This is a genomic window from Companilactobacillus nodensis DSM 19682 = JCM 14932 = NBRC 107160 (genome assembly GCF_000615905.1).
Taxonomy (GTDB): Bacteria; Bacillota; Bacilli; order Lactobacillales; family Lactobacillaceae; genus Companilactobacillus; species Companilactobacillus nodensis.
Genome location: NZ_BAMN01000007.1, coordinates 57,672 through 115,342 on the forward strand (window position 1 = coordinate 57,672; position 57,671 = coordinate 115,342).

The 57,671-nt window shown below is 37.7% G+C and carries 51 protein-coding genes, 6 pseudogenes and 1 riboswitch (2 of these 58 cut by a window edge); of the genes and pseudogenes, 7 read left to right on the top strand and 50 right to left on the bottom strand.

Annotated elements, in window-relative coordinates; translation table 11 throughout:
* From JCM14932_RS06635 to JCM14932_RS06685, 11 genes and pseudogenes are all read right to left on the bottom strand, one after another.
* Positions 1-57, bottom strand: the beginning of a protein-coding gene (locus JCM14932_RS06635) for a YlbG family protein (RefSeq protein WP_025024201.1). 216 nt of this gene lie to the left of the window's left edge; the window shows 57 of its 273 coding nt (coding positions 1-57); it begins with the start codon at positions 55-57; the stop codon falls past the left edge of the window.
* 16 nt (positions 58-73) lie between these two features.
* On the bottom strand, positions 74-1,228 hold the full coding sequence (locus JCM14932_RS14780) for an FtsW/RodA/SpoVE family cell cycle protein (protein WP_034542769.1): 1,155 nt from the start codon (positions 1,226-1,228) through the stop codon (positions 74-76).
* A 331-nt stretch (positions 1,229-1,559) separates the two neighbouring features.
* Positions 1,560-3,410 (bottom strand): translational GTPase TypA, encoded by a 1,851-nt coding sequence (gene typA, locus JCM14932_RS06645; protein WP_235700543.1) that lies wholly within the window; start codon positions 3,408-3,410, stop codon positions 1,560-1,562.
* A gap of 71 nt (positions 3,411-3,481) precedes the next feature.
* A complete protein-coding gene (locus tag JCM14932_RS06650; RefSeq protein WP_025024203.1) occupies positions 3,482-4,267 on the bottom strand; it encodes an inositol monophosphatase family protein in 786 nt (261 codons plus the stop codon).
* On the bottom strand, positions 4,248-4,541 hold the full coding sequence (locus JCM14932_RS06655) for a UPF0223 family protein (protein WP_025024204.1): 294 nt from the start codon (positions 4,539-4,541) through the stop codon (positions 4,248-4,250). Before JCM14932_RS06655 ends, JCM14932_RS06650 begins: the two co-directional genes overlap by 20 nt.
* Before the next feature lie 91 nt (positions 4,542-4,632).
* The gene (lpdA, locus tag JCM14932_RS06660; RefSeq protein WP_025024205.1) at positions 4,633-6,060 is read right to left on the bottom strand and encodes a dihydrolipoyl dehydrogenase; all 1,428 of its coding nucleotides are present in this window, start codon (positions 6,058-6,060) and stop codon (positions 4,633-4,635) included.
* 2 nt (positions 6,061-6,062) lie between these two features.
* Positions 6,063-7,360 (bottom strand): annotated as a pseudogene (locus JCM14932_RS14785) (2-oxo acid dehydrogenase subunit E2).
* A gap of 31 nt (positions 7,361-7,391) precedes the next feature.
* Complete coding sequence (locus JCM14932_RS06670) at positions 7,392-8,369, bottom strand: alpha-ketoacid dehydrogenase subunit beta (protein ID WP_025024206.1); 978 nt, start codon at positions 8,367-8,369, stop codon at positions 7,392-7,394.
* A 2-nt stretch (positions 8,370-8,371) separates the two neighbouring features.
* A pseudogene (gene pdhA / locus JCM14932_RS14790) lies at positions 8,372-9,474 on the bottom strand (pyruvate dehydrogenase (acetyl-transferring) E1 component subunit alpha).
* A 148-nt stretch (positions 9,475-9,622) separates the two neighbouring features.
* Positions 9,623-10,621, bottom strand: coding sequence for a D-2-hydroxyacid dehydrogenase (locus tag JCM14932_RS06680; protein ID WP_025024207.1), 999 nt, complete (start codon positions 10,619-10,621; stop codon positions 9,623-9,625).
* A gap of 151 nt (positions 10,622-10,772) precedes the next feature.
* On the bottom strand, positions 10,773-11,558 hold the full coding sequence (locus JCM14932_RS06685) for a hypothetical protein (RefSeq protein WP_025024208.1): 786 nt from the start codon (positions 11,556-11,558) through the stop codon (positions 10,773-10,775).
* Between the two features lie 175 nt (positions 11,559-11,733).
* On the opposite strand from JCM14932_RS06685, the gene def reads away from it, so the two are divergent.
* The 5 genes from def (at position 11,734) to JCM14932_RS17065 (ending at position 15,415) form a co-directional block, all read left to right on the top strand.
* Positions 11,734-12,294: a peptide deformylase gene (gene def, locus JCM14932_RS06690; protein WP_025024209.1), complete on the top strand. Its 561-nt coding sequence runs from the start codon at positions 11,734-11,736 to the stop codon at positions 12,292-12,294.
* Positions 12,295-12,460: 166 nt separating this feature from the next.
* Entirely contained in the window at positions 12,461-12,673 is a 213-nt protein-coding gene (locus JCM14932_RS06695; protein ID WP_025024210.1) for a DNA-directed RNA polymerase subunit epsilon, read from the top strand.
* Between the two features lie 3 nt (positions 12,674-12,676).
* A complete protein-coding gene (gene rnjA, locus JCM14932_RS06700; RefSeq protein ID WP_025024211.1) occupies positions 12,677-14,368 on the top strand; it encodes a ribonuclease J1 in 1,692 nt (563 codons plus the stop codon).
* Between the two features lie 100 nt (positions 14,369-14,468).
* Positions 14,469-14,924 carry a diacylglycerol/lipid kinase family protein gene (locus JCM14932_RS17060; protein WP_235700544.1) on the top strand — a complete coding sequence of 152 codons (456 nt, stop codon included), beginning with the start codon at positions 14,469-14,471 and terminating at the stop codon, positions 14,922-14,924.
* A gap of 56 nt (positions 14,925-14,980) precedes the next feature.
* A complete protein-coding gene (locus tag JCM14932_RS17065; protein WP_235700545.1) occupies positions 14,981-15,415 on the top strand; it encodes a diacylglycerol/lipid kinase family protein in 435 nt (144 codons plus the stop codon).
* A 30-nt stretch (positions 15,416-15,445) separates the two neighbouring features.
* On the opposite strand, the gene recD2 is transcribed toward JCM14932_RS17065, so the two are convergent.
* The 26 genes and pseudogenes from recD2 to mraZ all read right to left on the bottom strand — a co-directional run bounded on the left by recD2 (position 15,446) and on the right by mraZ (position 41,929).
* A complete protein-coding gene (gene recD2, locus JCM14932_RS06710) occupies positions 15,446-17,848 on the bottom strand; it encodes an SF1B family DNA helicase RecD2 (RefSeq protein ID WP_025024212.1) in 2,403 nt (800 codons plus the stop codon).
* Complete coding sequence (locus JCM14932_RS06715; RefSeq protein ID WP_025024213.1) at positions 17,835-18,479, bottom strand: tetratricopeptide repeat protein; 645 nt, start codon at positions 18,477-18,479, stop codon at positions 17,835-17,837. Before JCM14932_RS06715 ends, recD2 begins: the two co-directional genes overlap by 14 nt.
* An 8-nt stretch (positions 18,480-18,487) precedes the next feature.
* Positions 18,488-19,138: a histidine phosphatase family protein gene (locus JCM14932_RS06720; protein WP_025024214.1), complete on the bottom strand. Its 651-nt coding sequence runs from the start codon at positions 19,136-19,138 to the stop codon at positions 18,488-18,490.
* Positions 19,139-19,773: 635 nt separating this feature from the next.
* Entirely contained in the window at positions 19,774-20,892 is a 1,119-nt protein-coding gene (mnmA, locus tag JCM14932_RS06725; RefSeq protein ID WP_025024215.1) for a tRNA 2-thiouridine(34) synthase MnmA, read from the bottom strand.
* Between the two features lie 18 nt (positions 20,893-20,910).
* Positions 20,911-21,246 (bottom strand): hypothetical protein, encoded by a 336-nt coding sequence (locus tag JCM14932_RS06730; RefSeq protein ID WP_025024216.1) that lies wholly within the window; start codon positions 21,244-21,246, stop codon positions 20,911-20,913.
* Positions 21,247-21,299: 53 nt separating this feature from the next.
* The gene (locus JCM14932_RS06735) at positions 21,300-22,448 is read right to left on the bottom strand and encodes a cysteine desulfurase family protein (RefSeq protein WP_025024217.1); all 1,149 of its coding nucleotides are present in this window, start codon (positions 22,446-22,448) and stop codon (positions 21,300-21,302) included.
* A 15-nt stretch (positions 22,449-22,463) separates the two neighbouring features.
* Positions 22,464-23,156, bottom strand: a complete 693-nt coding sequence (locus JCM14932_RS06740) for a 5'-methylthioadenosine/adenosylhomocysteine nucleosidase (RefSeq protein WP_025024218.1) — start codon at positions 23,154-23,156, stop codon at positions 22,464-22,466.
* 24 nt (positions 23,157-23,180) lie between these two features.
* Positions 23,181-23,495 (bottom strand): hypothetical protein, encoded by a 315-nt coding sequence (locus tag JCM14932_RS14805; protein ID WP_025024219.1) that lies wholly within the window; start codon positions 23,493-23,495, stop codon positions 23,181-23,183.
* Complete coding sequence (locus tag JCM14932_RS06750) at positions 23,482-24,048, bottom strand: NUDIX hydrolase (protein WP_025024220.1); 567 nt, start codon at positions 24,046-24,048, stop codon at positions 23,482-23,484. The genes JCM14932_RS14805 and JCM14932_RS06750 overlap by 14 nt, the downstream gene beginning before the upstream one ends.
* On the bottom strand, positions 24,041-25,462 hold the full coding sequence (locus JCM14932_RS06755) for an MFS transporter (protein WP_025024221.1): 1,422 nt from the start codon (positions 25,460-25,462) through the stop codon (positions 24,041-24,043). Before JCM14932_RS06755 ends, JCM14932_RS06750 begins: the two co-directional genes overlap by 8 nt.
* 42 nt (positions 25,463-25,504) lie before the next feature.
* A complete protein-coding gene (locus tag JCM14932_RS06760; RefSeq protein WP_025024222.1) occupies positions 25,505-25,732 on the bottom strand; it encodes a cold-shock protein in 228 nt (75 codons plus the stop codon).
* A gap of 3 nt (positions 25,733-25,735) precedes the next feature.
* Positions 25,736-28,515: pseudogene (gene ileS, locus JCM14932_RS14810) on the bottom strand (isoleucine--tRNA ligase).
* A 181-nt stretch (positions 28,516-28,696) separates the two neighbouring features.
* Positions 28,697-29,557, bottom strand: a complete 861-nt coding sequence (locus tag JCM14932_RS15920; RefSeq protein WP_025024223.1) for a DivIVA domain-containing protein — start codon at positions 29,555-29,557, stop codon at positions 28,697-28,699.
* A gap of 16 nt (positions 29,558-29,573) precedes the next feature.
* Positions 29,574-30,371 (bottom strand): YlmH family RNA-binding protein, encoded by a 798-nt coding sequence (locus JCM14932_RS06775; RefSeq protein WP_025024224.1) that lies wholly within the window; start codon positions 30,369-30,371, stop codon positions 29,574-29,576.
* Positions 30,371-30,637, bottom strand: a complete 267-nt coding sequence (locus tag JCM14932_RS06780) for a YggT family protein (protein WP_025024225.1) — start codon at positions 30,635-30,637, stop codon at positions 30,371-30,373. Before JCM14932_RS06780 ends, JCM14932_RS06775 begins: the two co-directional genes overlap by 1 nt.
* 18 nt (positions 30,638-30,655) lie before the next feature.
* Positions 30,656-31,075 (bottom strand): cell division protein SepF, encoded by a 420-nt coding sequence (locus JCM14932_RS06785; protein WP_025024226.1) that lies wholly within the window; start codon positions 31,073-31,075, stop codon positions 30,656-30,658.
* A 36-nt stretch (positions 31,076-31,111) separates the two neighbouring features.
* Positions 31,112-32,344, bottom strand: coding sequence for a cell division protein FtsZ (ftsZ, locus tag JCM14932_RS06790; RefSeq protein WP_025024227.1), 1,233 nt, complete (start codon positions 32,342-32,344; stop codon positions 31,112-31,114).
* Positions 32,345-32,391: 47 nt separating this feature from the next.
* A pseudogene (ftsA, locus tag JCM14932_RS14820) lies at positions 32,392-33,734 on the bottom strand (cell division protein FtsA).
* Between the two features lie 77 nt (positions 33,735-33,811).
* Entirely contained in the window at positions 33,812-34,513 is a 702-nt protein-coding gene (locus JCM14932_RS06800) for a cell division protein FtsQ/DivIB (RefSeq protein ID WP_025024228.1), read from the bottom strand.
* Positions 34,514-34,528: 15 nt separating this feature from the next.
* The gene (gene murG / locus JCM14932_RS06805; protein ID WP_025024229.1) at positions 34,529-35,638 is read right to left on the bottom strand and encodes an undecaprenyldiphospho-muramoylpentapeptide beta-N-acetylglucosaminyltransferase; all 1,110 of its coding nucleotides are present in this window, start codon (positions 35,636-35,638) and stop codon (positions 34,529-34,531) included.
* Positions 35,638-37,008 (bottom strand): UDP-N-acetylmuramoyl-L-alanine--D-glutamate ligase, encoded by a 1,371-nt coding sequence (murD, locus tag JCM14932_RS06810; protein WP_025024230.1) that lies wholly within the window; start codon positions 37,006-37,008, stop codon positions 35,638-35,640. Before murD ends, murG begins: the two co-directional genes overlap by 1 nt.
* 10 nt (positions 37,009-37,018) lie before the next feature.
* Positions 37,019-37,984 carry a phospho-N-acetylmuramoyl-pentapeptide-transferase gene (gene mraY, locus JCM14932_RS06815; RefSeq protein ID WP_025024231.1) on the bottom strand — a complete coding sequence of 322 codons (966 nt, stop codon included), beginning with the start codon at positions 37,982-37,984 and terminating at the stop codon, positions 37,019-37,021.
* A gap of 26 nt (positions 37,985-38,010) precedes the next feature.
* Positions 38,011-40,176: a penicillin-binding transpeptidase domain-containing protein gene (locus JCM14932_RS06820; RefSeq protein ID WP_025024232.1), complete on the bottom strand. Its 2,166-nt coding sequence runs from the start codon at positions 40,174-40,176 to the stop codon at positions 38,011-38,013.
* The gene (gene ftsL, locus JCM14932_RS06825; RefSeq protein ID WP_025024233.1) at positions 40,173-40,541 is read right to left on the bottom strand and encodes a cell division protein FtsL; all 369 of its coding nucleotides are present in this window, start codon (positions 40,539-40,541) and stop codon (positions 40,173-40,175) included. The genes JCM14932_RS06820 and ftsL overlap by 4 nt, the downstream gene beginning before the upstream one ends.
* A gap of 16 nt (positions 40,542-40,557) precedes the next feature.
* Entirely contained in the window at positions 40,558-41,508 is a 951-nt protein-coding gene (gene rsmH, locus JCM14932_RS06830) for a 16S rRNA (cytosine(1402)-N(4))-methyltransferase RsmH (protein ID WP_025024234.1), read from the bottom strand.
* On the bottom strand, positions 41,498-41,929 hold the full coding sequence (gene mraZ / locus JCM14932_RS06835) for a division/cell wall cluster transcriptional repressor MraZ (RefSeq protein ID WP_025024235.1): 432 nt from the start codon (positions 41,927-41,929) through the stop codon (positions 41,498-41,500). The genes rsmH and mraZ overlap by 11 nt, the downstream gene beginning before the upstream one ends.
* A 236-nt stretch (positions 41,930-42,165) precedes the next feature.
* Between mraZ and JCM14932_RS16290 the strand changes: the two genes are divergently transcribed.
* Positions 42,166-42,285 (top strand): DUF4044 domain-containing protein, encoded by a 120-nt coding sequence (locus JCM14932_RS16290; protein WP_081776120.1) that lies wholly within the window; start codon positions 42,166-42,168, stop codon positions 42,283-42,285.
* A 56-nt stretch (positions 42,286-42,341) separates the two neighbouring features.
* On the opposite strand, the gene thiT is transcribed toward JCM14932_RS16290, so the two are convergent.
* The 12 genes and pseudogenes from thiT to JCM14932_RS06900 form a co-directional block, all read right to left on the bottom strand.
* Positions 42,342-42,914 (bottom strand): energy-coupled thiamine transporter ThiT, encoded by a 573-nt coding sequence (gene thiT / locus JCM14932_RS06845; protein ID WP_025024236.1) that lies wholly within the window; start codon positions 42,912-42,914, stop codon positions 42,342-42,344.
* 62 nt (positions 42,915-42,976) lie between these two features.
* Positions 42,977-43,075, bottom strand: a riboswitch (TPP riboswitch).
* Positions 43,048-43,902 (bottom strand): septum site-determining protein MinD, encoded by an 855-nt coding sequence (minD, locus tag JCM14932_RS06850; RefSeq protein ID WP_025024237.1) that lies wholly within the window; start codon positions 43,900-43,902, stop codon positions 43,048-43,050. Its footprint overlaps the riboswitch before it by 28 nt.
* Before the next feature lie 2 nt (positions 43,903-43,904).
* Entirely contained in the window at positions 43,905-44,567 is a 663-nt protein-coding gene (locus JCM14932_RS06855; protein WP_025024238.1) for a septum site-determining protein MinC, read from the bottom strand.
* Entirely contained in the window at positions 44,564-45,106 is a 543-nt protein-coding gene (mreD, locus tag JCM14932_RS06860) for a rod shape-determining protein MreD (RefSeq protein WP_025024239.1), read from the bottom strand. The genes JCM14932_RS06855 and mreD overlap by 4 nt, the downstream gene beginning before the upstream one ends.
* Complete coding sequence (mreC, locus tag JCM14932_RS06865) at positions 45,106-45,969, bottom strand: rod shape-determining protein MreC (RefSeq protein ID WP_025024240.1); 864 nt, start codon at positions 45,967-45,969, stop codon at positions 45,106-45,108. Before mreC ends, mreD begins: the two co-directional genes overlap by 1 nt.
* A gap of 42 nt (positions 45,970-46,011) precedes the next feature.
* Positions 46,012-47,012, bottom strand: a pseudogene (locus JCM14932_RS14825) (rod shape-determining protein).
* 93 nt (positions 47,013-47,105) lie between these two features.
* Positions 47,106-47,741, bottom strand: a complete 636-nt coding sequence (gene radC, locus JCM14932_RS06875; protein ID WP_235700550.1) for a RadC family protein — start codon at positions 47,739-47,741, stop codon at positions 47,106-47,108.
* An 11-nt stretch (positions 47,742-47,752) separates the two neighbouring features.
* Positions 47,753-49,003, bottom strand: coding sequence for a bifunctional folylpolyglutamate synthase/dihydrofolate synthase (locus tag JCM14932_RS06880; RefSeq protein WP_025024242.1), 1,251 nt, complete (start codon positions 49,001-49,003; stop codon positions 47,753-47,755).
* Between the two features lie 62 nt (positions 49,004-49,065).
* A complete protein-coding gene (locus tag JCM14932_RS06885; RefSeq protein WP_025024243.1) occupies positions 49,066-51,714 on the bottom strand; it encodes a valine--tRNA ligase in 2,649 nt (882 codons plus the stop codon).
* A 271-nt stretch (positions 51,715-51,985) separates the two neighbouring features.
* Positions 51,986-53,203 carry a tRNA uracil 4-sulfurtransferase ThiI gene (gene thiI, locus JCM14932_RS06890; protein ID WP_025024244.1) on the bottom strand — a complete coding sequence of 406 codons (1,218 nt, stop codon included), beginning with the start codon at positions 53,201-53,203 and terminating at the stop codon, positions 51,986-51,988.
* A 9-nt stretch (positions 53,204-53,212) separates the two neighbouring features.
* Positions 53,213-54,357 (bottom strand): annotated as a pseudogene (locus JCM14932_RS14830) (cysteine desulfurase family protein).
* 78 nt (positions 54,358-54,435) lie between these two features.
* Positions 54,436-56,124: a septation ring formation regulator EzrA gene (locus JCM14932_RS06900; RefSeq protein WP_025024245.1), complete on the bottom strand. Its 1,689-nt coding sequence runs from the start codon at positions 56,122-56,124 to the stop codon at positions 54,436-54,438.
* Positions 56,125-56,446: 322 nt separating this feature from the next.
* On the opposite strand from JCM14932_RS06900, the gene rpsD reads away from it, so the two are divergent.
* The gene (rpsD, locus tag JCM14932_RS06905) at positions 56,447-57,055 is read left to right on the top strand and encodes a 30S ribosomal protein S4 (RefSeq protein ID WP_025024246.1); all 609 of its coding nucleotides are present in this window, start codon (positions 56,447-56,449) and stop codon (positions 57,053-57,055) included.
* A 67-nt stretch (positions 57,056-57,122) separates the two neighbouring features.
* On the opposite strand, the gene JCM14932_RS06910 is transcribed toward rpsD, so the two are convergent.
* A protein-coding gene (locus JCM14932_RS06910; protein WP_025024247.1) for a DUF1054 family protein crosses the window boundary here: on the bottom strand, positions 57,123-57,671 show its 3' portion. 54 nt of this gene lie beyond the right edge of the window; only the last 549 of its 603 coding nucleotides appear in the window; the start codon falls outside the window, past its right edge — the gene reads right to left on this strand; its stop codon occupies positions 57,123-57,125.

Here is a 57,671-nt window from a genome sequence, read left to right on the forward strand (position 1 = left end):
CCATTTCATTGAGTAGACCCAGACATACATTGCCTGACGCTCAACCTTTTTATACATAAAATCACCTTAGTTCTTATTTATTAAATAATTCAGTTGCTTCCAAGTTCATTACGATTCCCATTGCTGCAGACAATATCAACAAACTCGAACCACCATAGCTGATAAATGGCAATGTAACACCAGTTAACGGTATCAAGCCCAATAGTCCACCAACATTCAAAACGATTTGTGCTAACAACATTACTGCTACACCGTAATAGACTAATGAATTATATGTATTCTTAGTTCTCATTCCTAACAAGATTATTCTAAAAACAATCAATGCCAAGAGTCCTAGAACTATAATATCTCCAAACAATCCTAATTCTTCACTAATTATTGCCAAAATAAAATCAGTATGTGGTTCAGGCAAATATCCACGCTTCTGAATACTGTTTCCTAATCCAACACCAAACAGTCCACCATTACTGATGGCATAGAACGAATTGACCAGCTGATTACCAGCAGTCTGTTCCAGTTTGAACGGATGTAACATTGCCATAAAACGTTGGAATTGATACTTCTTAACAATTGCCGCTGGTTGAACTTTTAAAATAAAAGTTATTGCTGATGTTAATACAACGATCAAAAGTGAATTCAATCCAACGATAAAGCGACCTGGTATAGATGATGACGAAACTAAGATTAACGTGATCAAGCTCAAAATAGCTGCACCACCAAAGTCAGGTTGAATAATAACTAGAAAGATAACTAGTGCCACAATTAGAATGGGTACTTGGATCTCTTTCCAAAGTGTCTTAAATGATTGCTTCTCCAATAATTTAGATTCCTTGTTGGTCAACACTAACGCCAAGTAGAGTATCAGAGCCATTTTAGCCATTTCTAGTGGTTGATAGTTAAACGGACCTATGGGAATCCACGCAGATGCACCATTGATCTTCTTACCAAACAGCAATAACCCTATTAATGGCAAAATCACTAAGAACAGCATCAGCAAACCTAACAAACCTTTGTTCTTAAACACCCGTTCTTTTAGCATAAAAAAGAAAAAGCAAAAGACTAATCCAAAGAGCGCAAAAACTCCCTGTTTAACTAAATATTGGCTCGAACTACCACCAGTGGACATTGCATTATAAAAGCTGGCAGAGTATACCATAACAACACCAATACCTAGAAGGAGAATATACGGAATCAAAATCCATAAATCTATTTTCCTTAATTTTTCCACATTTTTACTCCTAAAATCTAATACTAAGATTATACCACTGATGAAACTGTTAACACTATACGTCAACACTATAAGATAGCACAAAAAAATAGTACTAAAAAAGCTGCCAGTCCGTTTGGATTTGGCAGCTTTTTGAATTTTTGATTGATTAGATGTGTTTTATTCAAAACGAGTTGCACAAAGCAACTTCCTGCGCTTTGTTCCACTCTCTACAAAACGCGCTTATGAAAGGCAAAACACTCCGCTTACTACGATTATCGATTGCACCAACTACGTTGGCACCATCAATAATCTAGGTAATGCTCATGTTTTTAATACCTTTCAACACGCTCTAAGCCTTCTTAGACATCTTTCTTTGCTTGTCATACTTCTTACGTTCGTTTGTGCTTAAAATCTTCTTACGTAATCTAACGCTCTTAGGTGTTACTTCACAGAGTTCGTCATCGTTTAGGAATTCGATTGATTGTTCTAGTGACATTTCCTTAGGAGTCTTGATTGCAGCAGCGTGATCTTTACCAGAAGCACGAGTATTTGTAAGGTTCTTACCTTTTGTAACAGTAACAGCGATATCTTGATCACGGTTACTTTCACCAACAACCATACCCTCATATACTTCAACACCAGCACCGATGAACAATTGTCCACGGTCTTCTACTGATTGCAAACTATAAGTAGTTGATGGACCTTGGTTGATTGAAACCAAAGCACCAGTTCTTCTACCTGGTTCCCAGTTCTTAACTACTGGCTTGTATTCTTCGAATGTGTGGTTCATGATACCATAACCACCAGTCATTGATAGGAACTCTGTTGAGTAACCGATCAAACCACGTGAAGGTGCTGAGAAGATCAAACGAGTTTGACCATTTCCAGTACTTTCCATGTTCTTCATATCACCTTTTCTTTGTGACATTGAGTCAATAACTGAACCAACGTATTGATCAGGTGTATCGATTGTAACTTCCTCATAAGGTTCGCTGTTTACGCCGTCAACATTCTTGTAAATAACTTCTGGACGAGATAGTTGTAATTCGAAACCTTCACGTCTCATTTCTTCAACAAGGATTGACAAGTGAAGTTCACCACGTCCTGAAACCATCCAAGCACCAGCTTGATCAGTATTCTCAACTTTTAGTGAAACATCAGTGTGTAGTTGTTTTCTTAAACGTTCTTCGATCTTTCTAGCAGTAACTTCTGTACCTTCACGACCAGCGAAAGGCGAGTTGTTTTGTAGGAACATCATTTGTAGTGTAGGTTCATCGATACGTAGCAATGGTAGAGCTTCTTCGTGGTCAACTGGACATACAGTTTCACCAACGTAGATATCTTCCATACCAGAAACAGCAATTAAGTCTCCGGCTTTTGCTTCTTGAACTTCAACACGATCTAGACCTAAGAAACCAAAGATCTTAGTAACACGGAAGTTCTTAGTTGAGCCATCAAGCTTCATAACAGTAACGTTATCACCAATCTTGATTGTTCCTCGGAATACACGTCCAATACCGATACGACCAACATAATCGTTGTAGTCTAGTAGGGCAACTTGGAATTGTAGAGGTTCGTCTGAGTTATCGATAGGAGCAGGAATTGTCTTAAGGATAGTATCAAACAATGGATTCATAGTGTGTTCTTGCTTAGCGGGATCTGAATCGTAACTTGATGTTCCGTTGATAGCTGAAGCATAGATAACTGGGAAGTCTAATTGTGAATCGTCAGCACCTAATTCGATGAACAATTCAAGAACTTCGTCAACAACTTCTTCAGGACGGGCACCTGGTCTATCAATCTTGTTGATAACAACGATTGGTGTAAGGTGTTGTTCCAAAGCCTTCTTCAAAACAAAACGTGTTTGTGGCATTGTTCCTTCATAAGCATCAACAACAAGTAGAACACCATCAACCATCTTCATGATACGTTCAACTTCACCACCGAAGTCAGCGTGTCCTGGTGTATCCAAAATATTGATCTTCTTGCCATCGTAATCAACAGCAGTATTCTTTGAAAGGATTGTGATACCACGTTCCTTTTCGATTGCATTAGTATCCATAGCACGATCTTGAATTTGGTAGTGCTCGCCTAATGTATCTGATTGCTTTAGCATTTCATTAACTAAGGTAGTCTTACCGTGGTCAACGTGGGCAATAATGGCAATATTTCTAATATCTTCTCTTCTTTTTTCAGTCAAAGTATTTCTTCCTTCCATAAACGACAATAATAATCACTTGCAATAAAAAAACTGTGATTGTAATTCACAGTTCAGTCACAATTTTTAACCGTCTTAAGCACTTCAGAAACGACGTTCTGGGTGCCAGCTATTACGACTTGTGATTTTAGCATATTTACAGGGGTATCGTCAACACTTGTGACACTTAAACCTGCACCTTCACACAATACTCGTCCAGCTGCTAAATCCCACGGAGCTAAATATGACATGTACATAACTTCTTTACCTAATAATAAATGTTCAAAAATAATTCCCGCACTACCGTACACTCTAAGGCCACTACTATTCTTCACAACCTCTTGAGTATTAAGATAATTATTAAGTGCCATTGGTGCACTTATATCTATCAAACCGTCAATTAATGCTTTATTCTCTGGTAAATTTATTTTTTCGTTATCACAAAAAATTCCATAATTTGGTCCACCATGAAAAATTTTGTTACGCATAACATCAATGATCCCGCCAATGAACGGTTTACCATCCAAATATACACCGATCATTGAGGCAAAATCATCCCCACGCTTAACAAAATTCATCGTACCATCGATTGGATCAACGAAGAAGACTAATCCATCCATCGACTGAACATCGTCGCCAAAACCCTCTTCACTAACAATGGTAGCTTCAGGATATGCCTCTTTGATCATCGAAACAACAAATTGTTCGGTAGATTTGTCAAAGTTAGTCACCAAATCATTACGATCCTTTTTGGTATCAACTAATTTGTTCTTTGTTGTATCAATAACTAGACTTCGTCCAACTTCACTTAATACTTTAACAACAAATTCATCTATTCCTTTAGTTGTTATTTCCATCATAAATCCTGACTTTCCCATTATTCTTAGTTTTTTGGCTCTGTTTAAATACTTGGTAAATCGAATATCCTGATTCAAACTCAAAATCTTTATCTAATTGTTTCTGTTCCATCTTCATAGGTACTACTTGCTGAAAGGCTCGATACTTCTGTAAGAAATCTTCTCGCTTGATTCCATGCTCATAAGCTGTCTCGACCGCATTATACAATGCGATGACCTTGACGATATCATCCTGATTCCAGTCGCTATTCAATGGATAGCTATAATTTTCTTGCATTAGTATTTTCCCCTTCACCAATAATTCTTTTTCAATACCTCCACTATATCAAAAAAAGCGATGCAATTGCATCGCTTAAGTATTATTAACATTAAATATGTGTAGGATAACCGATCAAGATGTCTGCGGCTTCTTGAATTGGTTCGCCTAATGTTGGATGTGGGTGAATTGTCAATGCAATGTCTTCGGCATTTAGTTGGCAATTTACGGCAACACTCAACTCAGAGATCAAGTCACTTGCACCAGGTCCAACGATTTGTCCACCTAGTAATGTGCCTGTCTCTTTGTCAGCAATTAACTTAACGAATCCTTCAGCAGCATCCAAACTTACAGCACGGGCGTTACCAGCGAATGGGAACTTAGCAACGTTAACTTCGATGCCTTTGTCCTTAGCTTCTGTTTGAGTAATACCAACTGTAGCTAGTTCTGGATCTGTAAAGCAGACTGCAGGAACGCCGATATAGTCGTTCTCTGTATTCTTACCAGAGATTGCGCCAGCAACCGTCTTAGCTTCAAAGAAAGCCTTGTGAGCCAATGCTGGTCCAGCAACGATATCACCAATTGCCCAGATATTGTCAACTGAAGTACGACCTTGCTTGTCTACTTCAACTAAGCCACGGTCTGTAGTCTTGACACTTGTCATTTCTAGACCGAAGTTATCAGTATTTGGACGACGTCCAACAGTTACCATGCAGTAATCTGCTTCGATAGTTGTTGGTTTGCTGTCAATTTCATAAGTAACCTTAACACCATTGTCAGTTTCTTCACTATTCTTAGCCATGGCATTAGTAATAATTGTTACACCTTTCTTTTCAAGGTTCTTCTTAACAATTGATACCATGTCTTTTTCGAAGTTAGGAATGATTTGTGGTGATCCTTCAAGGATAGTTACGTGTGCACCTAAGTCAGCATATGCACCGGCTAATTCTGTACCTACATAACCACCACCGATGATTACAAATTCCTTAGGTACTTCAGGAAGATTCAAACCACCTGTAGAATCAATGACACGTTCACCAAACTTGAATCCACGGATTTCGATAGGACGACTACCAGTAGCCAAAATCAAGTTCTTAAACTTAATAGTTTGGCCGCCACCGTTATCCATGAATTGACGTGGGCCACTTGGCATAACACGTAGTTGTGAATCGTTGTCCAAATATGCTTCACCGTTGATCAATTCAACGTGATGCTTCTTTAACAACATTTCAACACCACTTGTCATACGAGCAACAACTTTTTCGTCTTTCCAAGCTTGTGTCTTAGCGAAGTCAATAACTGCGTCACTTGTAGTAATACCATAAGTTGATGAGTCCTTGGCTTGTTGTAGTCTGTGTCCAGCTGTGATAAGTGCCTTAGAAGGAACACATCCAACGTTTAGACATACACCACCAACTGTATCTGATTTTTCAATAACTGTAACTGATTGTCCTAATTCTGAAGCTCTAATAGCGGCAACATAGCCACCAGGGCCTGAACCAATGATAACAGTATCTTTTTCAATAACATTCTCAGCCATAACTAGCCCTCCATCAGTAACATGTCTGGTTCATGCAATAATTTCTTTAATAGATTCAATGCGTTTTGTGCCAAAGCACCATCGATCAATCTGTGATCGTATGTTAATGAAAGCTTCAACATCTTACCAACTGCGATGTTGCCATCATCATCAACGTATGGTTCATTAGCAATCTTACCAACACCTAGAATAGCAACTTCGGGTTGGTTGATAACTGGTGTAAACCAGCCGCCACCGATTGATCCAACGTTACTAATAGTGATTGAGCCGCCTGACATTGACTTAGCATTTAGCTTGTTGTCATATGCAGCTTGTGTGTTTTCTGTGATTTCTTTGGCAATTTCGAACATACCTTTAGAATCAGCATTCTTAATGTTTGGTACATACAAACCATGTTCAGTGTTTGTAGCAATACCAACATTGTAGTAGTGCTTGTAGACAATTTCATCAGTTGTATTATCAATTGATGCATTGAATTCTGGATATTCTTTCATTACGGCAACCAAAGCTTTAACGATGTAAGGCAAGAATGTTAGTTTGATACCTTTATCAGCAGCAACTGTCTTATACTTCTTACGGTTAGCCATCAATACTGAAACTTCAACGTCATCAAAACTTGTAACGTGTGGAGCGATGTCTTTACTACTACGCATTGCTTTAGCAATAGCTTTTCTAGTCATACTCATCTTTTCACGTGTTTCAAGTTCTGGTTCATCAGACTTGTATGGTTTAACTGCTGGACCGGCTGCTTTTGCGGCTGGTGCTGCAGCAGCTGCAGGTTGTGCACTTGCGGCTGGAGCTCCGGATTTGTATGAATCAACGTCAGCTTTACTGATTTGACCATGCTTACCACTTGGAGTTACTAATGATAGATCAACGCCTTGATCTCTAGCATATTGACGGACTGATGCATTGCCAAATAATCCTTGTTTGCGGAACCAGTTGCCTCTGCGGCTGGAGCTGGTGCTGCTTCAGATTTAGCTTCTTCTGCAGGTGCTGCAGCTGGAGCCTCTTCCTTTGTATCTGCTGCTGGAGCTTCATCATCGTCTCCAGTATCTGGAGAACCATCGTCGATAACGATCAATGTAGCTCCGATTTCTACTGTGTCACCCTCTTGAGCAACAATTTTCTTTACTGTACCTGATACAGGTGAAGGTAATTCTTCAACTGATTTGTCATTTTGGATTTCGACAAGTGAGTCATCCTCTTTAACTGTGTCGCCCTCTTTGACAAGCCAACTAGCGATTTCACCTTCGGCCATTCCTTCGCCTAATTCTGGTAGTTTAAATTTGTAAGCCATGGCTGGTTTCCTTCCTTTCTATCTTAAAACCTTAATAATTAAGAACTTCGTTTACTTTTTCTTCGATCTCATCTGCGCCTGGAATCCAATAATCTTCACTTTGTGCAAATGGGTAAACACTGTTTGGAGCAGCCACTCTACCAACTGGTGCATCAAGCGAAAGTACGGCACCTTCAGCGATTGCTGAAGCAACTTGTGCTCCGACACCCGCAATCTTTTGTGCTTCTTGAACGATTACAACTTTATGAGTCTTTTCAATTGATTTGAAAATTGTTTCAGTATCAATTGGTGAAACTGTTCTTAGATCAATAACTTCAACTGAAATATTCTTATCAGCAAGTTTGTCGGCAACTTTCTTAGCTTCATTAACTTCAGCACCGTAAGCTACGATAGTAATATCATTACCTTCGCGAACAACGTTTGCTTTGTCCAATGGAACTGTATACTTGCCATCAGGAATATCGTCTTTCATTGAACGATATAGCTTTAAGTTTTCCATAAATAAGACTGGGTCATTGTTTTCAACTGATGAAATCAATAGTCCCTTAGCATCGTATGGATTACTTGGCATAACAACACGTAGTCCTGGAGTACCTGTGAAGTAACTTTCCAAGTTATCAGCGTGCATTTCAGCAGTGTGAGTACCACCACCATAAGGTGTACGGATAGTTACAGGAGATGTCTTTTGTCCGTCAAAACGGAAACGCATTCTTGCTTCTTGTCCAACGATTTGATCAACTGCTTCAAATGAGAATCCCATGAATTGGATTTCAGGGATTGGACGCCAACCAGTTAAACCTAAACCAGTAGCTAATCCTAAAATACCTGATTCAGCTAAAGGAGTATCGAAAACACGGTCCTCACCGTATTTGTCTTGAAGGCCTTGTGTGGTTCTAAATACACCACCATTTTTACCAACATCTTCACCGAAGATCAATGTCTTTGGATCGTCTTCCAAGACAATGTCTAGAGCATCAGTGATTGCTTGAATATAGGTTTTCTTTGCCATCTTTACTTCGACTCCTTTGCTTCAAATTTATCAATTTCTTTTTTCATTTCTGGAGTTGGAATTTCAAAGGTACGTTTCAACATATCTGAAACTTTATCAGCAGGTACTGCATCAGCCTCTTTAATAGCTTCCTTAAATGATGCTTTGTATTCGTCAATTAATTTATCTTCTTGTTCTTCTGACCAGAGACCCTTATCTTCAAGAATCTTTCTCAAACGAATAAGTGGATCTTTATCGAACCAAGGTTGTGTTTCTTCCTTTGTTCTGTAACGTTTAGGATCATCACCAGCACTTGAGTGAGCACCATAACGATATGTGAGTGTTTCAATCATTACTGGACCATTACCAGCTACCATGTAATCACGAGCAGCCTTGGCAACCTTGTAACAAGCAAGAATATCCATACCATCAACTTGAACAGAAGGGATACCAGCAGCAACAGCCTTTTGAGCTAATGTTGGAGCAGCAGTTTGCTTCTTACGTGGTGTTGAAATAGCAAATCCGTTATTTTGAACGATGAATAGTGCAGGAACTTGGAATGCTCCAGCGAAGTTCATACCTTCGTAACTATCACCTTGAGAAGTACCACCATCACCTGTATATGTAAATGCGATTGCGTCTTCTTCTTTGTTCTTCTTAATACCCATAGCAACACCGGCAGCTTCGTTGTATGCAGCACCAATAATAATTTGTGGCATCAATGAACGAGCTTGAACTTATTGCCTATTACATGTCCTCTTGACCATAGATATGCCTCAGTAACAGTGGCCCCATGTTGAATTAATTGTGGAACATCACGGTATGCTGGCAACAAATAATCTTGATCCTTCATTGCCAATACAGTCCCCATCTCAGATGCTTCTTCACCCTCAGTAGGTGCATAAAATCCCATACGTCCTTGACGTGAGAAGTTCATTGTCTGATTGTGCAATGCACGTTCCCAGACCATTTTTTTCATAAATTCTACTAAGTCATCATCAGAAAATGAATTGAAAGCATCTTGATCTATAACTTCAGCGTTTTCATTCAAAATTTGAATTGGCTTTGGTACATTTGTTAAATCATTTTTAATTGCTTCAAAATCAACAATTGGTTCGTTTGCCATTCTCCACAGTCCTTTCATAAAAAACTAACCCTTTGTGAATCTGTAAGGGCTTTCACATAAATTTAGTTTAACATTGATGTGCTAAAAAACAAGGGACTAAAGCCGTTTTCACAAAAAAAATTTTCAGAAAAGTTTGTGAAAATTTTAACTATTTTTCTATGTCGATCTCATTACTAGACGTACCAGTCTTTAACTCATCAATCATCGAGTTCAATGAAATAGTTGCCATATTCTTTACAGCCTTTGTAGTGTAAAAGGCAATATGTGGTGTAAGAATGATTCTTGGGCTCTTAATCAACTTTTCAAGTAGCTTATCTTCTAATTCCTGGTCTGAAACATCGGTATTAAAGATACCTACTTCGTTTTCATACACATCCATTACGGCTCCGTATAATTTACCGTTACCGATTGCATCGTACAGGTCTTGAGTATTGATCAGATCACCACGACCAGTGTTTACAACAATGGCGTCATCCTTCATTTCAGCAATCGTCTTAGCGTTGATCACAGTATTGCCCTTACCCAAACTAGGTAGATGAAGTGTAACCACGTCTGACTGTTTCAGTAACTCATCTAACGTATCCACATACATGCCACGTTTGTCCAATTCATCATTACGATATTTATCGAAGGCAATGACCTTTGCGCCAAATCCTTCGTATATCTTAATTGCTGCGCGACCAATTCTACCAGTACCAGCAACACCAACTGTTAACTGATTCAACTCACGTCCAATATCAGGTGCCCATTCAAAATCATGGTTATCAACTTTACGGATCATATGCTTCAAGTTTCTCAGTAATGCCATTAGACCAGTTACTGAGTACTCAGCGATAGCTTCCGGTGAGTAACTTGGAACGTTGGTCAACTTAATGTCATTCTTACGTAGTGCATCGAAAGGAACGTTGTCAACACCGACATTCCTTAGAGAGATAACATGAATCCCATATTCATTCATCTTGTCAAAGACAACCGGATCATATGGCAATTGTTGGTATGCAACAATGCCGTCAAAACCATTAGCTAGTTCCACTGTTTCTGGCGTCAATAATTCTTGAACGATCTTAACTTCAATATCATTCTCTTTTGACCATTCTTCAATGTACTTTCTTTCGTCATCCCTTACACCGTAATCAATAAGTTTCATAAATGAATCCTCCTAAATGAATTGATTTTTCTGATAGCGCTAACATACAAATTAAAGTTTAGCATGTAATTAAGAATTTTTCCTAACTATTTGAATGTGAAAAAAAGAACAAGGACAGCAATTTGCCCTTGTTCTTTAATCAAAAAAAATTTTAAAATTCACTATTATCGTCATCATTTTGAGAGTTGGAATAACTATATCCGTCATAAAATCCATTATCATAACTGTCTGGGGTGTAATCTGCACCCGCTGGATTGTATCCAAGTGCAATGAACAAAATAAGTATAAAGATAATTGCACCAGATATTATTAAACCAGCAATAAATTCTCCATTAACAATTCTCCAGTTGGAACTGCTAGCATGTTTTTCATTCACACTATACAACATTGGGCGAACCAACTTATCAGATATACTGATCAATGTATCTATCTGCGTGTCAACCGTATTTGTTTTTACACCGTTCATTTTTCCAAAGGTCAGCTTCCAAAACTTATAATCCGTTAAATAAATACTTGAATCTCCAGAAGGAATAAAACCAATTCTCCCCTGATTACGGTACAAGACCAACATACTATCACCGGATCTATCGTCATATTCCTGATTACCACACCACTTTTGTAAAATTTTTGCTGCATACTCATCATTGTACTTAATTCCCAAGTATTGATACATTCTGTCACTGGCATCTGGCCTTTGTGGATCATTATCCAAAATAACCACATATAATCTCTGACGCTTATTTCCCGTTTGTAGCTGATTATTAATATCATTGATCTTGGAATACTGATCCTGGGTCAGAATCTCATGTTGTTCATAAATGTATTCACCAACGTTAGGTCCGTCCATGACTGATGCATGTACACTGACATTTGTAACTATTATTAATAGAAAGAAAAACATTATTTCTCCGACCAGCATATACAATTTCTTTGACATGACTATTCTCCCCTGAACAGTATTATTTTGTTTCATTATATTCCATATAAGGTAAAATGTTGCTGATAAAAAAGTTTTTCTACAATTTACTCAAAATTTTCTGGAAATTAATTTATAATGTAAGTACTTGTACTATTTAATTTACTAAATTCATCAATATATTTTGGAGGAAACTATGTATTTAATGAAAGATATCGTCCGTGATGGCGATCCCGTTTTAAGAAAAGTATCTCAAAAGGTAGCATTTCCATTGAGCGATGAGGACAAAAAGCTTGCCCATGATATGATGGAATACTTGATCAACAGTCAAGATGAAAAATTTGCTGAAAAACACCAATTACGTGCCGGTGTAGGTTTGGCTGCACCACAAGTTGGTGTTTCAAAAATGATGGCTTCTGTCTTAGTACCAAACGAAGAAGAACCTGACAAGCCACTTCTAAAGATTACTTTGATCAATCCTGTTATTGTTAGAAACTCAGTTCAAAACGCTGCTCTATCTGAAGGTGAAGGTTGCCTATCAGTTGATAAAGACGTCCCTGGATTCGTACCTCGTGCTGACCGTATTACTATTGAATACGATGATTTCGACGGCAATCACCAAACATTACGTGTTAGAGATTATCCTGCAATCGTATGTCAACATGAAATCGATCATTTGAACGGTCACTTATACTATGACAAGATCAGCAAAACCGCTCCATTCGACCTCGATCCAAGCACTGTCGTACTCTCATAATTACGCCCATATCAATATACTTAGACCTGTATATATGTTAAAATTATGCTAACTGTTGATATTTCAACCAAATGGACTGGAAAATGCTGAGACGGAACTGACCTGTTTCGTCGATTTTAAAGTAAAATACCGCTGTAATGCGGCTCAATTAAAGGAGAAATTATAAGTGATTTATAAAGTTTTGTACCAAGAAAGTGAACTAGATAACCCCCGTCGTGAATCTACAAAATCAATTTATGTTGACGCCAACTCAAGTATCGAAGTACGTCAAGCTGTCGAAAATAATACGGACTATCATATTGAATTTATTCAAGAACTTGATGAAGAACATCTTGAATATGAACAAAAAAGTCCAGATTACAAACTTACGGAGTTTTAGTTAATGACCGTAAAAGTTAAAAATAATGAAGTTTCCGTTTTTGCCATCGGGGGCCTTGGCGAAATCGGTAAAAATATGTACGGTGTTCAATATCAAGATGAACTTGTCATCATTGACGCCGGAATCAAGTTTCCAGAAGATGAACTTCTAGGTATCGACTACGTAATTTCTGATTACAGTTACCTAGTTGAGAATCAAGATAAGATCAAGGGTCTATTCATCACCCATGGTCACGAAGACCACATTGGTGGTATTCCTTATCTATTGCAACAACTTCCAAACATTCCTGTTTATGCCGGTCCATTAGCTTGTGCATTGATCAATGGTAAGTTGGAAGAACATGGTCTGCTTAAGTCTACTAAGATGAACGTTATCAATGAGGATACTGTTGTTAAGTTTCCTAAGTTGAGCGTTTCATTCTTCAGAACTACCCACTCAATTCCTGATACACTCGGTGTTGCTGTTCACACACCACAAGGTATCATCGTTGAAACTGGTGATTTCAAGTTTGACTTAACACCTGTTGCCGGCTTACCTGCTCCAAATCTACAACGTATGGCCCAACTCGGACAAGAAGGCGTTCTTTGTTTACTATCAGATAGTACAAACGCTGAAATACCAACATTTTCTAAGTCCGAACGTTCAGTTGGTCTAACAATTCATCAAATATTTGAAACAATTCAAGGAAGAATCATCTTCGCTACCTTTGCTTCAAATATCTATCGTGTTTCTCAAGCTGTTGATGCAGCGATGCAACAAGGTAGAAAGATCGCCGTCTTCGGACGAAGTATGGAACAAGCTATCGCCAACGGTCGTGAATTAGGATATCTAAATATCCCTGATGAAATGATTATCGATCCACACGAACTTAACCGTACTCCTGCCAATGAGACTTTGATCCTATGTACTGGATCACAAGGTGAACCACTAGCTGCCTTGAGTAGAATTGCTAACGGTACTCACCGTCAGATCACAATTCAACCTGGTGATACTGTTATCTTCTCAAGTAATCCAATTCCTGGTAACACGATCAGTGTTAACCACTTGATCAACCAACTTTCTGAAGCTGGTGCCGAAGTTATCCATGGTAAGGTAAACAACATCCATGCTTCTGGTCACGGTGGTCAAACAGAACAAGAATTGATGCTTAGATTGATGAAACCTAAGTTCTTCATGCCAATTCACGGTGAATACAGAATGTTGAAGATACATACTGAATTAGCTGAATTGTGTGATGTTCCGATGGATCACTCATTCTTGCTTGAAAATGGTGACGTCTTAGCACTTACAAGTGATTCAGCCAGAGTTGCTGGTCACTTCCCTGCTGGAGATGTGTACGTCGATGGTAAGGGTGTTGGTGATATCGGTAATGTTGTTATCCACGATCGTCAAGTTCTTTCAGAAGAAGGAATGGTCGTTGTTGTAGCAACTATCGATTATCAAAAGCACATCGTCTTAGCTGGTCCTGATATCCTTTCACGTGGTTTCGTCTATATGCGTGAATCCGGTGAATTGATCAACCAAGCACAGAAACGTGTCTTCCATCTCATCAAGAACGCATTTGATGACGATGAAAACAAAGTTACTGAAGCAGCCTTAAAACGTATCATCATTGAAGGACTACAAGAGTTCTTGTACAAACGTACAGCCAGAAATCCTGTCATCTTACCAATGTTGATTTCAACTTCAATTTAAATTTGCAAAAAGCAGATCTTCGGATCTGCTTTTTTTATTGCCTCAAATTAATATTTTGTGATTTAATGGAAACATAGTTGTTTTTTTGAGGGGAAAATTCATGTCAAAAGTTGGTAAACTAGAAATAATTTTAAATGAACGTGCTGGTAATGGTCAATCGATGCAAGCTTGGAAAAAAGTTCAACATTACTTAGACAATATCAATCTTAACTATCAAGTCCACACAACTCGCAGCAATGGAGACGGAGTTAGAATCGCCAAGTACCTGGCTAATAACTTAGAACCATACTCCAGGATCATTGTGCTTGGGGGCGACGGAACACTGAATCAATCATTAAATGGCGTTAAACAATCTAATAATCCTGATACTCCCCTAGGCTATATTCCTGGTGGTTCTGGAAATGATTTCAGTCGTGGCATCAAGATTCGTAAACAAAATCCCACAGTGCTGATCCAAAAGATACTGGCTATGAATGAACCATCCATAATCGACGTCGGTAAAGCACAGTCGCAAGATAACACAAAATACTTCGTCAACAACATTGGTATTGGATAGATGCTTTCACCGTCTACGAGACTAACCACTCAAAAAGAAAAGATTTACTCAACAAAATGAAACTCGGTACATTGGCCTACGTCTCCAGTTTGGTAACAGTTATCAAGAATCAAAACTCATTTCCATTAGACGTCACTGTAAATGGTGAAACAAAGCATTTCGATGATGCCTACATTGTTTCAGCTACTAATCATCCCTACTTTGGTGGCGGTGTAGCCATTGATCCACTAGCGACACCATTCGATCAAAAACTAGACTTGGTGATCGTTCATAAAATATCTGGTTTAACCTTTATTAAATTATTCACTGAATTATTTACCAATGGATCTCACTTGAAAGATAAAAACGTTTGGCATACTCAAGCCGCGACATACCACTTGACCAGTTATGCCCCGGAACACGGGCAAATGGATGGCGAGGAGTTGGGACAACACAATTTTGATATTGATTTTACGGTTGCTCAACACAAATTTTGGATACCATTACACTAAAAGAAGCTTAGTACACGAGTTATTCGTCTACTAAGCTTCTTTCTTTTGCATAAAATCAAACGGTGTAACATTTTCCATTCCGATCATTGGGTCGATCGAACTATCCATGACCATATCCAAAGTTAAAATATAGTCTTTGGGTTTTTCATCCACTACCTCGGTACTATCAGCCGCTTCAGTCTTTGTCTCTTCAGGTTTAACTTTAAAGGTTTCGAAGATACGTTCCTTCAAAGTGGTATTTCGTTCCGACGATTGATCAGTAATAGAACGCTCAAAGGCCGACCTATCACCTACCATGATCAAAAGCTTTCGTGAACGAGTGATTGCCGTGTACAACAAATTCCGTCGTAACATTCTTGATTCTTCATTCACTAGTGGCAAAATAACCATTTCAAATTCAGAACCCTGTGCCTTGTGAATTGATGTGCAATAGGCTAAAGCAATATTGGTCCAATCTTTTCGATCCAACGTAACTTCATTACCATCAAAATCAATGACCAATTTGTCAACATGATCAGTATTTTCCTTGGCTAACAAAATACCAACTATCTTACCAATCTCACCATTAAAGACATTATCCTCAGGTGTATTGACTAAATAAACTACCTTATCCTTGATTCGATAATGAACATTTCCCATAGCAACTTCCTTACGCTTGGGAGTCATCGGATTAACAACATCTTGAATCGTCTGATTCAAATTATCTATTCCAGCAATCCCACGGTACATCGGTGCTAAAACTTGCACATCCGCAATATCAAAACCACGTTCACTGGATTTACTGATAATTTGTGAGAGAACCTCCGGAACATTACGACTATTACTGCGAATATAACTGCGATCAGATTTATTCTGAAAAACATCATCATTGACTATGCCTTCATTTACATCGTGTGCCAATTGAATGATAGTGGAATCTTCATCTTGTCGATGGATATCCTTCAGAATCGTCGTTGGAAATACTTGACTGCTGATCATGTCAGAAAAAATCTGTCCAGGTCCAACTGATGGCAACTGATCCTTATCACCAACTAAGACAACTTGTGTTCCCGGTTGAACTGCCGTGATCAAAGTTCTGAATAACTTCGTATCGACCATCGACATCTCATCAATAATCAATAATTTACAATCCAAAGTTGATTCGGCAAACTCATCATCTTCCGTTCCAGTCAGCCCCAACAAACGGTGAATCGTCATTGCAGGAAGTCCTGTGGATTCGCCCATGTGCTTAGCAGCACGACCAGTTGGTGCCGCCAACGCAATCGCATAATCTTCAGAAGATGGATCTAAAGTAGCATCATTCAACTTGGCATACGCTGCCACAATTCCATTAATAATGGTTGTCTTACCAGTACCGGGACCACCAGTTAGTAGGAATAACGAATGTGTCAGTGATTGCTTAATAGCCTCTTCTTGCGATGGATCATACTTGACCTTGAACATTTTCTCAACATGTTTTAATTCTTTTTTGAATTCCTTATCCCTCCAAGAAACACCCTTGAAGGTGTCAGTAATCATTTTTAACGATTGAGAGATTGACCATTCAGCATCAAAATAATTCTTATCATAAACACGATCATCTTCGACCAAAAGGACTCCATCATTGACTAGATCACGTAAACAGTTAGCAATTTTTTCGCCTAACTCAGCTCCATTTTGATTACCGGACTGTAGAACTCCTATTGCACGTTTTAAGAGCTCTTCTTTGAAGATATAAGTATCTCCTGTATTCTGTATCAAAACCGTCACAAACTGTACGAGAGCACCCTTAATACGACGTGGATCATCTTCAGGTATCCCCAGACGCTTGGCCAACTCGTCGGCACGCTTAAATCCAATCCCCTTAACTTCAGTAACTAACTTATAGGGATCTTCGTTGAGGACTTCAAGAGTCTTCACACCATACTTCTGATAAATACGTGCTCCCAAAACATTACCGAATCCAAAACTATTGAGTTGATATAGCACTTGTTCCGTTTGATGATTTTTAGAGATTTGTTCAACAATTAAATTAGTCTTCTCTTCACCAAGTTTTAAAAAATCCAATGCATTAGGATCTTGCAATATTTTATCAATTGCATCTGTACCTAACTCATCAACAATCTTCTCAGCTTTTTTTTTGCCGATTCCTGGAAACTCTTCTCCAGAAAAGAAATTGACGAGTTCCTTGCGACCATTAGGACGACTATGTTGATAAGTATCAGCTTGGAATTGCTTACCGTATTTGGGGTGGTCGATCATTCGTCCTTCAAACTTGTACTCTTCTTCTTCAGAAATATCACCGAAACTACCGGTTACAACAATGTCAGTCCCATCCCAATCGGTATTAGTCTTTTTTATCTTGATCGTAAAAATCTTAAAAAGATTCTCTGGATTTTCAAAAAAAATAGCTTTGACAGTGCCAATGAAATATTCCTTTTCACTTTCTGCCATTGCTATCTCCAGTCTTAGTCAAATATTTTTGTAGATTTGACAATTTCTTTTCATTCTTCAAATAATATTTTTCATCCAACTTCTTAGATTTATTCAAGTATTCTTGATAGTCCTGGTTCAAATTCATCGCACACAAGGCTATGTTGAAGTAATACTTAGCACTTGGTTTGATTGCATTAGCCTTTTCATAATAATTCTTCGATTCTGCAAAGTTACCATTCGCTAGCAGCAAATCTGCCATTAATTCCACTCCAGCAACATCATCGGGATTCTTTTCAGTTGCAGTCAGTGCATAGACGATTGCCATTTGCTTCTTACCTTGCTCATCCAATGTCTTGGCCTGCATGAAGTAAGCTTCGAAACCATAATTATCTTGAATTAATTTTTGGAAGATATCACTAGCCTTATCATATTTAGCGGCCATAAAGTAAACATTTCCTAAATTGTAACGTAAGTCCTTTTCACCCGGAAAGTTAGTTAACGAGCGAAGCAATAATTCTTCAGCCTGTTCCAGATCCCCGACCTCAACCAAATAAGCTGACAACTTGAGTACCTTACTCAATTGCTTACTATTGGTATTCAAGTCATCAACTAATTTCTTAATTTCTTTTTCAATTTTCTTCTTATCCATTTAATACCTCAAATCGTATCTGTACTTGATAACTTCTTGTCCAGATAACCCGTTTCATTCCACTTGATAAGTTTATATTCACCATTTGAATATTGTAAATGCGTCAAACTAGTATTAGAGAGACCGCCATTCTTCCGAATATCTGCGACCTTTGCACCAAGTAACGATTGGATGCAAGTTACCAAGGCAGCACCATGGCTAACGATCAACGCCGAACTATCACTTGCACTCTCATCCACGATGTTTTGTACCGCTTCATTGGTCCGTTTGGCAACTTGTTCGAACGACTCCCCTTGAATACGTTCATAGTCGTATGTGCTTGGTTCAAATCTAAATGAGTGAATTACTTCTGGCATTTCTTTTTCTAGTTTAACAAATTTTTGACCTTCCATAATGCCAAGGTCAAACTCACGTAATCCGTCAACAACTGTCAATGGAATATTGCGATTCATGTCTTTTAGCAGAGTTTCTGCTGTAGTTTTCGCTCTTGGCAAGGGGCTAGTGTAAGCATGATCGATTCTCACATGCTGAAGTCTTCCTGCCAATTTGTTAATATCATGCAAGCTTTCTGGCAGTAATGGCGAGTCACCATGTCCACCTTGATATTTACCCTCTAAATTCCATTCCGTTTTTCCGTGTCTGACAAAATACAAATCCATATTATTCACCTTACAAAGTTAATTAGTTACTATTATGAAGATTTTCAGGTTTATTTTCAAGTTATGGGTGTGTTTGTTGCTATGTTTTATTGCCGCCTACGAACCCAAGAAAGTTTTCATGCTGTGTGACCGATCCAGGCCAAGGTCTTGGATCTCGATTATGAGAAAATTCCTTGTGTCCTCCGGCTAATTACTTTGTAAAATCAAAACTAGTAAGAATTATTAATTCTCACAATCATTAGATATTATAGTTTCTGAAAAATAGAAATGATGTACTCAAATTTTAATATCAGAACAATACCCATATATACGAGTAATAAAAAAGTCCCTCAAGCTATACAAGATATGCATAACCCAAGGGACACTATTTATATCAATTAAAGTAACACTAGCATACGTGTTTGATTGATGGAACCAGTTGTGAAAGTGGCGTTAGAAGGCGATTTACCTTCTTATACCACTGACGATTATGAGATTTGTGGAAGCAAAGCTCACAATCGAGGTCCGAGACCTCGGCTCGGACCGGTCACACAACAGGTGGAATCAATTGAACTCGTATGCGGCCAAAACGAGTTACAAACTCAATAGTCTAGGTAATGCTCAAATGTTCCCGTCCTTTGACGCGCTCTAAAACTCTAGATATATTGCAACTTCTTAGCAGCCATATAAGCAGCATCAATAGTTGCTCCACCAAGACACTCCTCGCCATCAAAGAAGACAACTTCTTGTCCAGGTGTAATTGCACGTACAGGATTATCAAAGTCAACACTGACCTTGCCATCGCCTAATACATGAACTGTAACACCAGTATCTTGTTGACGATATCTGAACTTAGCTGTGCAGTGGAACTCATCACCATAGTCTAAACCAGTGATAAATGACAAATCAGATGCTTCCAAATGATCTGCATACAATCTAGGATTGTCATACCCTTGGTCAACGTAAAGAATGTTCTTAGACATATCCTTACCAACAACGAACCAAGGCGCATTTGACTTACCGTCTCCACCAATTCCAAGACCTGATCTTTGGCCGATTGTGTAATACATCAAACCAGCATGCTTACCTTTAACTTCACCCTCGGGTGTCATCATTGTACCAGCTTGTGCAGGTAAGAACTCACCAAGGAATTTTCTGAAGTTTCTCTCACCGATGAAACATACACCAGTTGAGTCCTTCTTCTTAGCAGTTGCTAAACCGGCCTCTTCAGCAATACGACGTACCTCAGACTTTTGCATTCCACCGATTGGGAACAAAGCCTTTTGTAGTTGATGTTGTTGTACAGTACTCAAGAAATAAGTTTGGTCCTTGTTAGCATCCCCACCACGAAGCAAGTGAACAACACCATTATCATCACGGAAGCTTTGTGCATAGTGACCCATAGCGATGTAATCAGCGTTTAACTTCTCAGCATAATCTAAGAAAGCCTTGAACTTAACCTCTTTGTTACACATAACATCGGGATTAGGAGTTCTACCCTTACGATACTCATCCAAGAAATACTCGAATACACGATTCCAGTACTCCTTTTCAAAGTTAACGGAATAGTAAGGAATACCAATCTTGTTGGCAACCTTAGCTACATCCTCATAGTCCTCTGTTGCTGTACAAACACCAGCGTCATCAGAGTCATCCCAGTTCTTCATGAACACACCGATGACCTCATAACCTTGTTGTTTAAGTAAAAGAGCACTAACTGAGGAGTCCACTCCTCCACTCATTCCAACAACAACGCGCTTCTTCTTATTATCCATAAAAAACCTCTCCACTCTTTAGCTCTTCACTAAAACTTTCTTTTCAATCATAAAATCTAATAAATATCTAAGGTCACTGACTTCTTTATCAGTATCCTTCAATTTGAAGATATTAAGATTGTGCATGCCACTCTTATCAGTAGTAGCTAATTTAAGATTATCCAAATCTTTATTGATGGTAATTTTCAAGACATAACGGGCATCATATGGTGAACTACCGTTGATGGGACGTTCAAGGCGGAAATTACCTTGTTTAGTTTCTTGAAAACCGACATCTCGTAATGCGTATTTTTTGATTTCGGGACTAAGTTCATAAAACTCCGTATCACCCAAAATTTGTGCCTTTTTACTCATAGTAAAAACCTCCTAAGTGAAATTCTTCATAAATATAGTCTGAATAAAGACAACTAATTAGTCAAGTCTTTAATAATATCGACTAATTTATTAGAGAATTTAACAATTTCATCTTCAGTATTGTCTTTTCCAAAACTAATACGGATAGAATCATTGATCTTTGGACTGTCCTCACCAAACATAGCTACTAAGACGTGTGAAGGTTCAAGGCTTCCTGCTGTACAAGCAGATCCACCGGAAACAGCAAATTGTTCTAGATCTAGTCTAGTTAACAATACGCCGCGATCAATCCCTGGCAGATAGAGATTGAAGACATGATTCAAAGCGTGCTCATCGGTTGGTCCATTTACTTCAAATGGAACATCATTTGCTTTTAAAATTTCTTGGATTTTTTGTTTGAATCCAAAATAACGATCACGACGTTCATCCTTTACTTCAGGAGTAATAAGTTTGACCGCCTGAGCAAAACCGGCAATGGCAGGAACATTTTCAGTACCAGCACGTCGCTTAGTTTCTTGATCGCCACCCTTAACAAATGAAGGGATATGAATATCATCATTAATATATAAGAAACCAATAAACTTAGGACCGTTGATCTTATGAGCTGATGTTGACATCATATCGATATGTTCAGCATGAACATCAATATCCTCTTGACCATATGCTTGTACAGCATCAGTGTGGAAGAAAGCTTGATGATCCTTTAACAAATTACCGATTTCAGCAATTGGGTTTTTTGCTCCAGTCTCGTTATTACCATACATAACTGTAACCAGAATCGTATCATCAGTTAAAGCAGTTTTTACTTGATCAACTGTTATTTCACCACGACGATTGGGTTTGAGATAAGTAATATCAAATCCTAATGTCTCAAGATAAGCCATTGATTTCAATATCGCCTCATGTTCAACAGCCGTAGTAATAATATGTTTACCTAATTTTTGACGTGACAAAGCTGTTTCAATAACAGCAGTATTATCACTTTCAGTTCCACCGCTTGTAAAAACGATTTCTGAATCTTTGGCATTAATACTTTGGGCAATAGTATGACGACTTTCATCCAATACTTTGCGTGCTTGACGACCAAAATAATTGGTTGCGGATGCATTTCCAAAGTTATTTGCCATTTGCTCAGAAATAACATCAACAACTTCCGTAGCCATTGGTGTTGTGGCAGCATTATCTAAATAAGTAAACTCCAATTTAAAAATCCCCTTCTATACTTCTTGATCCAAGAAATTTAATAACATTTGTACCGACTTACGACCAGCTTCAACAACGAAGTCGTCGAAATTAACACTAGCATCTTCGTCTCCCACATCACTCATCGAACGAATTACAACGAATGGTGTTTTGAATTGTGCACAAACCTGAGCCACAGCTGCACCTTCCATTTCAGATGCCAAAACATCTGGGAACGACTTTTTAATTGTAGCAATTTTTTCATTTGAGTCAATAAATTGGTCTCCGGTAACAATTAAACCGGTGTGAGAATTCAATCCTGTTCTCTTGGCAGCAGCTTGAATTTTCTCAACATAGTCCTCGTCAGCATAAAAATACAATGATTGTTGTGGCAATTGTCCAATTGCATAACCAAAACCAGTTGCATCAACATCGTGATATGCCAAGCGACGTGAAATCACTACATCACCGATCTTCAAGCCTTCACCAACACCACCAGCTGAACCGGTATTAACTACGAAGTCAGGTTGGTAACGGTCATTGATCAAAGTTGTTGTCATCCCTGCTTGAACTTTACCAATACCACTTTGTGCTAAATAAACTGAATGTGTCTTGTAAGTACCGATAGTGAATTCAACACCAGCAACTGTTTCATTTTTTACATCACTTAACGATTCTCTAAGTAATTTGATTTCTTCTTCCATTGGAACGATTACGCCAATTTTCATTTAAAAATTCTCCTTATATACTGTTTAGACAAAAAACAACACTAAAAATACTATCACAATTAAGCCGAATACTGTAATGATGGCAATATTTAAATGTTTTTTCAAACGATTTGTCTTATTCTCAAAAGATGTCATTTTTTCTTGTTCAATTTGATCAGGATGTTCTCTGCGATACTCTTCTTCAACACGCTTACGTTCCTTGTCTCTTAATTCACGTTGTTTTTTTTCTACCTCATCAGCCGAAACAACTGAACCACTGGAACCGGTCTTTTTACCGCCAGAAAAAGTATCAACTAAAACATCTTTGAACTTATTCCAAAGTTCATTAAGCTTTTGCATTCATTAACTCCCAGTATGTTACTGAGTAGATAGATTTTGCATCACAAATGACGCCGGCTTTGATTTGTTCTTTTGCTTCATCCAATGTTAATTTTTCAACATTCAAAAATTCATCAGGATCCAGTGGACGTTTATTTTCAACTTCCTTCAGGTTATCAGCTCTGAACATCGTAATCTTCTCATCTGAATAACCGGGGCTTGAATAAAATGAAGTTACTTCATCCAATTGATCCGTTGTCATCCCAAGTTCTTCATTCATTTCTCTGAGAGCAACTTCTTTAAGATCAGAACCTTCATCTTGGTCGATCTTCCCAGCTGGAACTTCTAATGTTTCTTGTTCCATTGGTTCACGCCATTGACGAACGAAGACCATTTTACCATCATCTGTGAAAGGAATGATTCCAACTGCACCGTGGTGTCTAACTAATTCTCTAATTGCGGGTACACCGTTTGGCAAGATAACTTGTTCAACATCAACGTCAAAAATTTTACCGCCAAACATGCGTTTTGAAGCGACTACTTCTTCATAATATCTTGAATCTTCTTTATCCATTCTTCAAACCTCGTGATTTTAATAATCTAATTACAGACATAATTATAGCAATTAAACAAATTATTAATGCAAATGACATTGTAACACGCATACCATCTATAAAGATATCCGGTCTGCCATCAACATATGTCGTAACTGACTTGCCGTAGAATCCACTCATCGATAAGAACAATATCGTCGTTGAAAATGAGACTCCAATAATCATTCCTAAATTACGTGATAAAGCATTTAATCCTCCAGCAATACCCAAATCTTTTGGATCAACCGAACTCATGATCATCGTATTATTTGGGGCTTGAAACAATCCGTTTCCCAACCCGTTCAAACCAATGAACAACAAGATGAACCAAAGGCTAGTACTTACATTAAAGAATAAATATCCAATTTGAGCAATAGCAAGAACACTTAATCCAGCTATTGTTAACAGGATTGGATTAATTTTAGCCGACATTTTACCAGACAGCGGTGCAACAATAACTTGGACGATTGGGAACATCATCAAGACATAACCGGCAATCGAAGCACGCATTCCCAACGCGTTTTCCAAATAAAATGGTGAAACGACATTGAAGAAAAAGTTAGTGACAAATATCAAGAATCCGACGACTAAACCCAAAGTAAAATCATGATTCTTAAATATTCTCAACTCAATCATTGGTTGCTCAGTAATTTTTTGTAGATGAATAAATAACACAAAAAATGCGATGGCAGCAATGAATGTCAAAATAATATAAATATTTGTGAACCCAACTGACTGACCAATGAATATTGCCGCAAAGAATAGTATCAATGTGACAAAATAAACTGCGAATCCTCGACGATCGATCTTAGCCGGATTCTTCGGCTCTTTCTTAGGTAAGTTCAGATAACCTAGTAACAACGCAATTGCACCAATTGGCAAATTGATCCAGAAAATATAACTCCAGTGGAATTGAGACAAGATCAAACCACCGATACCAGGTCCAGCAATTGCACCAATCGATACAAATGAACCAATATAACCCAAAGCATATCCGCGTTCACGTAATGGGAAAGTTTGCGTAATAATACCGTTGTTAGTGGCCATTGCCATAGAAGCACCAAGGGCCTGAACAGCACGACCAGCCAAAAGAATTGGTAGATCTACACCAAAACCACAAATCAATGAACCGATAATAAATAAAATCGAACCTGTTTTAAAAACTTTTATTTTCCCGATTGAATCAGCTAGTTTACCAAATAATAATAGAAAAATACAAATGGTAACTAAATAAATTGAAACGATCCATTCAGCCATATTCATCGGGATATTCAAATCCTTACTGATAACTGGCAAAGCAATATTAACGATTGACCCATCTAATGTGGCCATCAAAGTAAAGATACCGACTGAAATCAGTACCATCCATCTCTTTGGATTTACTTCTTCATTCATGACAACTCTCCCAAATAAATTATTTCAATAAAAAAGAAAGCACTATTCAGCGCTTTCTTCATCTTGTTCAGCTTCTAATATAGTAATATTGACTGCTTGTGGACCTTTGAATCCAGGAGCAACTTCAAACTCTACATCTAGATCAGGCTTAATAAAGTAGTCCTCACGATTTAGAATTGAATCCGCAAAGAAGAAAATATCTTCTCCGTCATTATTAATAAATCCAAATCCACGTTCTGTATTAAAACGTACTATTTTTCCTTGAAACATATATTAGCCCTCAAAACCTTCTTCAATTGTTTGAGGATATTCCTCAGTAACAATCTTAGCACATCTAGCACAGAATGTTGGGAAGTTTGAGTCATCACCGACATCTGTCTTGATCATACGACATCTTTGACATACTTCGCCATCAGCTTTTTCAACTAATAGACTGGCATCTTCGTACTTGTCAGCGTTAGCTGGAGCGGCATCTGTACTGATTTCAAATTGTGAAACAATTAATAGTTGACCGAAGTTACTATTGATCTTATCAAATGTCTTCTTAAGATCTTCGCTTGGATAAACAGTAACCTTAGCTTCTAGTGACTTACCAATTAATTTATCTGCACGTGCCACTTCAAGTGACTTGAGAACATCATCACGGAAGTCCATGAATGCTGACCAGTCTTTTTCGATTTCATCAGCATCAGCTAAATCTTCGACCTCTGGCATTTCAGCTAATTGAACGAATTCTTCTGGTTCCTTCAAGTATTCCCAAACTTGTTCCATAGTATGTGGCAAGATTGGTGTCATCAATTTAGCAATCTTAACAACTGCATCATAGATAACTGTTTGCATTGAACGACGAGAATGTGAATCCTCAGGATCAATATAAACAACATCCTTGGCAAAGTCGAGATAGAATGTTGAAAGTTCATTAGTAATGAAACGAACAACATTCTTAGTAACATCTGCGAAGTCGTATGCATCATATTCATCATGCAAGTCTTTGACAAGATCATTCAACTTAACAGCGATGTACTTGTCTTCTGGACGAAGATCTTCATAAGCAACACCGTCAGCCTTAGGATCGAAGTCTGTAGTATTGGCAAGCATGAATCTGAGAGTATTACGAATCTTACGGTATGTTTCTGAAACTTGCTTGAATGAATCAACTGATACGGCAACATCAGAACTTGAGTCAACTGAAGCAACCCATAGACGGATGATCTCGGCACCAAATTGTCTTTCGATATCAGATGGAGCAATAACATTACCAAGTGATTTACTCATCTTAACGCCGTTCTTATCAAGTGTGAAACCTTGAGAAAGAATTGCCTTATATGGAGCAACCCCAAAGGCAGCAACAGATGTGATCAACAATGAGTTGAACCATCCACGATATTGATCAGAACCTTCAAGAACTAAGTCAGCTGGGAATTGTAAGTTATCACGTAACTTAGCAACACCAGCGTGGGCTGTCCCTGAATCAAACCAAACATCCATGATATCTGTTTCTTTAGTGAACTTACCATTTGGACTAGCAGGATTAGTGTAGCCTTCTGGTAGTAAGTCCTTAGCATCACGTTCGAACCAAACATTTGAACCATACTTGCCGAATAAGTCAGCAACGTGATCAATGATTTCCTTGGTCATGATAGGTTCGCCATTTTCAGCGTAGAAAATTGGTAGTGGAACACCCCAAGCACGTTGTCTTGAGATAACCCAGTCGCCACGATCACGGATCATATTGTAAAGACGAGTTTTACCCCAATCAGGAATGAAACTTACCTTTTCAAGTTCTGACAATAATTGTGGTCTAAATTTATCGATTGAAGCGAACCATTGTGGTGTCGCACGGAAAATAACGGGTTTCTTTGTACGCCAATCATGTGGATAACTGTGAGTGAAGAAGTCTAGCTTCAATAATGAGCCATTTTCTGTCATTCTCTTAGTGATCATCTTGTTGGCGTCATCGTAGTAGACACCTTCGTATTCTGGAACCTCATCAGTAAAGCAACCGTGTTCATCGATTGGTGAGAATATTGGCAACTTGTACTTCATACCAACAACGAAGTCATCAGCACCAAATCCAGGAGCTGTATGAACTAATCCAGTACCATCATCCAATGTAACGTGTTACCAAGGATCAATAGTGATTCACGATCGTAGAATGGGTGTGTTGCTGTTAGTCCTTCAAGTTCAGCACCCTTGAAAGTTTTGAGAATCTCAACATTTTCCCAACCAAGTTTTTCTTGTAAGAAGCTGATACGTTCTTCAGCAACGACGTACTTCTTACCATCAGCATTGATCAATGAGTAGTTGAATTTTGGATTGACACAGATAGCTTCGTTAGAAGGCATTGTCCATGGAGTAGTTGTCCAGATGATGAATGAAGTATCATTATCTAGCAAGTCCTTACCATCACGTACTTTGAAAGCAACGAAGATTGATGGTGACTTAACATCTTTATATTCAATTTCAGCTTCAGCAAGTGTTGATTCTGATGATGGTGACCAATAAACTGGCTTCTTACCACGATAGATGTAACCCTTATTTACCATTTCACCGAAAACTTTAACTTCTTCTTTTTCGAATTCTGGTTGATAAGTAATATATGGGTGATCCCAGTCAGCTGAAACACCTAGACGTTTGAATCCAGCCATTTGCTTCTTGATTTCACCTTCCGCAAAGTCACGACACATCTTACGATATTCAGACATGCTGATTTCCTTACGTTTAACACCTTTTTTGGCTAATTGTTGTTCGATTGGTAGACCATGAGTATCCCAACCAGGAACATATGGTGAACGGAAACCATTCATTGAATGATAACGAATAATAATATCCTTTGATACCTTATTCAGAGCATGTCCCATGTGAATATCACCATTGGCGAATGGAGGGCCATCTAGTAACTCGAAGGTTGGTTTACCTTCGTTTAATTTTTGGCGCTTTTCATAAATTTTGTTTTCTTCCCAGGCTTGTTGCCATTCTGCTTCTTTGTTAGGAAGATTTCCGCGCATTGGGAATTTTGTCTTTCCTAAGTTAAGTGTGTCTTTGACTTTCATTCTTTCACCCCTCTTGAAATTAAAAAGAACCCATCCAATTCTAGGACGAGTTCTTCGTTATACCACCTATTGGTAATTGATTATACAGTTGTTTAAGAGTTGATATACTAAATAAATTATTTTACTAACCTCACACCATACGTTAGCTCGCTGAAAGATGTTTTATAAAGCACTTGTTCTCTTAATTATTAGCTTCCCCATTATCGTCAGTTTCTGCACTATCAGCTTCATCATCAGTAAAATTAAACGTTGGAGCATTTTGCTCATGACTAACTGTATACGGATCTGCAGGCTTCTCATCGGGAATATTGTTATTATAGTTCATTTGTTCCTCGTTGGGAATGGTATCAGACGAATTTTCATAATCTGTTTGATCGTTTTCATAATTATCGCCTTGTTGAGCGCCATTATTTTGATCAAAGTTATCTGGTTCAGGATTATTAGTCTGATTCATATTTGCACTTTGATCGACATTCTGAGTTTGATTATTGGTCTGATCAAAGTCTGTCTGCATTCCCACACGTTGTTTCAAATCATCAGTCGAAGTTTCATCAGATAATTTTTCCCATTCAGGACTCTGGATCATATTCAATTGTTGACGAAGAATTTCTTGCAAACCACGTCTGTAATCCGCTGATTTTTTCTTCAAATCATTAGTTTCAATCGTAACTTGTCGTGCTTTGCTGGAAGCATCCTCTAAGATCTGATTAGACTTAGCAGTTGATTGATCCAACAAATCACGAGCCTTCTTCTGAGACTCTTCAACAATTACTTGTGCTTCTTGTTCAGCATTAGTCTTTACCTTATCAGCTGCATCTTGAGCGACAATAATTGATTGATTCAAAGCATCACGCATATCGGTGAAATACTTCAACTGTTCTTTAGTATCTTCTAACTCTTTTTGTATTTGCTCGTTCTTTTGCAGGGCAAGATCATAGTCCTGAGCAACCTGTTTTAGAAATTTATCAACTTGATCGCGATTGTAACCACGGAATTTGTGTTCAAATTCCTTATCATGTATTTCTATTGGTGACAATACCATAATCTCCACCCCTAATTTATTTATTAATGATATTAACGAACAATATGTATTTATTGCCCTTTGACTTACCCATAACATCATTAACTCTTACACGACCATATCCACGCACACTCAGCGTATCATTGATCGTTATAAAAGAACTTGCATTTTTGTTGACGACCCAATTCATTTGAACCTTTCCGTGTTCAACTAAGGTCTTTGCAGTCTGTCTCGATAAGTCATAGGCAGTTGCTACAACGGTATCTATGCGCAATGAATGCACATTTATTACTTCGTCGTGTGAATCGTCCTTTGGTAATAAGAGTTCCTTAAAATTCTTTTCTGACAAGTGAACTTTGTATGGTCCTATTTTTTGTACTTGCTCGGAAATGAAATCTCCCATTTGATCAAAAACAAAAAATTGCCAATTTTCACCGTCAGTTATTATATCCCCAAAGTGATCTCTCTCAACTCCTGATCCAGTCAAAGCACCCAAAATCTGTCCGTGATGTAAACTAGCAAACTTTTCTGGATACCTAATCTCAAATACAGAAATCTTAAAATCAGACTTTTTAGGTACAAAATAGTCAGGAGCAATAATACCCCTGACTCTCTCTGCCCCTTCAAATCCGCCAAAATAATGAACATACAGATCATCATATTTATTGACGAGATTATTTAGAATCAGCTGTTCTCTTAAATTAAGAAAATCGGTTAATTGCGGGATATACATAGTTTGTGTTCTAAGTAGCAGATCGCTCATTTTATCAATGAAGGGCTTTTCTTCTGGACGAAAATATCCACTTTTTAAGCTTACATTTTCTTTATCTGTCATTAGATTATCCAAAAAATCACTTTCTGTACTAATTCTAGAATAATTAGAGCAATCAGTGGGGAAAAATCAATCATCCCAAATCTTGTTGGAATAATCTTCGAGATTGCTCTGAAAAAAGGTTCGACCAATCTGGCAATGAATTGACCAAAAACAGAATTATAAAGTGCTGGTATAAATGTCAAAATACAATATACAAACACGATCAATTCGTATAGTTGGAATGCACCACCAATAATTAATGGCAAACCATAAGAAATACGATCCATAAGGTTCCCCTATCTATTTTATTCGTTTAGCTCAGGAATGCTTCCATCGATTTCAAACTTAGGAGGTGTGCATAAGAAAATCTTATCTCCAACACGTTTGATCTCGCCATTGAGAGCATAAATTGAACCGGTCAAAAAGTCGACGATTCGCTTTGATTGCTCATCATTTACATTATTGAAATTAACAATTACAGCCTTATTATTCAAAAGTTGTTTTGCAATAACTTTTGCATCTGAATAAACTCTTGGTTGGTAAATAGCAATCTTGCTACTTGCAGTTCTTGGTTCACTTGCAGTTCTTGGTTCACTTGCAGCATTCATAGAAACTACCTTCTCGTTACCAGAATAATCGGCAGCTGGTTGTTCAGAACTTGTTTGTTCTTCGTAATCATCTTCATCATTAATTCCAAAGAAATTACCTAACTTTTCAAAAGCCATAATAAGTTCTCCTTCTAACTACTTTAACTTGTTAAATTATTTATTATTTCTACGTTTGAAGATTGGAGGTGTTGAATCATCATTATCATCGTTCAAATCAATAGTTTCTGGCTTCTTGAAGATTTCGAAATCTCCTTTTTCACCTGAAACATTATTACCATTTGACTTAGTATCTTGGTTAATATCCCAATCTGCTAATGGATCACTTGATTGTTGTTGCTTTGGAGCTTGTTTAGGAGCTTCATTTTGATTGTTATCAAGTGTTGCCATACGATTATTTAATTGTGGACGCTTTGCAGGTCTCTTCTTGTCTTCAGTTTCAACACCGGTTGCAATAACTGTAACTTTGACTTGATCGCCAAGTGTCTCATCGATTGAAGTACCAAAAATGATATTAACATCAGATGTGGCTTGTTCAGAAACAATTTGGGCAGCATCTTGTGCTTCAAACAATGATAGATCTGGTCCACCAGTAATATTTAGCAAGACTTGTTTTGCACCATCGATTGAAACTTCCAATAGTGGTGAAGAAATGGCCTTGTTTGTGGCATCAGTAATTCTGTTTTCGCCGTTAGCTGTACCAATACCCATAAGAGCTGAACCTTGATCAGACATAACTGTCTTAACATCAGCGAAGTCCAAGTTAACGAAACCTGGAGAAGTAATTAAGTCAGAGATACTTTGAACACCTTGACGAAGAACATCATCGGCAATACTGAAAGCTTCGCCCATTGGTGTTTTCTTATCAACGATTTCCAATAGCTTACTGTTTGAAATAATAACTAATGTATCAACGTCTTTTTTCAATTCAGTAATACCATCTGCAGCAAAACGTGAACGCTTTGAACCTTCAAAGGCAAATGGACGAGTAACGACACCAACAGTCAGTGCGCCACTTTCTTTGGCAATACCGGCAACGATAGGTGCAGCACCAGTACCTGTACCACCACCCATTCCGGCAGTAATGAAAATCATATCAGCACCATCAAGCGCTTCTTTGATGGATTCTTCGCTTTCTTGAGCAGCCTTTTGACCGATCTCAGGGTTAGAACCAGCTCCCAAACCTCTTGTTAGCTTAGGTCCTAATTGAATCTTAGTCTCAGCCTTTGAACTTTCAAGTGCCTGTACATCAGTGTTTGCAGCAATAAATTGTACACCATTGATGCCAGAATCAACCATTCGGTTAACGGCATTGCCACCAGCGCCACCAACACCGATAACTTTAATAACTGCTCCCGTATTGTTATTTGAATCCAATGAATATTCCATTAAGGAGTTCCTCCTACTACTTTTACTTTTATATTAATAATTAATGTTTAATCGAAAAACTTACTCCAGAAATCCTTAACCTTGGACATTTTTTTGCCTTTTTCAGGTTTTGGTTCTTGAGCCTTTTTCTTTGGCTCAGGATCTTGTCGAACTGTCTTAGGTTCTGGTTCATTCACAGTTTGTTCCTGTACTGAAGCTTGAGGAGCTGATCTTCTCAAGCTAATTGCAGCACCGTTTACTACGTTATCAGCGATGATGCCAATATCATTCAACCTAGAAGCATAAGTTACTAATCCTAGACCCAAGGAATATGACGGATAACGCATCCCCATTTGTGAAGGAACATAGCTCTTTACCTTAACATCAAAAATTTGCTTAGCAAGTTTTTCAACGTTAGGAGTGGCAGCAACACCACCGGTCAATACGATTCCGCCAGGCAATGACAATGCTCCAGCATCCTCTAATGGATCCTTTAATCTAGTAAATATTTGTTCCAATCTGGCTTCAATGATCTCAGCTAGATATTCTTCTGAAATTGATTCAGGATCACTTTTACCAACTACTTCAACACTAACATTTTCTTCAGTAGAAGCATCACTTGAGTCAGCATTGCCGTAATAAAGCTTTAACTGACTCGCATTTTCAATGGTAGTATTCAAAACAACTGATATATCGTGTGTAACATAATCTCCACCTTCGAAATCAACTGTTGAAAGCTTCAAATTATGATCATGGACTACAGATGCGGTTGTTTGACCAGCACCCATATCGATAATTACAGCACCAAAATCACTCTCGCCATCATCTAAAACGACTTGGCTAAGAGCCATTGGTGAAATAACTTTGTGAGTTATATTTAGTCCTGCTTGTTGGATAGCTTTTTTAGTATTATGAACGATAGTCTTAGGAGCAGTATAGATAAGACCCTTCATCTCAAGACGTACACCGATCATACCTCTTGGATCACGGATATTATTAAAACCATCTACTGAGAACTGCTTCGGGATCAATGAAACTACTTCACGTTCGCTAGGTAAGTTTTGAACCATGCAGCAGCCATAACTTGTCTTACATCATTTTCATTTATTTCTTTAGATTCAGCACCAACAGCAATCATACCTTGGCATTTTTCAATCTGTAACATGTTAGCGGATATCGCTACGACAACGTCACATATCGTTATATTAGCCTGAGTCTCAGCTTTCTTAACAGCCTTTTTAATCGCACCTGCGGCTTTGTCTATGTCGACTATAACGCCACGGTTGACTCCTTCGGATCTTTCGCTGCCAACGCCGACGACACTAACTTTGTCACCGGACGATTCAGCAACCACTACTTTGATTGAATTGGTACCTATATCTAGACCTACAAAAAATTCAGAATTGTCCATTAATCGTGGCAGCCTCCCTTACCTAGAAAAAAATCTATTCATTAGAAAATTTTAACACAAATATGAGTATATTAAACCTATTTCTTGTCTTTAAATGGATAAGAATATGCACCTACTTCAAGATTGATAACGCCTTTCTTTTTCATCTGTGAAGCGATACCCGGATAATATTGCATTTTTGCTTGAACGGTCCTAATATCCGCCACAACTTTATTGCCATCGTTCATATCGATTTTTACTCGATATGGATTCAATTTAGTTGGAGCATTGTAAAACTCTGAGACATTAGTCTTAACATTATTATTTAAGTTCTTATATATATCTGATATTTTTTTTAAATCTTTTTTGCTATTAAATCCACTATATATCGGATAATTACCGATAGGAGCTTTCATCTTTTGATCAATAATGCGCCCATCGTTGATTATCCGATAATAATAACCGCCCTTATAGATCAAGCCCAATGTTTGATATTCAGTAACATTGATCGTTAAATCACGTAGATTATGAGTTCCAAATGAAACTGACTTGATAGATGGCAACTTTTTCTTCGTGCGTTCCGCAATTGATTTCTTTTCGAAGAAGACACTCATCAACATTTTGTTATCGTTGATTTGAGTTGCATCGATCACCTGTTGCGCACCTAAGTCATTAACACCTTCAACTGAAATATTACGGACCTTACTCAAGGGTGATCCCAGATAAGCAATGAAAATAATCACAATGGCTATGAAAAAAATAACTATATTCTTGATGTTGCTTCTCTTTCTCTTAGCCATTGCAAAACCTCTACATTATTTATTTACTAAAGTGGTCATAACCTTGATCAAACGATCAGAAGCATCAGGCACACCATTTTCTTTGGATGCTTTAGACATTTTGTCTTGTACATCTTGATCATTCATAATTTGGTTTACTTGATCAAACAACTTATCTGTTGTCAATTCAGATTCCGGAATAACTTTGGCGGCACCATTTTTAGCGACCGACATTGCATTCTTTGTTTGATGATCATGCGTAACGTATGGACTAGGAATGAAAATTGATGGGATACCCAAGGCCGTGATCTCGGCGATACTAGTTGCACCACTTCGACCGACGATTAAATTAATATCTGGCAAAACTTCAGGCATATTATCAATATATGGTAATACAGAGATATTCTCGCTGTTTAAGAACTTTTCGTCAATTTTTTTAACTACATCATCGTAATGTACTCTTCCAGTTACAAACAATACTTGATAGTTTTCCTTGATGAAATCATCCATTGCACTAATTGCTGCATTGTTGATCGGAGTTGCACCACGTGAACCACCAAAAATCATCACTGTTGAAACGCCGGGTTTTAAACCGAATTCTTTTAAACGATCATTTGGTTTGATGCCGACTGCTTCTTGTGCACGAGGGTTTCCTGTGAAGACGATCTTACGTTTCTCAGAAAACTGATCTTGTGCCTCTTTAAACGCAATCGCAATTCTATCAACAAAGTGACCTAAGAACTTGTTAGTCACACCAGCAATAGAATTCTGTTCGTGGATGATAGTTGGAATATGTAAACGATGAGCAGCGTAGACAACCGCACTAGAAACATATCCACCAGTACCAATAACAATATCTGGTTTGAATTCCTTAACGATTTTTTTAGATCTGCCAACACTAGAAAGAAACATTTGCATTACTTTGACATTTTCAAACGTCAGCTTACGCTTGAATCCTTGGATTTCAATTGTCTCAAATCTAATGCCTGTCTGCTTAACAATCTTGCTCTCTAAGCCCTTTTCAGTTCCAACGTATAAAACATCATCAATCATGTCACGTTCTTTTAGACGCTTAATTAATGCCATTGCGGGATAAATATGACCACCGGTACCACCACCGGATACTATTACACGTAGTTTATCCATTAATTTTCCCCTTTTAATGCTTCGACCTCATCAATATATTGGTCTCCACGTTGTTCGAAAGTATCAAATTGATCCCAACTTGCAGCAGCTGGCGACAATAGGATAACTTCACCCTCGTTACTTTGACGATAAGCCTCAGGTACAGCTTCTTTCAAGTTATTTACCTTAGTAATACTGCTGATATCTGCTTTTTGAGCAGCGTCGACCATCTTATCAGCTGTTTGGCCATAAAGCACAATATTTCTAACCTTGCCCTTCAAGTATGGAACCAACTCGTCGAAGCCATTTCCACGATCCAAACCACCGGCGATCAAGACGATAGGTTGTTTGAAGGCACTCAAGGCAACAATCGTTGCTTCAGTGTTTGTCGCCTTTGAATCATTATAAAATTTTCTGCCGTTAAACTTATCGACATATTGGATACGGTGTTTGACACCTTTAAATGATGCTAAAACATCAATGATATCTTCATTCGTTACATCAAATAATTTAGCAACATTAATTGCGGCCAAAGCGTTTTGGACATTATGTTCACCTGGTACTTGAATCGAATCAGTATTCATTACAAATTCTTTATTGAAATAAATTTCATCATTTTTAACGTAGGCGCCATCTGTCAATTCTTGTTCGTCTGAAAATGGTTTGATAACAGCACTAGATTGCTTAGCAAGATTACGCCATTCCTCAGTATTCCAATTGACAATGAAGTAATCATCTTTTGTTTGATTCTTAGTAATGTGCATTTTTGCTTTGATGTAGTTTTCACGATTACCATGAAAATCAAGGTGAGTAGAATAAATATTATTAAGAACCGCCACATGTGGATGTAGATCAATTGTTCCCTCAAGTTGAAAACTTGAGAGTTCAGTGACAACTACATCATCAGACGTAGCCTTTTGAATGACATCAGAAATGGGAATACCGATATTACCGGCATAATATGATTTTTTGAACTTAGGAGAATGTGCCAACATCAATTGAATCAATGTTGTAACGGTCGTCTTACCGTTAGTACCTGTAACAGCAACCATTGTAGCGTCTGAATAACTGTAAGCTATTTCTGGTTCTGTGATAACTGGAACTCCGATTTCTTGTGCGTGTTTGATTAATTCATTGGAATATGGGATTCCTGGATTCTTAACGACATAGTCAAAAGAATCATCAACCAACTTGGCATCATTACTGCCTGTGATAACTTTAAAACCATCATCGAGTAACTTTTGTGCTTCATCATTACCTTCAAGTGGATTAGAGTCCACAACAGTTACATCTGAGTTCATTTTTTTCAGTAATTTTGCGACTGCAAAACCACTCTTTGCAAGACCTAACACTAATATTTTTTTATTTGAATATTCACTTTCTGTTTTCATGACTGACTTCCTACATAAATAAGATTAAATAAATTCCTGAACAAATAATTCCGACGATCCAAAAAACAATATCAACTTTCCATTCATTCCAACCAAGCATTTCAAAATGATGATGAATTGGTGTCATTTTGAAGATACGACGATGAAATACTTTGAATGAGAAGACTTGTAACATAACACTGGCTGTTTCAATAACATACACTAAACCGATCAACAGCAGTGACCAATATCTGCCTAACAAGATCGATATTGCAGCTAATCCAGCACCTAAAGCAAGTGAACCAACATCCCCCATGAAAATTCGAGCGGGCTTGTGATTAAATACTAAGAATGCTAACAAAGCACCAACAACTGCAAAACAGATGATTGCTAAATCGACACGGTTCTGATAAAGAGAAATATAACCATATGTTGCATATGAAATAGTTCCTAATCCACCCAGCAGACCATCAAGACCATCAGTTAAGTTAGTTGCGTTGGAGAAACCTACTAGCCAAAAGATCGTAAACAAGATGAAAATGGCAGCTGAATCAATTGAAAACAAACCGGGAATAGAAAAGTTCATTGGCAACTGATCATTGTTGTAAACATATAAGAAAATCGCCGCAACAATAATTTGTAAAATCAATTTTTGTAATGCTTTAAGTCCAAGATTTCTCTTCTTAAAGACCTTAATAAAATCATCAATAAAACCAATACATCCATAGATAACAATAACAAATGTTGTAATTAACAATGAATGAGTCAATTGACCTTGCCATGCACCGACCCAGAGACTGGTTGCGGCAGTTGCCAATATAATAAGCAGTCCACCCATTGTAGGTGTACCAGATTTTTTTTCGTGCCACTTAGGTCCCTCTTCACGAATTGATTGACCTTCCTTATGTGCTATCAGGTAACCGATCAAGAATGGCATCAAGATGGCAACAATTGCTGCAGCACTAGCGATATCTATAACAATATTACTAAGTTCCATAAAAATCCCCTTAACTATTAAACAATTTATTTATTTTTCAACGTAACTACAATTTTACCACTGTCACTGATTACTTTGCCCTTTTCAATGGACTGTTTTGTAACATATCCATCACCTTTGGTCGTGACGTGAACTCCGGTCACCTCAGCAAACTTCATCACATCATTCTTAGACCATCCGGTGACATCAGGCATTGTCATTGCTCCGTTGGTCAATAAGACGATCCTCTGACCCGGCATGACCTTCTCACCACTGGCAGGTAGCTGTTGAACGACTTTATTACCGGTACCAATAATACCAGTTTGCAAGCCCATATTCTTAATTTCTTTAGTGGCTTCATCAGTTGTACTATTCAACAAACTTGGAATACTTACGTATTGACTACCAGCGTCCGTCGTATTAGTTGGTGATTTACCTTGGCTGACCAAGCGCTTAACTAGCGGATTGAACACTTCAGACAGAATCTTTTCAGGTGATTCAGTCATCTTTTGTGGTTGTTGCATCGTAATATACACGATGTAATTAGGGTCATTGTATGGAATCAAACCAGCAACTGAGAAAATATAATTGTTATTCCCAGTTAAATATCCACCACTCGGCGAAGCAATCTGAGCTGTACCAGTTTTAACTCCGACCTTGACTCCAGGGACATTATAAACCAGACCAGTACCATAGTTCTTTGTAACAACTTGACGCATTGCTTTTTGAACTTGTTTAGCTGTACTTGCCTTGATTGGTGTTCCAACTACGGTACGCTTATACGTTTTAGTAGTCTTACCAGTCGTCGGATTAACGATCTTTTGAATAATTTGTGGCTTGATCATCTTGCCGCCATTTGCTATTGCAGAAAAAGCTTGAAGCATCTGTATCGCATTGACATTGACACTTTGTCCAAACGATGTCATAGCTTGATCACTGGCATGTTTATACGAAATACTTCCGGCAACCTCACCAGGCAGATCCACATTTGTCTTGTCACCAATATGGAACTTCTTCATATACTCCATCCAAGTCTTTGAGCCCATCTCTTCTTCCAGATGAACCATCCCGACGTTTGATGAGCGAGGGAATGCTTCTGAAACAGGGATATAACCCCAACCGGCATTATTCCAATCATTGATCGTTCGACCACCGACTTCAACTGATCCAGACTTATACAATTCATTCGGTTTATAGTTATCAGAATCTATCGAAGCTGACAATGTCAAAATCTTCATAACAGAACCGGGTTCATATTGATCCTCGACCAAAGTATCACGCCAACTGTCAGTCATACCCTTACCGGTCGTCGGATTGAACGTTGGACGCTGCGTTGCTGCCTCAATAGCACCAGTCTTTGCATTCATTACGACTATTTGAAGATTCTTGGGCGCATATTTATCAGAAATCTCTTGAGCTAAGATTTCGGCATACTGCTGAATACGACTATTCAAAGTCAGATAAATATTTGATCCATCAACAGAACTCTTCTCAACGACTTGTGAGTCAGGCAATTCATTACCATTAGAGTCAACTTTTGTGATTCTCTTACCGTCTTTACCTGATAGTAATTTATTGAAATATTTTTCAATTCCCATCAGACCGCTAATATTACTATTAGTATCATTGGCATTATCGGCCTTAGTGATACCAACTAAATTAGTCGCAAAGACACCATTAGGATAAGCACGAGATGGCAACTCTACAAAATGGATACCAGGTAATTTTTTATTATTGATTTTATTTTTCATTTCAATTGACAAGCCACGTCCAGCTTGCCCGAACTCAACTTGATATTGCTTTTTACTCTTAGGATTTAAATACTTGAGGATTTCTTTTTTTGAAAGTGGCAAGTATTTGCTCAAAACTTTGGCGGTCTGTTGCTTATCAGTAACGTAGTCAGCCTTGCCATCCTCAGTTTTGGCTTTCTTATTTAAAACAGCATATATGTTATAGATTGTAGAATCTCCAGCAATCATATCGCCGTTCGCATCCAGGATATCTCCACGCTTGGCATTGACCTTAGACGCTCTTTCATATTTCATCTTCGTTCTCTGCTCCAAATTGACACCGTTATATTCCTTACGGGTTGAGATTGAAGCAAATCGGTATATACAGACAATAAAAAAAAGGGCAGTCGCAATCAATATTATCCCACCAACGATATAATGATTGCGTCTTGCCTTATTTTTAAATATTTTCCCAAATTTCATTTCGATACGTTCCTTACGTTTTTGTTACTCATTTTTAAGTTATGTTTTTTGGCAAAGGCTGAAAGACGATCAAAGCTGGTCATTTCAGAAATTTCCTGGCGTAAGTTTACGTTATCTGTGTTTACTTTTGTTATTTGTGTTGTGATGTGATCCAAATTATTTTGAGCAGAAGTCATTGAAACCTTAACACTGACTAATGAAACCATTAGAAGCAACGTTAAAAGACCGAGACCAACTATTAAAGTTGCCTCTAACTTAGATAATGCTACTTTATGGGGCGCAGGTTTTGGTGCTGCGACGGGATTAGACTGTGGTTGTGCTTGTGCTTCGTAATTTGGTAAGTTTCTGGCTGTACTTTCTCTCATCTTAAATTCTCCATAACTAAATCTTCTCAACAACACGCAATTTCGCACTGTGCGCACGATTATTTTCTTCTAATTCATCTTCACTAGGTAAAATAGGTTTTCTGGTAATTTGTTTTAATAGTGGTTTCAAATTGTCTGGAACCACAGGGAGTCCCCTTGGCAGATCAATTTCTGAATTTTCTTTGAAAATGTGTTTTACAATTCGATCTTCTTTAGATTGGAATGTAATAACGCTGATTCTGCCTTTTGGTGCCAACAAATCAATCGCTTGTTCGAGCGATCTTTCAAGTGAACCAAGTTCATCATTGACCGCGATTCTAATAGCTTGAAAAATCCTCTTAGCTGGATGTCCACCAGTACGACGCCGAGCTGCCGGAATAGCATTTTTAGCAATGTCTGCTAATTCCAACGTCGAAGTTATTCGATGGTCTTCTCTGGTACGTTCAATCGAACGAGCAATTTGCTTTGAGAACTTCTCATCACTATATTTATAAAAAATACTTACTAATTCATTGTATGACCAATCATTAACTATCTTTTCAGCATCCAATTCTTGACGCTGATCCATTCGCATATCTAATCTAGCTTCTTTTTTGTAGCTAAATCCACGAACGGCATCATCAAACTGTGGTGAAGAAACTCCAAGATCATAAACAACACCATCGACAGCAAAAACATTTATTTCATTCAAACGTTCTTTCATATTCTCAAAATTATCACGAATAAGAACTAATTTGTTACTGCCAATAATATCTGGGTTATTTTGGATCTCTTCACCGGTTTGAATGGCAGCTTCATCTCTATCGAATGCATAAACGGTACTATTGTTGATACGACTAAGTAATTCCTTAGTGTGACCGCCACGACCAAACGTAGCATCAACAAAGATGGCGTTATCCCTAGGGTTAACCTCATCGATTGTTTCTTTTAATAATACTGTCTTATGTACAAATTCATTAGAAGTCAAAGTCTGTCATTTTCTCCGATATTTCTTCAAAGTTATCTTCGGCTTGTTGGCTGAACTCCGTCCATTTAACTTCATCCCAAATTTCAATTCGGTCAGAAACACCAACTACCACGCAATTCTTTTTTAATTTAGCAAATTCTATTAAAGATGCTGATAAGTTAACACGTCCTTGCTTATCAAATTCCATTTCACCGGCGGCGGAATAGAAGAATCTAGTAAAGGCACGAGCATCTTTTTTAGTTAAAGGCAACTTATCCAATTGAGCCTCAAGTTTGCTCCATTGATCCATGGAGTATCCAAAGAGGCAACCATCCATACCACGGGTAATGACAAAAGTATCCCCTATTTCCTTACGGAATTTTGCAGGGATAATTATTCGGCCTTTACTATCAATGGTGTGATGAAACTCCCCCATGAACATCCATAGCTCACCTCAATTCTTTAACACTTCTTAATTTACCACAAATCACCACAATTAACCACTTCATATTGTGAAAAATGACACTGATATGTATAAAACGTTTTATTTATTGATATATCAACATATATCATGGTGGGGGACTATCCCAAAATCACTGTTATTTTGACCTCAAATGTTGCATAATTATGTCATGTGACGTAAGATTTCTCATATATAAAAACTAGGTGGTGGAACGTTTGAACGACGAAAAAAGACCTAAAAGTACCCTAACAAAAATCATCCAAGTTGTTGTTTGGCTAATGATTTTAGTAACTATCGGTGGTGTGGTCTTAGGATCATTGATGAGCTTTATCTAAAGACAAAAATAGCGTCAGAGTAAGTATTTGCACTTACCCTGACGCTATTTTTATGCTTAATTTTTGGTAATTATAAATCTCTTGAATACTCTGCTAAGAACCACTAGTAACACTAACATCATGATCATATTAGCGATGAAACTACCACCATTGATAACAGCTGAATAGATCCAAGGATTCATCGTCTTAGGTGCATAAGCACCCCAATAAATACCACCAGCAATGAAATGTAAGAAGTATTTGGCGAAAAATCCAATACCTGAATACAAAATTATCAATCCTAGCGGGTTCTTGTCATTCTCGATTCGATTCTTGACCTGAACACTACCTAGGCCTACCAATCCTACTGCTGCAAAGGCTAGCGGATATTCAACAAATCCTTGTAGAGGGTTCAAGAATCCCCCACTACTGAATCCCTTCAAGATCAAATCCAAGATTCCCCATACTAATCCAGCTGTTAAACCAGGTTTTAATCCTCGTCTCAATGCATAAATTGCCATCGGAATAAGTCCGTAGACGATTTGTATAGATGAAACTCCTAAGTCATGAGGTACGAATGATAATGCTTGAGCAGCAGCAACAATTATCGCCCCTTCTGTTAGCACCACCAAATTATTAGGTTTAGACATTACTTTAGCCACAAAAAAACTCCCTTCTGATTTCAGTCATCACAAGAGAGTTCGAGTTTTTGTACACTTGAACAACACTATCCCTACGCATGTATTAACATAACAGGTTTAAAGGGTCTGAATTTAATCACTCTCAGCCAAAGGCTCCCCCTGTGTTGACTATTTGATTTAACAACATTGTACCATTATTACTTTCGTCTACCAAATACTCTGCTGAAGAACTCAGTCTTTTTTCATCATTAAAAATATCTAGTGGAATACTTTCACCCAACATGCGATGTGCAATGTTGCGGTAACTGTGTCCCGCATCACTATTTTTATCTGAAATAACTGTTCTACCTGCATTTGAAGCAGCAATTACATCATCTTCATCAACCACCACACCCAGTAGGGGAATCCTCAAATGATTGACAATATCATCAATACGCATCGAAGTACCCTCGTTGATCATATTCTTACGAATACGATTAATGATCAAATGTGGCGTGATAGGCATTTTCATGCTCTCCAGAATCCCAACTACTCGATCAGCATCACTTACTGATGCTAGTTCAGGGTTGGTTACAACAATAGCACCGTCGGCTACTGTAACAGCATTCTGGAAACCATACTCGATACCAGCTGGACAGTCGATCATGACAAAGTCAAAACGTTGCTTCAAATAAGTAATTATTCTTCTAACTGAATCTTGATCCAACACATATTTATCAGCGAACTGTGACGCAGCCAACAAATACAAATTGTCTTCAAATCTTGGATCTCTAACTAGTGCCTGTGACAAAACAACTCGGTTCTGTGCCACATCAACAATGTCATACACAATACGATTTGTAAGCCCCAAAACAGCATCCAAATTTCGAAGACCAATATCTAGATCCACCATACAAACTTTTTTCCCAAGACTTGCTAAGACGGAACTAATATTAGCGGTCGTGGTAGTTTTACCAACGCCACCTTTACCAGACGTTACAACAATAGATATCCCCATAACTAAACCGTCCTTTTTCTAGAATTACTCATAACCTCTTTATAATCTGCCAAATCATTAACACTGATCGAATGCATATCATCAATGTAAGCAAACTGATGATTATCAAGCTTATCAGCATTGTCATCAGTTACAATCTCAATAACATCAGCGATTCTCAATTGTGCGGCGTGTTTCAGATTACCAAAAATAACTGCATTCGTATTGTCAGGATAACCCGCTTGAACGATTCCATTGACACGACCCAAAATATAGACTGAGCCATTAGTACTGATCTGTGCCCCTTCGTGAAGAACGCCTAAGAATAATACGTCTCCTTCAAATTCAAGTTTTTGACCACTACGGACAATTCCAGTTTCAATATTCATTTTGTTAGCTTTTAATAACTTCGAAACTTCAATCTTAGATTCAACTTCTGAAATAATATCTTTAATTTCAATCTGTGGGTAATCAGTAAATGACTTCTTAACCTCTTTAATTTGTGCATCAGTCAAGAGTCGATTACCCGTTTTGATAGTAAATTGAATAACATCATCGTCAGCAGATCCAATGTTTTGTTTAAGAATTAGTTCTTTCAAGTCTTTTAATGCTTGTCGGAAGTCACTCTCATCATTAATGATTACAACAAATCCCTCTTTACTACCTTTAAGAGTGACGTTACTCATTTACTTTCCCTCCTATATTTGGCTAACCAGTCACTAAAATTGGCAAACGGAATATATAGTATGAAGAATACCACCATATTCCAAAGTAACGTTGGCCCTAATACATAAGTTATAAAATCAAAAATATTCGTACTTGTCTGTTGAAGCAATCTCTCCAATACATAGACACCTGATTGTAAAAACGTTAAGGCTAAGAAATAAATTGATAACTCATAACCCATATTCGATTTTACGAAGAGAAATTTAAAATGGTCGATACCTACCATGATGAGTGGCAAAAGTACAGTGTACAATCCAATGATACCGTAGTAATACGAATCATAGAACAAGCCAAAGATGATCCCATATGCCAAGATTTGTCGGCGATCATCAATTCTCATCGTAATCAATACAACTGCCATCAACATGATTTGTGGCAAGATCATAAAATCTCCAGTATTCATGTTATTCAAGAATGCCCACTTCATCAGACCGTCAAGATAAAACGTTAGCAGCAAAAATATAACTTGTCCGACGATCTTTTGAGTTTTGATATTCATTATTCTTCACCACTAACCGATGACTTGATGACTGTAACAACAGTAAAGTTTCTTAGCTCAGCTGCTGGAGTTATATATACAGAATTAGTCATACCATAGTTGTCCTTTTTAATTCCATAAACTTTACCAATGTACAATCCACGAGGTGTTCTTCCACCTAAACCAGATGTGATGATACGTTGACCTTTTTTGATTCCCTTAGTCGAATTAACATTTTCCATAACTAACTTACCGGATGCACTATCATAGCGACTGACAACACCTGTTACAGCATTACTATTGTCATCCAGAATTTCAGAGGCAAACTTATCATTCAGTTCGTTATTAGTTGAAATCAATTCAACTTTGGAACTGATCTTATCAACTTCAATAATACGGCCAATTAGTCCCTTACCAGACATAACTGGCATATTCTTCTTCAAACCGCTAGACGAACCGCGATTGATCGTCAAATAACTTTGCCAACTACTTGGTGAACGCGACAATACTGAAGCATTGACTGTTGTATAGTCTGTTAAAGTTCCATCTAATTTTAATTCTTGTTTTAGTTTCTTATTCTCATCCTGAACAACTTTTAGTTTTGCTTGATTTTGAGCTAATTCATCGATTCTTGCCTTCAAGTGTTTGTTTTCTGTATATGTATTATACAAATCTGAAAACTCTGAAGAAGCGTTCTTAACAGCATTAGTTGGATAAGCAAATACTCCACCAACGACGCTAACAACATCATTCCCCACTTGTTGAACGACAGGAGGAGTGTCCTTGTTATCTCGAATATTCACGGTTACCGCTAAAAGTCCAAAAGTCACGATAAGGATTACCATCAGAATGATTAACTTTTTGTTTGAAAAAAACTTTTGCATTGCTTCCTCCTACAGTAAACAAAAAAAACGGGATTAACCCGCTTATTTTTGACGACGCATTACATCGATATTTTTAAGTGATTCTCCAGTACCGATGGCTACACAATCTAGTGGGTCTTGAGCAATGAATACAGGTACTCCAGTTGCTTCAGAAATAACTTCTGGCAGATGATGTAACAAGGCTCCACCACCAGTAAGTACAATACCGTGATCAATTACATCAGCAGCAATTTCAGGAGATGTTTCTTCAAGGGTTTCTTTGATTGTCTCAATGATTTCTTGAACATCTTCGTGAATAGCTGTAGCAATGTCTTCACCAGTTAATTGGATAGTCTTTGGAAGACCTGTAACTAAATCTCTACCACGGATTTGCATTGTTTCAAGCTCTTTAGCCTTTTCGATCGAAGCTGAACCAACTTGAATTTTAACGTCTTCAGCTGTTCTTTCACCAATTTGTAAGTTGAAGTTTGTCTTGATATAAGATGAGATAGAATCATCGAACTTATCACCAGCAACACGGATAGAACGTGATGAAACGATACCACCTAATGAAATAGTGGCAACATCAGTAGTACCACCACCAATATCAACAACCATATTACCTGTTGGATCCATAACTGGAAGTCCAGCACCAATAGCAGCTGCGAATGGTTCTTCAATTACATAAGCTTCTCTGGCACCCGCATGCTGAGTAGCTTCGATAACGGCTCTTTTTTCAACTTCTGTAACACCACTTGGTACACAAACCATAACTGATGGTTTTGAATTACCGGCAGTTTTTTCGATGAAATACTTCATCATGGCTGCAGTTGTGTCATAGTCAGCAATAACTCCATCTCTCATGGGGCGAATTGCTGAAATACTGCCTGGAGTACGTCCGATCATTTCACGAGCATCGGAACCAACAGCAACGACTTCTCCAGTATTATTGTTCTTTGCAACGACTGATGCTCGTTTAAAACGATGCCTTTACCTTCAGCATAAACAAGGGTATTAGCAGTTCCCAAGTCTATTCCTAATTTTTTTGATCCAATACCAAACAATTTATATTCTCTCCTTTAAAGTACACACCACATTTTACGCTATCCAAAATTATATCATACAAAAGACCAATTTAAAGTAGTCCAAAGACATACCTAAATAAATTTTTGTGATTTCATACTTGAATATGCTTTTTTTGTAACAATTACATGATCTATCAGGTTGATTCCCATTAGCTGACAGCATTTAAACAACCTTAAAGAAAAATTCTTATCGTTCTCAGAAGGCTCTAACCGACCACTTGGGTGATTATGCGCGATAACTATCTGAGTAGCAGCAACATAAAGTCCCTCTCGAATTATATCTCTCGGGTGAACCGTTGCAGCATCTGTAGTTCCAACAAAAATTATTTTCTCAGCTATTACGTGATAGCTATTGTCCAAATAAACGGCCACTAACTTTTCTTGTGGTGAGTTACCGATTTTTTTTATTAAATGTTCACTTAAACTCGATAAATCTACAATCTGGCTTAATAAAGAATCTGCTTCAAGTTTTCTCTGACCAAGTTCAAAAGCGGCCAAAATCTTACAAGCTTGAGCTATACCAATTCCCTTATAAGCTATTAATTGTTTCATATCCAGATTCAAATTCTGTGATTCAAAGACAATTTTATCCGCCAATTCTACAACATTGTTGCCTTTGGTTCCTCTGCCTAATATTACAGCTATTAATTCTTTAGTTTCTAGTGACTTGATACCATTTTTTGTAATTCTTTCTCGTAAGTTTACCATTATACTTTAAACTACGCGAAATATCCCTCTAACTCTGAAACTAAATAAAATGATCCAGTAATCAGCAATGTTTGTTCATCTTTCAAACTATTGATCAGCTTATTCATACATTGAACATGATCTTCAATATAAGTTACATTGTGATACTTAGAAAAATCATAGTCAGCAGCCTTGGCAGCACGTGGCATGTCTAAGCTGGTAACAAATACTTCCTTAGTATTACTAGTTAAAAAGTCTAAAATATCATGTCGATCTTTATCTTTCATTCCAGCATACATAGTAATTATATCTTTATTATGGTCATTTGTTATTAAAGAATTGATTAAATTATCAATTGCTGCCAAATTATGTGCTCCATCAAGGATAACCAACGGATGTTTGTGGACAATTTGTAATCTAGCCGGCAATTTTTTATTCTCAATTTCAGCTATGACTGATTTTAAATCATATTCTTGATTATGTTCTTTTTCGTAACAAATGAAAGCCTGAATTGCAATTACTGCATTAATGGCCGTTGTTTCTTCAATTCCATCAACTTTCACAATTATATCGTTAAATTTAAAATTTATTTCATAATTGTTTATATTCAAATTTTTAATTTTTAATTCATGATTATATTCATAAACAGAACTATCCAACTCTCTAGCATGATTTAAGATTATCTCACGAACTGAATCTTGCAATAATCCCGTAACTAAAGACTTATTAGGCTTAATGATGCCTGATTTTTCCACCGCAATATCCTGGATCGTTGGTCCAATCAACTGTTCATGATCCATTGCAATCGAGGTTATGACTGACACATCAGGATCGATTACATTGGTTTTGTCATGTGTCGCACCAATACCAACTTCGATAATAGCTACATCGACACGCCCTTTGAAATATAAGAAACCCATACAAGTAACAAATTCGAATTCCGACAAGGTATTTTCATCAATTTTTTCTATTATATAGTTCACCAGATCTAACAATTCGCTGTTGCTGATCATTTGATGACTTATCTGAATCCGTTCGTTGAAGACATTGATGAACGGTGACGTAAACATCCCCACTCGCTCACCATTAGCTTCCAACAAATTAGATAAATAATTGCAGACACTACCTTTACCGTTGGTACCAGTGACATGAATAGTCGGATAATCATTCTGCGGATCACCGAGCTTTTCTAACGCTGACTTGATCCGATCCAATTTATTTGTTCGATGAAATTTGGGCAATGCGTGAATATATTCTATTGCTTCTTGATAACTGTTAAGCATTATATTCCTTTCATAAATCAAAAAAGAGGAAGACAAATAAATGTCTTTCCCCCATTATTTAATTATTTATTAGCTTTTAATTGATCGATACGTTGTTGAATTTTAGCTTGCTTAGCTTGGTAATCAGCTAATTTTTCTTTTTGTTCAGCAACAACTTTTTCTGGTGCCTTATCAACAAAGTTCTTGTTTGATAATTTCTTATCCAAACGAGTGATTTCCTTGTCCATCTTAGCTGATTCTTCCTCTTGACGAGCAATTTCTTCATCAAGATTGATCAACTCGGCCAATGGAATGTAAACTTCAGTTCCGTTAGTAACAGCTGTCATAGCAAGAGCTGGAGCTTCTAAGTCAGTTTCAACTTTCAATTCCTTAGGATGCAAGAATCTGTCAACATACTCTTTGTTATTCAAAATAACTTGTTTGATATCGTCGTTTTGTGGCTTGATAAGAATATCAACCGCCTTAGATAGTGGTGCATTAGCCTCAAGACGAATCTTTCTAACTGACTTGATCAAGTCGATCAGAATATCCATATCATTCATAGCTTTTTCGTCTTTGAATTCATCATGGTTTTCAGGATATGCAGCTAATGAAATTGACTTACCATTATGAGGCATTGACAACCAGATTTTTTCAGTAACAAATGGCATGATTGGGTGCATAAGTCTAAGAATCTTATCTAAGACATATGCCAAGATCATTCTCTTTTGACCCTTAGCTTCGCCATCTTCACCAGTAAGTGTAGCCTTACTCATTTCGATGTACCAGTCACAGAAGTCATTCCAGATGAAGTTATACAAGTTACGGCCAACTTCACCAAATTCAAATTTGTCCATCAAACGGTTAACTTCGTTGACAGTATTGTTCAACTTAGCCAAGATCCACTTATCAGATAAGTCATAGCGAGTTACCTTAGATAAATCATCCATAGCTGGAGTATTGTCATCAAGATTCATGATAACGAAACGGCTAGCATTCCAAATCTTGTTAATAAAGTTCCAAGCCGAGTCCATCTTGTCATAACTGAAACGTGTATCCTGTCCAGGAGTTGATCCATTCATCAAGAACCAACGAAGTGCGTCGGCACCGTACTTCTCAATAACATCCATTGGATCGATACCATTTCCAAGTGACTTACTCATCTTACGTCCTTGCTCATCACGGATCAAACCGTGAATAACAACATGTTCAAATGGACGTTCACCAGTAAATTTCAAACTTTGGAAAATCATTCTTGATACCCAGAAGAAGATAATATCGTAACCAGTTACTAAAGTATCAGTTGGGAAATAACGCTTGAAGTCATCAGAATCTTCATCTGGCCAACCCATAGTTGAAAATGGCCATAGAGCACTTGAGAACCAAGTATCTAGAACATCACTTTCTTGTGTCCAGTTTTCGATATCTTTAGGTGCTTCCTCACCAACATACATCTTACCGGTTTCCTTGTTATACCAAGCAGGGATTTGATGTCCCCACCATAGTTGACGTGAGATAACCCAATCATGAACGTTGTCCATCCATTGTTTGAAAGTATCTTCGAAACGGTCAGGAACAAAGCTTACTTTGTTGTCGCCCTCTTGATTCTTCAAAGCCATTTCAGCAAGTGGCTTCATCTTAACGAACCATTGTGTAGACAATCTTGGTTCAACTTGTGCATCTGAACGCTCTGAGTGACCAACACTGTGAACGATTGGTTCAACATTAAGCATGTAATCTCCGTCTTCAAGATCCTTAACGATAGCCTTACGTGCGTCAAAACGATCCATACCGTTATACTTACCAGCATTCTCATTCATTGTTCCGTCAGGATTCATTGTGTTGATGCGTTGAAGATCGTGACGATTACCAACTAAGAAATCATTAGGGTCATGGGCTGGTGTGATCTTAACCATACCAGTACCAAACTCTTTATCAACATAGTGATCAGTAATAATTGGAACTTTACGGTCAACTAATGGAACGATAACTTCCTTGCCAACGATATCTTTATATCTTTCATCACTGGGATTAACCGCAATGGCGATATCACCAAACATTGTTTCAGGACGCGTCGTAGCGATTTCGATATAACCTGAGCCATCGGCATATGGGTACTTAACGTGATAGAATGCACCCTTATCATCCTTATGGATAACTTCAATATCTGACAAAGCTGTTTGTAATTGTGGATCCCAGTTGATAATGTACTCACCGCGATAGATCAATCCTTCGTTATATAACTTAACGAAGACCTTACGAACGGCCTTTGATAATCCTTCATCCAAGGTAAATCTTTCACGAGAGTAATCTAATGAAAGACCTAATTTACCCCATTGTGATTTGATGATGGAAGCAAATTCATCCTTCCACTTCCAAACTTCGTCAACAAACTTCTCACGGCCAAGGTCGTATCTTGAAATTCCCTGTTCACGTAGCTTAGCCTCAACCTTAGCTTGTGTAGCAATACCAGCATGATCCATACCTGGTAGATACAAAGTATCATAACCTTGCATACGCTTGTAACGAATCAATGTATCTTGAATTGTAGTGTCCCATGCGTGGCCCAAGTGCAACTTACCAGTAACATTTGGTGGTGGGATAACGATTGAATAAGGTTTTGCTTTCTTATCACCAGAAGGCTTAAAAACGTCTTCGTCAAGCCATGTTTGATAACGTCCCTCTTCAACTTCTTTGGGATTATACTTAGTATCCATGTCGATTTCTCTCATGTATTTTCCTCCTAAAAATAAAAAAAGAGCATTCATCCTGAATAGGACGAAATGCTCGCGGTACCACCTAAATTGAAAGTCTACTAGTAGACTTTCCTCTCAACAGATAACGGTGGCCCGATCATTTTGATAGCTCACAGGTAACAATTAAATCTCGTGAATGTACAATTCTCAGCTAACATGTACTCTCTGAAGTAACTTGATATAACACTCCTGCTCAAAGCTGTTGATTTGATAATAAAACATATTTCACAAAACGTCAATTATAATTTTATAGTAAAGTACTGATATCTTCTTGTTGTTGTTCCATGAAGTGATCACCATGTTCGATAGTTGTGATCTTAACACCAGCCAATGAACGTTCGATCAAACCGTCGATATCAAGAGAACTCTCAAACTTACGAGTCTTCTCAATATTAGGGCGAGTCTTAGGACTTGGTGGAGCAAAAACTGTACAACAGTCCTCAAATGGTTGAATAGAAAGATTGAACGTATCAATATCTTCAGCTAGTTTGATGATTTCAGTCTTGTCCATTGTTGCGACCGGACGCAAGATAGGTGTCGTTGTAACATCATTGATAGCAGCCATACTCTCAAGTGTTTGTGAAGCAACTTGTCCAACAGCTTCACCATTGAAGATAGCCAAACCATTCTCTTGTTCACGCAACATGTCAGTCAATCTCAACATAAAGCGACGCTGAATCGTCATCAAGTAGCCTTCCGGAACAGATGATTTGATAGTTTCTTGGATTTCAGCAAATGGTACTTCGATGAATTTGATGTTACCACCAAAGACAGTCAACTTGCTTGTAAGTTCCTTCGCCTTATTCAAGGCTTGTTCTGAAGTATATGGAGGACTGAAGAAATGAACCATTTCAATATCTACTCCACGTTTCATAGCCAAGTATCCAGCAACGGGTGAATCGATACCACCAGACAACATCAACATTGCCTTGCCAGCAGTACCAACTGGTAAGCCACCGGCACCTTTAACTGTAAGGTATGATAAATAAATTCCATCTTGACGAACCTCAACGGAGATCTTGATATCAGGACGTTTCATCTCAACATCGATTCCAGGGAACTCATCACAGATAGCATCCCCAAGCTGTAAGTTGATTTGATTAGTATCCAAGTGATATGAATGATCTGAACGCTTAGTTCCGACCTTAAAACTCATACCAGGCTTCCAACCCTCATGCATCATTTCGATGGCCTTAGCTTTAACATCTTCAAAATCATGTGAAACCTTAACACTCAATGAAAAAGTTTGAATACCAAAAACATTCTTTAGCTTCTCCATAATAGGTTGAGCATCTTCACCATTCAATTGAATGTGGAGACGATCACGATGTGGTCTCATTACTAGATTAGGGTAATCTTTCAATACTTTAGCAACATTTCCGTGTAGACGGTCAATGAAGCTCTTACGATTCTTACCCTTTGTTGATAATTCGCCGTAGCGAACCATAATTTCAGTATATTCCATTAAATTCTCCTAGTTTAAAATCTGGAAGTGATCATGAACTTCATCCAAATTCTTAATAAATTCTTTCATTTCTGCTTCAGTATTATTTTCATCCAAACTGACACGAACAGCACTTGTAGCAACCTTTTCAGGTGTGCTCATTGCCTTTAGTGTACTTGATTCAAGACCTTTCTTAGATGAACAGGCACTGGTTGTTGAAATATAAATATCACGGTCCTCAAATGTATGAACGACTGTTTCACCACGGACCCCATCAATTGTGAAACAAATAATGTGTGGCGCAAAGTCGTCAGACAGTTTTGAAAAGACATGTGTATTAGGCAAACTCTGAATATGTTCGATTAATTCAGTCTTTAACTTCGTCATCTTATTAGCCTTTTTAGCCTCATCTTGCTTGAGCAAACGTAATGCTCTAGCCATAGCAGCTATAGCAGGTGTATTTTCTGTACCACTTCTAAGATTCTTTTCTTGACCACCGCCAGCCATAAGTGGTTCTAATTGCTTACCGGCTTTCATATAAATGAAGCCAATACCACGTGGAGCATGGAACTTATGACCTGAGAAAGTATAGAAGTCAACACGTGGATCAATGAATTGATCTTCAATATTCTTACCGATTGCTTGTGTACCATCAACGTGATAACTGATATTAGGATAATCATCCAAGACACGAGCCATTTCGTGAATAGGTTGAATTGAACCAATCTCATTATTAACAGCCATGGTTGAGACCAAAATAGTATCATCTCTGATAGCATTCTTCAAATCATCAGACTGACGTGACCTGTCTTATCAACTGGCAAGTAAGTTACTTCATACCCTAATTCTTCGAGTTGATGCATTGAATTCATAACTGAAGGATGCTCAATTGAAGTAGTGATGATATGTTTACCAAACTCACGCTTCTTAAAAGCAGTCCCCTTGATGATCCAGTTATTACCCTCTGTACCACCACTAGTGAAGACTACCTCATAAGGTTTGAATCCCATCAATTCAGCAATTTGCTTACGTGATGTTTCCAGCAACTCATATGCCTTCAAACCTAGCTTATGCAAACTGGATGGATTACCAAAGTAATTCAAACTAGCTGCATTGTATGTATCGAGAACTGTTTTCTCGATTTTTGTTGTTGCACTGTTATCAAAATAAATCATATTTTTTCCCACCAAAATAAAAAGGCCTTACTGGCCTTAATTTTTTTACTATCTTATAAGATAACGCAAAATTCATATTTATGCATTAATTGTTTCTTTAATTCTTTCAACTGAACCAGATTCAACACGTTCCAAAGCTGCCGAAATAGTTTCAACCGACTTGCCATATTCATAATCGTCATCAAACAAGGCGCGTGCTCGAGTTAACTGATCGGCAAAGTCTGCATCCTTGTCTGCGTACCGATTAGCATATTGTAATAGCTTTTCGGCTAATCGAACATTCATCTTCAAGTCGGTTGTTTTTTGAACAAGATTCTCTAGATCCTCTTGTGTCACAATAACTTGCTTACTTATATCTTCCATGTTGATTTGTTCGGCATCCAATTCATTATACAACTTAGTGATCTCATCATAGACCATGTAGAAGTAATCCAGATAATCATCTGGCAAACCATTCAAACGTAACTGCTCAACAACTTTCTTTTGAATCTCCAAACGTTTGGCATACTTATCAACGCTATTACGAGCAATACGTTCACTCGAAATCATTTGATTGAAATTGTCATTGATCGATTTCTCACTAGATTCAATATCATCCAGTTGTTTAACAATTGTTCTGAAATCACTCTCAGCATGTGAGAAGACAGCATTCTTATCAGCGATGTTTTGAACATCTTGATCAAAGCGACTTCTAATATCATTGAGCGCAACAAGATTTTCCTTAAACTTCTTAGTATCATCTTCGGCCAAAATATAATCGTTAGTTAACTTTTGAATCCGACTATCCAAACGATTGTGTTGGAATTTAGCATGATTGATATAATCTAAGACTGTTTTTTGTTGCTTCAAAACGCTTCTTTTGGCATCCATCTCGATAGATAAAATATCGTACAGATGGTCAATGTTTTGACTTATTTCTTCATTAGTATTGTTAACGTAATCAAAGTTCAACTCACCTAACTCTGAATTAGCAGAATCCAGACTAGTCTGAACATCCTTAATCAAGGACTCGACATCCTCTTCAAAATTATACTTTTGATTGATCAACTTTTGATAAACTGAATTGATTTCTTCAATTTGACCTGGAAATACTTCATTCAAATCATGATGCAAAGGTTCAATGACTTTTAGTTGATCAGTAATCAATCCTAATTTGATCTTAACATCGTCCAGATATTGACTAGCCTCAATGTGATCACCCTTATCAGTCAATTGAGTTTCTTTATCAAGCAACCCTGCTATCTCAGTGAGTTCATCCTCTAGCTTATCTGCAGCACTACCATAATTAAACGACTGCGTCAGGATCTTCTTACGAAGATCTTCATATGTCTGTTGAAGTGCTTCACTTTGAGTTGCGTTAAGTTCATCGCTCTTAGACAATTCATCCAACTCATCAGAAATACTATCAAGCTTACTCTTCAAATCATTAAGTGATTGATCGACTTGCTTCAATACCTTAGATGATCCAAAAACCTTGAATTGTGTATTCTTATATTCGGCACCACGAATTTGTCGTAGGACTTCTGGAACAACTTCATTCAATTGCTTCTGATAATCAGATTTCAAATGACTGAATTGATCTCGACTAGCTCCTGCGAGTTTCATTTCTTCTATTTTCTTTAATCTATCATTCAATCTGTCTTCTTTTAATTCATCAGCACGATCCTTGTATGAATTAAGAGTACCTGCGTTTTTCTTTTGCAAAAACCACATATACCATAGGAAGACTAAGATCAAAATAATTATTCCAATAATTATTGTCGACACTTTAACACCCCTAATGATGATTCGATATCATATAACTTGAATTATACCAGAGAACAACCTCACTATTTATTTTAATAGTCTTTCATAATAAAGTTTTAAATATTGGCCTAAAAATTTCTTTTGACTTTGTCCGCCATTCAAGTTACACTACTCTTTGTGTAAAATATGCAGCCAAGAGCGGCAAGAACGTCAACAGTTACCGACATATTTGTTCAACTAGTAACCCACAGCTGCATGTGGTGAAAGTTGTAGCGGTAACTGCACGAATGCTAAACTCTTGTTAATTATTTTACTCCATACAAAATTTTGGAGGAATTTATTTATGTCTAGATATACAGGCCCACGTTGGAAATTATCACGTCGTTTAGGAATCTCACTTTCAGGTACTGGTAAGGAAATCGCTCGTCGTAACTATGCTCCTGGTCAACATGGTCAAAACAATCGTCGTAAGATTTCAGAATACGGTCAACAATTAACAGAAAAGCAAAAGCTACGTTTCATGTATGACGTTAACGAACGTCAATTCCGTAACTTGTTCTTGCGTGCTGGTAAACTTGACGGTATCCATGGTATCAACTTGATGGTTCTTCTTGAATCACGTCTTGACAACATGGTTTATAGATTAGGTCTTGCAAGTTCACGTCCACAAGCTCGTCAACTTGTAAACCACGGTCACATCACTGTTGATGGCAAACGTGTTGATATTCCATCATACGAAGTTAAAGTTGGTCAAAAGATCAGCCTTCGTGAAAAGTCAAAGGACCTAGCTATTGTTAAAGCTAACCTTGAAAATGTTGTTGGTCGTCCTGGTTTTGTTACATTTGACGAAGACACAATGACAGGTTCTCTAGTACGTAACCCAGAACGTGACGAACTAGAACCAAATATTGATGAATCTCTAATTGTTGAATACTACAACCAAATTCTTTAATATTTATCAAAACATTCACTTCATGTGGATGTTTTTTTATACCCAAATGCATAAAAAGGTTGCGGAATTATTTTTCCGCAACCTCTTTATTTGCTATTACTAAAAATTTGCTAAGTTCAATAAATTTATCGAATAATAAACTATCATAATTACCATGTTCAACTTCATTTGAAGTCTTCAACAAATCAAAACCAATGACAAAATCACTGGATTTAACTTTGGAATAACGGTTCACTACCTCAGCATAGTTCTTAGCAGGTTTCATCTCGGCAACCGTATGATCATTTGAAACTAACCAGTCCCCTGCCGCCACGCTGTCGTGCCAGCTATCGATCAGTGGATAATATTCTGGACGATCATATGCATCCGCCAATAAAGCAAAAGTAATGAAATATCGATCTGGCCACAAGCCTAATTCAAGATGTGGTGTCTTCTTATAACCACTCTTGTCTAAATTAATTGCTAGCCAAGTATCTGGAGGTGGATTTTTAGTCCTCCGTTGGTGTTTAGCAATTTTCATATAAAACTTTTGCTGATATTCTTGTTCTAACTTATCAACTAACTTATTACCAAATATTTCAAACTTGGGATCAAGTTGCTGTTTTATCAGTCCCAA

Excerpts from the sequence above, each read along its gene's own strand:
- JCM14932_RS06650 (WP_025024203.1), bottom strand. The coding sequence starts at position 4,267 with ATGATGGAAATAACAACTAAAGGAATAGATGAATTTGTTGTTAAAGTA.
- JCM14932_RS06655 (WP_025024204.1), bottom strand. The coding sequence starts at position 4,541 with ATGCAAGAAAATTATAGCTATCCATTGAATAGCGACTGGAATCAGGAT.
- lpdA (WP_025024205.1), bottom strand. The coding sequence starts at position 6,060 with ATGGCTGAGAATGTTATTGAAAAAGATACTGTTATCATTGGTTCAGGC.
- JCM14932_RS06670 (WP_025024206.1), bottom strand. The coding sequence starts at position 8,369 with ATGGCAAAGAAAACCTATATTCAAGCAATCACTGATGCTCTAGACATT.
- JCM14932_RS06680 (WP_025024207.1), bottom strand. The coding sequence starts at position 10,621 with ATGAAACTTATTGATTACGGTGTAAGGGATGACGAAAGAAAGTACATT.
- JCM14932_RS06685 (WP_025024208.1), bottom strand. The coding sequence starts at position 11,558 with ATGTCAAAGAAATTGTATATGCTGGTCGGAGAAATAATGTTTTTCTTT.
- def (WP_025024209.1), top strand. The coding sequence starts at position 11,734 with ATGTATTTAATGAAAGATATCGTCCGTGATGGCGATCCCGTTTTAAGA.
- rnjA (WP_025024211.1), top strand. The coding sequence starts at position 12,677 with ATGACCGTAAAAGTTAAAAATAATGAAGTTTCCGTTTTTGCCATCGGG.
- JCM14932_RS17060 (WP_235700544.1), top strand. The coding sequence starts at position 14,469 with ATGTCAAAAGTTGGTAAACTAGAAATAATTTTAAATGAACGTGCTGGT.
- JCM14932_RS17065 (WP_235700545.1), top strand. The coding sequence starts at position 14,981 with ATGAAACTCGGTACATTGGCCTACGTCTCCAGTTTGGTAACAGTTATC.
- recD2 (WP_025024212.1), bottom strand. The coding sequence starts at position 17,848 with ATGGCAGAAAGTGAAAAGGAATATTTCATTGGCACTGTCAAAGCTATT.
- JCM14932_RS06715 (WP_025024213.1), bottom strand. The coding sequence starts at position 18,479 with ATGGATAAGAAGAAAATTGAAAAAGAAATTAAGAAATTAGTTGATGAC.
- JCM14932_RS06720 (WP_025024214.1), bottom strand. The coding sequence starts at position 19,138 with ATGGATTTGTATTTTGTCAGACACGGAAAAACGGAATGGAATTTAGAG.
- mnmA (WP_025024215.1), bottom strand. The coding sequence starts at position 20,892 with ATGGATAATAAGAAGAAGCGCGTTGTTGTTGGAATGAGTGGAGGAGTG.
- JCM14932_RS06730 (WP_025024216.1), bottom strand. The coding sequence starts at position 21,246 with ATGAGTAAAAAGGCACAAATTTTGGGTGATACGGAGTTTTATGAACTT.
- JCM14932_RS06740 (WP_025024218.1), bottom strand. The coding sequence starts at position 23,156 with ATGAAAATTGGCGTAATCGTTCCAATGGAAGAAGAAATCAAATTACTT.
- JCM14932_RS14805 (WP_025024219.1), bottom strand. The coding sequence starts at position 23,495 with ATGCAAAAGCTTAATGAACTTTGGAATAAGTTCAAAGATGTTTTAGTT.
- JCM14932_RS06750 (WP_025024220.1), bottom strand. The coding sequence starts at position 24,048 with ATGGATAAAGAAGATTCAAGATATTATGAAGAAGTAGTCGCTTCAAAA.
- JCM14932_RS06755 (WP_025024221.1), bottom strand. The coding sequence starts at position 25,462 with ATGAATGAAGAAGTAAATCCAAAGAGATGGATGGTACTGATTTCAGTC.
- JCM14932_RS06760 (WP_025024222.1), bottom strand. The coding sequence starts at position 25,732 with ATGTTTCAAGGAAAAATAGTACGTTTTAATACAGAACGTGGATTTGGA.
- JCM14932_RS15920 (WP_025024223.1), bottom strand. The coding sequence starts at position 29,557 with ATGGTATTGTCACCAATAGAAATACATGATAAGGAATTTGAACACAAA.
- JCM14932_RS06775 (WP_025024224.1), bottom strand. The coding sequence starts at position 30,371 with ATGACAGATAAAGAAAATGTAAGCTTAAAAAGTGGATATTTTCGTCCA.
- JCM14932_RS06780 (WP_025024225.1), bottom strand. The coding sequence starts at position 30,637 with ATGGATCGTATTTCTTATGGTTTGCCATTAATTATTGGTGGTGCATTC.
- JCM14932_RS06785 (WP_025024226.1), bottom strand. The coding sequence starts at position 31,075 with ATGGCTTTTGAAAAGTTAGGTAATTTCTTTGGAATTAATGATGAAGAT.
- ftsZ (WP_025024227.1), bottom strand. The coding sequence starts at position 32,344 with ATGGAATATTCATTGGATTCAAATAACAATACGGGAGCAGTTATTAAA.
- JCM14932_RS06800 (WP_025024228.1), bottom strand. The coding sequence starts at position 34,513 with ATGGCTAAGAGAAAGAGAAGCAACATCAAGAATATAGTTATTTTTTTC.
- murG (WP_025024229.1), bottom strand. The coding sequence starts at position 35,638 with ATGGATAAACTACGTGTAATAGTATCCGGTGGTGGTACCGGTGGTCAT.
- murD (WP_025024230.1), bottom strand. The coding sequence starts at position 37,008 with ATGAAAACAGAAAGTGAATATTCAAATAAAAAAATATTAGTGTTAGGT.
- mraY (WP_025024231.1), bottom strand. The coding sequence starts at position 37,984 with ATGGAACTTAGTAATATTGTTATAGATATCGCTAGTGCTGCAGCAATT.
- JCM14932_RS06820 (WP_025024232.1), bottom strand. The coding sequence starts at position 40,176 with ATGAAATTTGGGAAAATATTTAAAAATAAGGCAAGACGCAATCATTAT.
- ftsL (WP_025024233.1), bottom strand. The coding sequence starts at position 40,541 with ATGAGAGAAAGTACAGCCAGAAACTTACCAAATTACGAAGCACAAGCA.
- mraZ (WP_025024235.1), bottom strand. The coding sequence starts at position 41,929 with ATGTTCATGGGGGAGTTTCATCACACCATTGATAGTAAAGGCCGAATA.
- thiT (WP_025024236.1), bottom strand. The coding sequence starts at position 42,914 with ATGTCTAAACCTAATAATTTGGTGGTGCTAACAGAAGGGGCGATAATT.
- minD (WP_025024237.1), bottom strand. The coding sequence starts at position 43,902 with ATGGGGATATCTATTGTTGTAACGTCTGGTAAAGGTGGCGTTGGTAAA.
- JCM14932_RS06855 (WP_025024238.1), bottom strand. The coding sequence starts at position 44,567 with ATGAGTAACGTCACTCTTAAAGGTAGTAAAGAGGGATTTGTTGTAATC.
- mreD (WP_025024239.1), bottom strand. The coding sequence starts at position 45,106 with ATGAATATCAAAACTCAAAAGATCGTCGGACAAGTTATATTTTTGCTG.
- mreC (WP_025024240.1), bottom strand. The coding sequence starts at position 45,969 with ATGCAAAAGTTTTTTTCAAACAAAAAGTTAATCATTCTGATGGTAATC.
- radC (WP_235700550.1), bottom strand. The coding sequence starts at position 47,741 with ATGGTAAACTTACGAGAAAGAATTACAAAAAATGGTATCAAGTCACTA.
- JCM14932_RS06880 (WP_025024242.1), bottom strand. The coding sequence starts at position 49,003 with ATGCTTAACAGTTATCAAGAAGCAATAGAATATATTCACGCATTGCCC.
- JCM14932_RS06885 (WP_025024243.1), bottom strand. The coding sequence starts at position 51,714 with ATGAGAGAAATCGACATGGATACTAAGTATAATCCCAAAGAAGTTGAA.
- thiI (WP_025024244.1), bottom strand. The coding sequence starts at position 53,203 with ATGGAATATACTGAAATTATGGTTCGCTACGGCGAATTATCAACAAAG.
- rpsD (WP_025024246.1), top strand. The coding sequence starts at position 56,447 with ATGTCTAGATATACAGGCCCACGTTGGAAATTATCACGTCGTTTAGGA.